Here is a 57,671-nt window from a genome sequence, read left to right on the forward strand (position 1 = left end):
GACCATCAGCTGCGGAGCAAACCAAGATTGCGCCGTCCATCTGAGCAGCACCAGTAATCATGTTTTTAACATAATCAGCATGGCCTGGGCAGTCAACGTGAGCGTAGTGACGCGCTTCTGTTTCGTATTCTACGTGAGCAGTATTAATTGTAATACCGCGCGCTTTTTCTTCTGGTGCCGCATCGATTTGGTCGTAAGCTTTAGCTTCGCCGCCAAATTTTTTGGACAATACTGTCGCGATCGCTGCAGTCAATGTAGTTTTACCATGATCCACGTGACCAATTGTGCCGACGTTAACGTGCGGCTTGGTGCGTTCGAACTTACCTTTTGCCATTTTATTCTTCCTTCAAAAAGAACGATTAGAGTATGTGCCCGCCCTTTATAAGAGCGGGCGTTCCGTTTTTATTACTTAGTTTTTGCAGTCACGATTGCATCGATGACATTCTTTGGCGCTTCAGCGTAGTGCTTAAATTCCATAGTATAAGTCGCACGACCTTGCGTAGCTGAACGCAGTGAAGTCGAGTAACCAAACATTTCGGACAAAGGCACCTCGGCTTTAATAATCTTACCGCCGCCACCAGGAATCTCATCCATACCCTGAACCATACCGCGACGTGAAGACAAATCGCCCATTACAGTACCGGCGTAGTCTTCTGGCGTTTCAACTTCAACCGCCATCATTGGCTCGAGAATTACTGGGCTAGCTTTACGGCAACCATCTTTAAACGCCATTGAACCCGCCATACGGAAGGCGTTTTCGTTGGAATCGACGTCATGGTAAGAACCGAACGTCAAAGTAACTTTAACGTCAACAACTGGGTAACCAGCCAAAACACCAGATGCCAAAGTTTCGATAACACCTTTTTCAACTGCAGGGATATATTCACGAGGAACAGTACCGCCCTTGATCGAATCAACGAACTCAAAACCTTTACCCGGCTCTTGAGGCTCTAGTGTCAATACAACGTGACCATACTGACCGCGACCACCAGATTGCTTAACGAACTTACCTTCAACATCGACGGCAGTCTTACGAATAGTTTCGCGATATGCAACTTGCGGCTTACCAACTGTCGCTTCAACGCCAAATTCACGACGCATACGATCAACGATAATTTCCAAATGCAACTCACCCATACCACCGATGATTGTCTGACCAGATTCTTCGTCTGTTTTTACACGGAAAGACGGATCTTCTTGCGCCAAACGATTCAAGGCCAAGCCCATTTTTTCCTGATCAACCTTAGTCTTAGGCTCAACAGCCTGAGAAATAACTGGCTCAGGGAAAACCATGCGCTCCAGAGTAATGATGGAACTAGGATCACACAAAGTCTCACCAGTAGTTGCGTCTTTCAAACCGACGGCAGCAGCGATATCACCAGCATGAACTTCTTTAATTTCTTCACGTTGATTTGCATGCATCTGCAAAATACGACCCAGACGTTCTTTCTTGTTCTTATTCGGGTTATAAACGGTATCGCCTGACTTCACCATACCAGAGTAAACACGGAAGAAAATCAACTGACCAACAAACGGATCAGTCATGATCTTAAACGCCAAAGCTGAAAACTTCTCAGTATCTTCAGGCTTACGCGTAGTAGGAACATCATCTTCATCCAAACCAGCAACTGGCGGAATATCAACCGGTGACGGCAAGTACTCAATGACTGCATCCAACATGGCTTGAACGCCTTTGTTTTTAAACGCAGTTCCGCACATCATAGGAACGATTTCAGCAGCAATCGTACGAGCACGAATAGCTATCTTGATTTCTTCCTCAGACAAAGTACCCTCTTCAAGGTACTTATTCATGTACTCTTCATTGTACTCAGCAGCGGCATCCAACATCTTTTCACGCCATTCTTGTGCAGAAGCGGCCAGCTCAGCAGGAATTTCGCGATAGTCAAATTTCATACCCTGAGATGCTTCATCCCAGTAAATCGCTTTCATCTTGACCAAATCAACAACACCCAAGAAGTCTTCTTCAGCACCGATAGGTATTTGCATCAAAATTGGATTCGCCTTCAAACGTGTACGCATTTGCTCGTAAACTTTGAAGAAGTTCGCACCAGTACGATCCATTTTATTGACGAAAGCCAAACGCGGAACTTTGTACTTATTTGCCTGACGCCATACGGTTTCAGACTGAGGCTGAACACCACCTACCGCGCAGTAAACCATACATGCACCATCCAAAACGCGCATGGAACGCTCAACTTCAATAGTGAAGTCAACGTGGCCTGGAGTATCAATAATGTTGATGTGATGCTCAGGGAAATTGTTCGCCATGCCTTTCCAGAAGCATGTGGTCGCAGCAGAAGTAATGGTAATACCACGCTCCTGCTCTTGCTCCATCCAGTCCATGGTAGCCGCGCCATCATGCACTTCACCGATTTTATGATTTACACCGGTGTAGAACAATACACGTTCAGTTGTAGTTGTTTTACCAGCATCAATGTGAGCTGAAATACCGATGTTGCGGTAGCGCTCAATGGGGGTCTTACGGGCCATAGCTAATCCTAAATCTTTTAATGGACAAAACCGAGCGCAATTTATAATTAAAATCGCGCCCGGTCTGATTCAAAGTACTTACGGAAATCATCACATAAAATTCATGCAACGACCTCTCACTGTCTCATTTTCTCAATGAGTTAGAAGCGGAAGTGAGAGAAGGCCTTGTTGGCTTCAGCCATACGATGCACTTCATCACGCTTCTTCATTGCGCCGCCGCGACCTTCTGCGGCTTCCATCAATTCACCACCTAAACGCTGTGGCATGGATTTTTCGCTACGCTTGTTAGCCGCTTCACGCAACCAACGCATAGACAAAGCCATACGACGAACTGGGCGAACCTCAACTGGAACCTGGTAGTTAGCACCACCAACACGGCGAGATTTAACCTCAACCAATGGCTTAGCATTACTGATTGCAGCTGCAAACACTTCCAACGGATCCTTACCGGATTTTTGTTGGATATGATCAAACGCACCATAGATAATGCCTTCAGCAACAGACTTCTTGCCAGACAACATCAATACGTTTACAAATTTTGATACATCTACATTACCGAATTTTGGATCCGGCAAAATATCCCGTTTCGGGACTTCACGACGACGTGGCATTTCAATTCCTTTCAATCTTCAGTTGAGCGGGCCGATAATAAATTTATCGACGCTCGCGGCAAACCATCATAGCTAGCCACTTACTCGGTCAAATTCCGACCGACACTTTCTGAATCATTAAGATTACAGAGGTTAAATTACAAGCTGATTACTTCTTAACAGCTTTAGCGCGCTTCGTACCGTATTTGGAACGAGATTGCTTACGGTCTTTAACACCTTGAGTATCCAAAGCACCACGAACCATATGGTAACGTACACCCGGCAAATCCTTTACACGACCACCGCGCAGCAAAACTACGCTATGTTCTTGCAAGTTATGGCCTTCACCGCCGATATACGAAATAACTTCGAAACCATTGGTCAGACGTACTTTGGCAACTTTACGCAAAGCCGAGTTAGGCTTCTTTGGAGTTGTCGTATAAACGCGGGTACATACGCCACGTTTTTGCGGGCTGTTTTCCAGCGCCGGCGATTTGCTTTTCACACGTACAGAAACACGTGGTTGGCGAATCAGTTGATTGATGGTTGGCATCGTTTTTAATCCAACAAAATACAACGTTAAACACAAACCCGGAAACGGTTGCCCGGGGACATAAATCTATATTTGCCATTAACCGAAATTAATAGCGTCCCGACGATAAAGAATCAAATTAGCAAGCCCAAAAGAGGAAACGCAGAGATGAACCATATAAAAACGAGAACTCGCGAGTGTACACCCAAAAATCTGACGAAGTCAACAAAAGAAGATAACCAGCCGCATGCTATTGTTCGAAGAATAAGTGTCAGCACGGTTAACTGATCTGGGCTTCTTAGTCTAGAAAACATTCCTCCTTTGTTCAAGGCTTGATCGTTGATCGAGATGAAATGATCCGCATGCTAACTAGCTATTTCTGCACTTATACGTTTCGTTTGTGTGCAGTGGGAGGCGCATACTCTTAACAGCAATGACGGGACTAAAATATTTCTGCGATAGTGCCTACGTCGTCACAAGCTACCTGGCGAGCTTCCTCTTGCGCATTTTTCCGTTTGTATAACAATGACTTTATATAGCCAGCAGTTATATAAAATAGTGCATCTTAAAGGCGATGTTCGGTCGCAGTTCGATTACTTCGCTGGCGACCCGCATAGAATATGCGCGGGCGGCCTTTGCATTATGACGAGCACGTGGCGTTGCGCAGTCTCAATCTAGCCGCACTAAACTAGGCCAAAGCATGCGATAGGGACTAGATTCGTTGATGGATAAGCATTTCTCCCTTACACTAACAACATGCTTAGAGAGACTCTTCCCACCCTGACACTCAATCAAGACCCAGTCGCTAGCGCCCATGTAGCGGGCGCATGGCTAGTTCATGTGCTATCTGCTGAAGCGGAGATGGACGCGCTGAGTACCCAATTGAGTGAATTAAGCGGCAAGAAACTAAACTGGGATTTGACAGGCATCAGCGCACTCGACCATATCGGCGCGCAGATGTTATGGCAAGCCTGGGGCAAGCAACGTCCCGAGAACTTGGTTTTACTACCAGCACACATAGGGATCTTCGAGCGTTTAGCTCAAGTGAGTAAGCTAAGCGTACCGACACTCCCCAAGCCGCGGCTGACACGAGTGATGCAATTAGGGACTGTGATGCTAGGGTTTTTTGAGCATCTGTTCAGCTTTACTGCGTTATTAGGGCAACTGATACTCGATATCGGCTTATTCATACGCCACCCAATTAAGGGGCCGTGGAAAGAACTATCCGCCAATCTATTTCGGACTGGTTTTCAGGCGTTGGGGATTACGGCTTTGGTCGGTATGTTGATCGGGGTGGTGCTGTCTTATCTGTCGGCGCAACAACTGGCGACCTTTGGAGGAGATCTATTTATTGTCAATATTCTCGGAATGAGCATAGTACGGGAACTGGGGCCGATGCTTGCAGCGATCCTGATTGCGGGCCGCTCAGGCTCTGCGATTACCGCCCAATTGGGCGTGATGCGGGTCACCGAAGAATTGGATGCCATGCGCGTCATGGGAATCCCGCAGGGCTACCGATTGATCATGCCAAAAGTTTTGGCGCTGGCACTCGCCATGCCGCTGATCGTGATCTGGACCGATGTCATGGCTTTAATCGGTGGCATGTTGGCGGCGCAAGCACGCCTGGGCATGTCTCCAGGATTTTTTATACACAAGCTGCCGGAAGCCGTCTCACTGGCAAACTATTGGATAGGTTTGGGCAAAGGCGCTGTATTTGGCATATTAATAGCCTTGGTGGCCTGCCACTTTGGGCTACGCATCAAACCGAACACTGAAAGCCTGGGACAAGGCACTACCAGTTCAGTGGTTATTTCGATTACGGTTGTAATTATCGCCGATGCCATTTTTGCGATTATTTTTAGTAAGACAGGCTACTAATGGCGGCCACTAGCATCATAGAGATCAACAACTTGCGCACCCAGTTCGGACGAGCGGTGATCCACGATCAGCTCGATCTGCAAGTCATGCAGGGCGAGATACTTTCGATAGTCGGAGGCTCAGGCTCGGGCAAGACCGTACTGATGCGACAAATGCTGGGCTTAGAGCAACCCGCACGCGGCAGCATTAAAGTCTTTGGCGAAGATTTACATGGCCCCAATAGCGAACATCTTATTTATTTACGCAAACGCTCGGGCATGCTGTTTCAACATGGCGCACTGTATTCGGCTCTGACCGTATTTGAAAATGTGGCCCAGCCTATGCGCGAACTAGGCACTTTGTCCGAGGCACTGATCACGGACCTGGTCCATCTGAAACTCCACATGGCCGGTATCAATCTTGAACACGCGAGCAAAATGCCGGCGGATTTATCGGGCGGCATGATCAAACGTATCGCGCTAGCGCGTGCCTTGGCGCTCGATCCAGAACTACTGTTCCTCGATGAGCCGACTGCCGGGCTAGACCCTGATCGCTCCGATAGTTTTGTCAGCCTGATCAAGTCCCTGCATCAGCAATTGGGTTTGACCGTGGTCATGGTCACACATGATTTGGATACCTTGTTTGCCTTGTCCAACAGAATTGCAGTGCTGGCCGAAAAACACGTCATTACGATAGGTCCGCCCGCCGAAGTCGTCGAATATCAGCATGAATTTATTCAGAAATTTTTTCTGGGCGGACGCGGCTTACGCGCCATGCAAGTATTACCTGCCAAGCCATTGCCACAAACCATAGATGGCCAAAGCACCGACCTAGCTTCGACCTATCAATATCCATTGCCAGACCCAGCGCGCTACGCTAAGGAGTAATACACGTATCATGGAAAGCAGATCCCACGCCTTGATGGCAGGTTTTTTCACCATCGCCCTGATAGCTTTGGCCACCGTATTTGCGCTGTGGCTAGGGCGCGACCGGATACAAAGAACGCCATATCTGATCGCGACCAAATTGTCGGTTGCCGGCTTAAATTTGCAAGCAGCAGTACGCTATAAAGGCATTAAGGTAGGCAATGTCACAGACATCGATTTTGATGACAATAATCCCGGTCAGATTTTACTTAGGATCGATGTTTTGCCGGACACCCCAGTGACACCGGCAACTTTTGCTACTTTAGGCTACCAGGGCGTGACTGGCATCGCCTATGTGCAGTTGGATGAAGACACTTCCCTATCGACAACGCCAGCGCCAACGCCAGCTATAGAAAAAATCAGTGGTATACAACGTATACCACTACGCCCGGGCATGATGCAAAATTTAGAGCTACGTGGCATGGCGATTCTGAACCAGACCGAAGAACTCAGTAAGCGCCTCAACAGCCTGCTCGATCCTGATAATCGCAAATCGCTGGTGACTGCAGTGGATAACATCGGTCGCGCCGCCGCAGCATGGCAAACAGTACCTGGCAAGCTGGAACCGACACTGGATAAACTACCCGCCTTAATTGAACAAGCCCAGGGCAGTGCTGCTGCGTTTAAGGTGTTTTCGGCCGATGCCAGTCGCATGAGTAATAACTTCAATCTATTGGCAAGCAAGCTACAGGCTAGCGACGGCACAATTGTCAAACTCAATCTGGCGGCTGACTATATTAGTGAAGGCGTAACGCAAGAGACGCTACCCGCCATTAACTCATTGAGCCGTGAGGCGCGCAGCTCTATGCGTTCGCTAACACGTGCAGTAGAAAATCTTAACGACCGGCCGCAAAGTATCTTGTTCGGTAATAACGCAGGGCTACCTGGCCCCGGTGAAGCTGGCTTTGTCGCCCCCAAATAAACGGAAGAAACTGATGACACCCACCCATCTAGCCAAACTTTGCCTTAGCCTTGCCTTAGTTGTACTGCTACAGGCTTGTGCTGGCAGCCCAGCAGCGCCACGTTTTAACTATGACTTCGGCGCACTCCCCGTTAACAGCCAACCCGGCAGTATAAAAATCGCCATCAGCCTGGCCGATGTCAGTGCCCCCGCCGCGCTCGATAGCAATGCCATGCTATATAGACTGGACTACGACAATGCACAAATGCTGCGTCCGTATGCCCAACATCGCTGGAGTATGCCGCCAGCGCAGCTACTCACACAAAGAATCAAAGCAAGAATGGCCGCCGCCGACGCCACCGTGGTCTCTGTGGCGGATGGAGTGAGCGACCTGGCCATCTTAAAAATTGATATCGATGAATTTACACAGATATTCACCAGCACCAGCCAAAGCCATGCCCAGATCAGCTTGCGTGCCACTCTCATGAAGAGAAATAAATTAATCGCACAACGCTACTTTAGCCTGGCAAGTAAATCAGCCAGCGCGGATGCAGCGGGCGGTGCCAAGGCGATGCAGATCGCCGCCGACAGCACCGTTAGCGAGATCATGCTCTGGCTACAGACGAACGCAGGAAATTAGTTTAAAAACATTATCCGCCTTACAGAGCAGACAGTATGCCAACGACTCCCGCCATAGAAGCCGCAGCATCACCGTTTTCGCGCGCCACTTTAGTGGCTTACCTGTTTCTGATTATGTATGCCAGTTGGTACCCGTTCTCAGGATGGCAAACGGATAATCTGGTGACCTTACTTGAAGTCGCCAAACAGTGGCCACGCTACTGGACCTTATTTGACGCCACCATGAATGTGGTCGGCTACCTGCCTCTGGGCATTTTGCTCGTTTTTGCCCTATATCCCACGTGTTCCAGAATAGTCTCAGTATTGCTGGCAACTATTGCGGGCACCCTATTATCCGTTGCAATGGAAGGCGTGCAGTATTTTCTTCCCAGTCGGGTGACTTCAATTTTAGATGTCATCACCAATAGCAGCGGCACCTTGCTCGGTGCACTACTCGGTGCCTTATTGATACCTAGTGTGTTGGAGAAAGGCCGCTTGCACTTATTACGCAGACAATGGCTACACCATGAGGCCAGCCGAGAAATGCTGGTATTGGGTTTATGGCCATTGGCGCAAATCTATCCTCAAGCGTATTTATTCGGGCTGGGTCAGATTTTGCCGCTAATATCACTTTGGCTAGACGAGTATTTCTCTATCGATATAGATTTGAGCGCTTTCTTATTGCAAGGCATAGAGCTCGATGCCGCCGAATACCTACTCTCAGAAACCATCATCACGGCCTGTGGCGCAACCGGTGCCGTCTTAATTTGTCTCTTCATACTGAATAGGCATGCGCCTAAATTTTGGTTATCTAGTCTTTTGCTACTCGCTGCGGTCTGCACCAAAGCCTTAGCCAGTGCCCTATTATTCAAACCAGAATATGCCTTCGGCTGGCTAACACCAGGCGCGCGTGGCGGCTTACTGATCAGTGTCATCATGCTATACGGTTTTTCATTCGCACCTTCGCGTGCGCAACGGCGACTGGCAATTTTGATGCTCTTGATTAGCCTGATACTCATTAATCTGGTACCTAGTAATCCGTATTTCTTGCTCAGCATGCAAAGTTTAACGCATGGGAAATTTCTTAACTTTTACGGGGCGGCCCAATTTCTCTCGATATGCTGGCCACTAATCGCGCTTTGGTATTTATTTGACCGGCCTATACCTGACTCGAATGCGGACGAACTACAGCCAGACGATCTGGACAACGATACCGTGACTATTCCCGATCAACCCAAACAAAAATAAAGCCTAGACTGCTGGCGCATGCTGCAAGCTGAACAGCGTGTATCATACGGGCTCCCTCTGGCAATCAAAGAAATTACCATGTCTGACACCCCCTATTTTCAAAAACATGTGTTCTTTTGCATGAACCAACGCGATGACGGCCGCCCTTGTTGTGCCGAACGCGGTGCACAAGCGGCCCAGGAACACGCAAAAAAACGCATCAAACAACTAGACCTAAACGGTCAGGGCAAGATACGCATCAATAAGGCTGCCTGTCTCGATCGCTGCGACGAAGGCCCGGTACTAGTGGTCTATCCACAAGGAACCTGGTACACCTATGTGGATCAATCCGACATAGACGAGATCATCGAAGTCGATCTGGTCGGCGGCGGTGTCGTTGAACGCCTGAAGATTTAAACTGAACCAGCATGAATGCACAAACAGAGTATTTTTTCATTCCCGGCGGCGCCGGCCAGCTTGAGTGCGCACTCGATCTGCCTGATCTTGAAAGTTTAGCTGCGCCACGCGGCTTGGCAATGGTCGCCCATCCGCATCCGCTGTATGGCGGAACTATGGACAATAAGGTTACGCAAACGCTGGCACGCACCTTTGTGTCACTGGGCTACGCCACAGTGCGCATGAATTTTCGTGGGGTTGGCAAATCGGCCGGCACGCACGATGCCGGCATTGGCGAAACCGATGATATGCAGACGCTGCTGAGCCATATGCGCCAGCAATATCCCGATCTGCCACTGGCATTGGCTGGCTTTTCTTTCGGCACCTTTGTCCAGGCTAGCCTGCAACAAAGGCTGGCGGCACAAGGGGACACAGTGCAGCGCATGGTGCTAGTCGGTGCCGCGGCCGGTAAGTGGGCTATGCCCGATATCCCAGCCCGCACAATTTTGATTCATGGCGAACTCGATGACACGATACCCCTGCAAGCCGTGTTTGACTGGTTGCGTCCGCAAGATATTCCTGTGGTGGTGATACCCGGTGCCGATCATTTTTTTCACCGGCGCCTGCAACATATTAAGAATCTCGTGGTCAATATGTGGGATTAGGTTTTTTATCTCTTCACCATCGTATCGCCCTAATCGTTTTTTTACCCGGATTGTTACCAAAGTTTACTAATGAAAAATTTCCTCTCCAAAATTGTACTGACAGCGGTTTCTCTGCTAAGTATCTCACTGGCGACAGCACAAAGCTTACCTGCGCCGACCATCGCGGCCAAATCCTGGCTGTTGCTGGACGCCACCAGTAATCAGGTGATCGCCTCGCAAGATCCGGCCCTGCGTATAGAACCGGCTTCATTGACCAAGATCATGACCGCCTATCTGGTATTTTCGGCACTGAAAGACAAGAAGCTCGACCTGAATCAAAAGATCAATGTCTCTACCCGCGCCTGGAAGGTCGATGCCAGCAGCTCTAAAATGTTTATCGATCCAGCCACACCGGTCAGTATCAGCGATTTATTGTACGGTCTGATCGTACAGTCAGGCAACGATGCCGCGGTGGCACTGGCAGAAGCAGTTGCCGGCAGCGAAGAGGCCTTCGTCGTGCAAATGAATCGTGAAAACGAGCGCATGGGGCTGAAGTCCAGCCACTGGGGTAATGCACATGGCCTGCCTAGCGCAGAAAACTATTCTACGGCGCAAGATTTGTCTACCCTGGCATTACGCCTGATCACAGATCATCCTGAGTTTTACAAAACTTACTACTCAACTAAAAGTTTTACCTACAACAAAATCACCCAACCTAACCGCAATCGTCTGCTGTGGTTAGACCCGACAGTGGACGGCATGAAAACCGGCCATACCGAAGCGGCAGGATATTGCCTGATCTCGTCAGCGATACGCCCTAATGGCAGCGGCCAGCGCCGTTTGATTTCTGTGGTCACCGGCACCAGCAGCGACCAGGTACGCGCGCAAGAAAGCCTGAAACTGCTGAACTGGGGTTATTTGAATTTTGACACCGTAAAACTGTATGCCAAAGGCCAGGCAATCGCCACACCGGAAGTCTGGAAAGGCACCCAGGCGCAAGTCAAAATTGGCTTTAGCAACGATTTGTATGTGACCTTGCCAAAAGGCGCGGCCGCCAAGCTGAAACCGGCGCTAGAAAGAAAAGATCCGCTGGTCGCCCCTATCGTCGAAAACAGCCGGGTAGGCTCGGTAAAAATGATGCTCGACGGCAAAGCCATTGCGGAGTTTCCTGTCGTCGCTTTGGAGCAAGTCAATCAAGCTAGCATTTTTGGGCGCGCCTGGGATTCTATCCGCCTGATGTTTAAGTAAGCCAAAGGCTGGCGGCCCGAACGTCCGCTCTAGAAATGGACAAAAAAACGCAAACAAAGACCCACATTTAGGGTTTCTTGTTTGCGTTTTTTTATGTGTATTTTGCATAAGCATGATGGCCAAACTGTGTAAGAATGAGCTTCCTGACTTCTCTCTTACCGACACTCATCATGAACGATCCTCTGGTCTACCTGAACGGCAAACTTACCCCACTTTCTGAAGCCCATATCCCGGTGCTGGACCGCGGTTTCATTTTTGGCGATGGCATTTATGAAGTGGTACCGGTGTATGGCCGTAAGATGTTCCGCGCTGAGCAGCATCTGGCACGCCTGTTTCGCAGCATGGCCGCCATCGGCATTCCCAATCCGCATACGAAAGAAGAATGGCTAGCACTGATTCAACAAGTAATGGATGCGCATACAGCCGACGATCAGATGGTATATCTGCAACTGACACGCGGTGTGGCCAAACGCTCGCATGCGTTTCCGGCCGAGATGGTACCTACCGTCTTCATCATGACGAGCCCTATCCCCGTGATTAGCGATGCGGTGCGCAACACCGGCGTGAAATGCGTGTCCATGGTAGATCAGCGCTGGTTGCATTGCGACATCAAGTCGATTTCTTTGCTGGGCAATGTATTGGCAGCACAGAATGCGGCCGAAAACGATGCCATAGAAAGCATACAATTTCGCGATGGCTTTCTGACCGAGGCCTCGGCCTCGAATGTCTGGATAGTCAAAGATGGCGTCCTGATGGGCCCGCCGAAAGACAATTTAATCCTCGAAGGCATACGCTACGGGCTGATAGAAGAGCTATGCGCGGCGCACGGAATCCGGTTCAAGAGCCACCGCATCAGCCGCACCGAAGTATTTGAGGCCGACGAAGTATTGCTCTCGTCCGCCACCAAGGAAGTGCTTGCCGTGGTACAAATTGACGAGCAGACTATAGGAAAAGGCGTTCCCGGCCCCATCTACCATCAACTGTATGCCGCTTACCAGGACGCCAAGGCGGCAAGTATCTAAAAACTATTGATAAATGCAAATACCGAGAACGCTATGAACATGCCAGAAATCCCCCACGATCAGAGTCTGATCGAATACCCCAGCGATTTTCCCATCAAGATCATGGGGATCATGCAAGAATCATTTGCCCAGACTATCGTCGAAGTGGTGACCCTGCACGACCCTACTTTTCACGCTGGCAAGATGGAGATGCGGCCTTCCAGCAAAGGCAACTATCTGTCGCTGACCGTGACAATACTGGCAGTAAATCGCGAGCAACTCGATAATCTTTACCGTGCGCTGTCGTCCCATCCTATGGTGAAAATGGTGCTATAAATACGGCAATGGGTGCCACTGACAAGCACGGCAGCGGCACCCCAATTGCAATGCCCCGCCTTATTTGATGCCAGATCCGCGCTATTTCCTGGCAGCACTCACGCCGCCATATTTTGGCTAGCGACATATACTCCCACCCAGTACATTTTTGATACGCAATGAATATATGCGCAAACCGCTTATTTTTTTATAATTAAGGGGGAGTATATAAAAATCCAGCTTCATTGAACTTGCGTACCGGCGATTTCCTGCAATAGCCATGCGCGAAATGCGCGCACTTGCGGCAGCTCCAGACCCCGCTCCGGATACACTAAATAATACGAAGATGGACAGGGCAAGGCGATCTCAAACAGACGCAGCAATTGGCCGCTCGCCACCTCGCTTTGCACTATGCTATGGCGTCCCAGCGCGATACCGCGTCCATTGTGAGCGGCCCGCGCTAACATCGACGAATCCTGATAGAGCAGACCGCCGCTAGGCTCGGGAAGATCCAAGCCCGCCAAACGAAACCAGCCCAGCCAGGGCTCATCATGGCAACGCAGTAATTGCGAGGGCAGCAGCTCTTGCGGATTTTTTGGCAAATCCCCACCGTTAAAGTGTGGGCTAAGCACCGGATAATACACATCATCCATCAGATGCTCACTGCACAAACCCGCTTGTTTCGCGCCGACACCGAAACGTATCGCGATATCCACGCCTTCCTTGGCAAAATCGACCTTATGGTTGCTCGAATGCAAACTTACTTCCAGATCCGGGTAGATTTCAATAAAGCGTTCCAGACGCGGTGCCAGCCAGCGCGCCGCAAAGGACGGCAAGGTCGTGATCGTCAGGCGCTTTGGACGCCGCACGTCTTGCAAGACGGCGGTGGCCTGCGCGATCTGGCTTAAGGACGTACGGATTACTTCGGCAAAGCGCAAGCCGTCCGCAGTGACCGCGATTTTTTTGCCATTGCGGGTAAATAACTCTACCCCTAGCTCTTGCTCCAGCGCCCTTACCTGATGACTGATAGCGCCATGCGTCAGATGGATTTCTTCAGCGGCGCGCGAAAAATTCTGATGTCTGGCGGCAGCCTCAAAAGCGCGCAAGGCTGCCAGATTCGGCAAACGGCGAAAGTCAGACATAGAAGCAGCCCCTTTTTAAAGAATAGTGATGTGATAAATATTAGCAAGACTGAAGAATATTACTCGTTTTGCAAGCACCGTGCCTTGCTCTAGAATGAATTCATCAAGTAGGCAAACCACCCATCTTATGCGCACAGCAAGGAGCAATAAAATGTTAATAGAATTCACAAAGGATGTCCATCAACTGGCGCCTGGCGCGCTCATTTCCTTTCAACTTAAGCATGCACAAAATCTGCAGATAGCAGGAGGCAGGGTCTGGCTGACCATAGAAGGCGACGCCAGAGATCATTGGCTACAGGCTGGCGCTAGCCTGGTTTTGCCCGCTGCGCGCCTGATCGTGATCGAAGCAGAGCGCGCCGGCAGTAGCTTGCATCTGCAAAAACCGCAAAATAGCGCGTTTACCACAGACGATATCGCGCTTTCTGAGGAAACAATGGCCTAGCATTAAGCCCAAGCGTAGAAAATTTGGTCAACAAAGCGGTATCATAGCGCCCTCGGCAATTGCTACAACTCGTACAATTCGTAAAGACTAGGGACACTATGGCAAGCTTGGAAGAAATCGTCAGCAAACAAAAACTCGGTGCCAAATTTGTACTGTCCGCCCCCATGCTGGGCATGGATATTGCCACCTTTGATACGCAAGCAGCGCTGTGGGCCGAACATGGCGGCCCAGGCTTTGAAGCGGCTGGCGTACCTTTTCGCAAAGTCATAGACGGTCAGTTCCTGATACAGCGACTTACCGTCGTCAAGGTCTAAGCAATTGTCAGTGTCTGCTCCGTCCCTTGCTTCGCCTAGCCTGCCGCTGATCGTACAGCGCGGGCGCGAAGACTATCAGCACACTTTTGATGCGATGCGTGCCTTCACCGATGCGCGCGATCAAGACACGCCCGATGAACTCTGGCTAGTAGAACATCCGCCGGTGTTTACCCTAGGGCTGGGCGCCGACCGCTCGCATGTGCTGGCAGCGCACGATATCCCTCTGATCCAAACAGATAGAGGCGGCGAAGTGACCTACCATGGCCCCGGCCAAGTGGTGATTTATCTGCTGATCGATTTACGCCGCAGCCATAGCAAAGGCAAACTGTTCGCACGCGAATTCGTGCAACGCATAGAGCAGGCGCTGATAGAAACCCTAGAGGCGTATAATCTGCCCGGAGTAAGAAAAGCAGGCGCGCCCGGCATCTATCTATCCGATACCGCAACACAGCAAGACTGGCGCGGTGCCAAGATTGCCGCATTAGGCTTGAAAATTCGCGGCAATGGCTGTACTTACCACGGGGTATCCCTGAATGTGTGTATGGACTTACAGCCGTTCTCTTGGATCAACCCTTGTGGCTATGCCGGCCTTGCCACCGTAGACATGAAAACTTTGGGCGTCTCAGTCGCACTCCCGGAAGCGCAATTGGCGCTTGCTCACCGACTACAACATTTATTGACAGCAGCATAACTGTTCGAAAACCATGACCACCGCAAATACTCCGCTCGATCCTAGCGCACTACCCGTCACTGAAGCGACCACTTACGACGCCACCGAGAAGCAAAAAGGCGCCAGCAAGACTTCACGTATTCCTATCAAGATCATTCCGGCAGAGCGTCTACCTAAACCTGACTGGATACGCGTCAAGGCCGGCTCGCCAACCACGCGCTTCTACGAAATCAAGGATATTCTGCGCGCCAACAAACTGGTCACAGTATGCGAAGAAGCCTCCTGCCCGAATATCGGCGAATGCTTCGGTAAAGGTACTGCCACCTTCATGATCATGGGTGACAAGTGCACCCGCCGCTGCCCGTTCTGCGATGTCGGCCATGGCCGCCCTGATCCACTCGACGTCAATGAGCCGCTCAACTTGGCGAAAACGATCGCCGACTTGCGCCTCAGTTACGTCGTGATCACCTCGGTCGATCGCGACGATTTACGTGATGGCGGTGCTGCTCACTTTGCCGAATGCATTAGCAAGATCCGTGAACTCTCGCCAACGACACGCATAGAAATCCTGACCCCGGATTTCCGTGGCCGCATGGACAGAGCACTGGAAATTCTAAACCTGGCACCACCGGATGTGATGAACCATAATCTGGAAACTGCACCGCGCCTGTACAAAGAAGCACGCCCTGGATCGGATTATGAATACTCTTTAAATCTGCTCAAACGCTTTAAAGAAATGCACCCGAACACCCCGACCAAATCGGGCATCATGGTCGGTCTCGGCGAAACCGACGAAGAAATCCTGCAAGTCATGCGTGACCTGCGCGCCCACAATGTCGACATGCTGACCATAGGCCAATATCTGGCACCGAGCGGCCATCATTTACCGGTACGCCGTTATGTCCATCCGGATGTCTTCAAGATGTTTGAAGCCGAAGCCTACAAAATGGGTTTCGCGCATGCGGCAGTCGGCGCAATGGTGCGTTCCTCATACCATGCGGATCAGCAAGCACATGGCATAGGATAGTAAAAAAAATTGGAAAATTAACTGGTTCGGCGAGATTGCTTTTCCGAACCGGTTAATACGCCGCACACAAGCCTCCGTTCCAGTTCATTTGCGCATGTCATTAACGATCGCCACAAGATGACCCATCGTTAGCGCCTTCCCCGCAAGCGAGCACTCCCGCAAAATCGCAACGCACTGTAGCGATTTCAGTCAGCACCATGCCTAAGTCGCGTGCTCGAGAAAAACGCATTTGCACTTCGGCAAAGCGACACCGATACGCCCATCAGCCTTATGCAAAAACCAAAAGACAAACCGATTGTCTAAGCTTTTTTTCCATGACACGCCTGATCTGCACAAAACCTGTATCCTTAGCAAACAGATTTTGTCTTTTAACCTACTCTAAGGACTATCATGAACCAGACCCATCATCGTTTTCACCAACTTTTTGCGCAATTAGGTTTAGCCGAAGACGCCGAAAGTATCTGTCAATTTATCAATAGCCACACTCCGTTGGAGGAACACGTCAAACTACAGGATGCCCATTTCTGGAGCGCTGCACAGGCTGCTTTTTTGCGCGAAGCCTTATTGCAGGATTCTGACTGGGCCGAACTGGTCGATCAGCTCAGTTTGGCTTTTCGTGCCGAGGTCAGCATAAATCAGCAATAATTTGCCTGAGCTGGCAGCTCAAGCTGAGCAGCAACAAAAATAAGAGCGGCGATACCCGTATCCCTGCTAGCTGTGCGATCATGCGCACTATAAAGTTCAGCCTTAAGCTGAACAATACACTGTGCAATACACTGTGGATACGCGCTATCACAGCGCACTACACCTGCCCCTCCTATAAGAAAGAAATTATGCCTGAACTGAAATTACCCCTGACTGTATTACTCTCATCCGTGCCTCAAGAAGGCGCTGGCTGGCTGCCCTTGAAACAACATGTTTGCGGTGGCTTCAAGCGCAAAACTCTGGACGCTTACGCCTACGGCTTGACGATACTGCCAGGCATGCAAGAAATGATCGACGACATCTTATTTGAGCAATTTTTGAGCGATCTGAGCAAAGGTCTGGACGATGGCGTCAGCGACAAACAGCGTGCCGAATACCGCGGTTTCTTACTGCGCCATGGCGTGGCCGTCAACGACAGCAATTTAGCCGCACTGACACAGGCTGTTTACCCTATGGATGCCAGCGAAAAAAACCTGCAGGCACTGACCGGTAAGGCCAGTATCAAGGGCGTCAATCTGGACGGTTTACAGATTGCGGTACTGGGCGATAACTGCAATTAATGCCGGCCTCTGAGCGCTAGTCAGACGGGCGTAAAGACGTGACACTCAACAATTTTTTTACGCCCATAATTTTTTCTGACTGAATTTAACAAGCTCGCTTTGTCTTTTCGCCTTACATTTGACAGCGAGAGATTCGCCAGCAAAATTAATCATAAAAAAAAACCGCCATCACACTCCAATATCGAAGAAAAAAAACGCGGAGAAACCAAGGTAAAAAACACCTAAGTTGTAGAAAAAACCCACATATTTACGCCTCGTTTACACTTTCCCTTAGTTATTTTTAGAGAATCTTTACGTCTCAGCTGCTAATCTTTAACTGTGTCAAACAGCCAGAGATTACTCATGAAGCAGCACACTATCAGATCATCGTCGCAGGCTTACAATTTATTACCAGATGAATTTTCAGAGGAAATGCTCTCGTCCAAACGAGAGAAATTCTTGTTCGAGAATAATTTGAACAAGCACTCCGGGTCGGCATCAAATCAGCCCTTTGTGAGTTATCGCAGCGCCCCCAGAACTTTGCCTAACGATTTCATCATGCGCATCACGGTCGATGCAAGCGCAGTGACCGAACTACGCCACGTCATACTCGGAACTTGCGGCGATCTGGTGCTGTATATGCGAGTAAAACCGGTAGATCACGCAACCAAAATGAAAGTCTGGCTGTGTCTCAGTAAGTCCTCGATCGACACCATGATCAGCAATATCATGCGCGCTTTACCGCAAGCTGAGTTCGGCAAAATCACGCCCCTGGTATCAGCTTAAAACACGGCAACACCTATTCTCAACTAACCAAACCGAGAAACATCATGTCCATCTATGAAGGCATCTGGATTCCGCTCGTCACGCCATTTAAAAACGGCCAACCGGCCTACGATCAGGCTCAGCAACTTTGCTTGAAATTGTTCAATGCTGGCGTCCACGGCATCGTCGTATGCGGCACTACCGGCGAGGCTGCCACTCTCAGCGACAGTGAACAGCGTCACATGTTATCCGCCATTCTTGAAGTGCTACCCAGTACTTGTCCGGTGCTGATGGGTATCAGCGGCAGCGACACGCGCGTCCTGGCAGAAAAAGTATCCGGCATCAGAGATAGCGGGCTGTCTGGTTTTTTAGTCTCGGCACCTTCTTATGTCCGCCCCTCGCAGGAAGGCATACGCCGGCATTTTGAAGCCATCGCCAACGCCACCGACAAGGCTATCGTCCTGTACAACATTCCAGCCAGAACTGGCGTGAATATTGATTTGAGTAGTGTCATTGCACTGCAAAGACTGGCCAATATCGTCGCCGTCAAAGAGTGCGGCGGCAATCAGACCCAAATGACAGGATTGATAGACTGCACCGATTTGAAAATTATGTGCGGCGATGATGCCATGCTATATCAGAGCTTCTGGCTTGGTGCTCACGGCGCAATTTCTGCCGCGGCCCATATACGGCCAGATCTGTTCGTGCGCTTGTTTGAATTGATGCGCGCCGGCGAGATCACCTTGGCACGTGCACTATTTGAGAACTTACTGCCTTTGATACAAGTCCTGTTTTGCGAACCGAATCCAGCCCCCGTCAAAGCGGCGCTGGCAATGCAGGGACACATCCGTGAAGAATTGCGGTTACCGATGACACCTATGTCAACAGCGGGCCGAATCAGACTGACCGATACGATGGAAAAAATTATGGCGCTACCAGCGGCAAAAAAAACAGCGCCGTTACGGATCCCGTTTGAACAGGAAATTCGTACACTCAGTTTGACGTGATGGGATTTTTTTTAAACAATCTGAGGGCTTCGAACATATGATCATCACTATCGCCAATGAATCTGGCGGCGCGACAAAATCCATCCTGGCCGAAAATCTGGCAACGATACGCACGCTGGCGGGTCGCAAGGTACTATTGCTAGATAACGATCCGCAGCATCCTTGTGTCAACTGGAGTTACGAACGTCAGGTCAAAGGTCAGCATCCGCCAGTAGCGGCGCGCACCATTACTGGCAAGGGTTTGCAACCTGAACTGGAAAACCTCAGTTATCGTTACCATGACATAGTGATCGATACCGAGTCACGCGACTGCATGGGAAGCCGCTCGGCATTAAGCGCGGCGCACGTAGTGATTATCGCCATCGACCTCGATAGATTAGACCATTTGCATGCCAGCAAGCTGGCGGCGCGCATCGCAGTTGCACAACTATTCAATTCACGGGTTCGTATCCTGGTCGTAATGATAGGCAATGAACCCGCTCAGATGTCGGAACAAATGGCGGAAAGAATGTCGGCAATAAACAGCTTTGTCAGCAGCATACCCTCAGCCCGACTGTTCCCAACCACGATACATTCTGGCAGCGCATTGCGACAGGCGTATCAGGGCGGCTTATCGATTTGCGAGGCGCAACCTAGCGATCCACTCGCTATCAGCGAGATGGAAGGTCTATGTGACGAAGTGTTTAGGAGCCATCCTAGCAGTCGTCAACATAACGACTATCAACATCAAGCACGATAAAAACTCACACCCATCTGAAAATCATGGACAGTCATTTTTTTCCCGCATTTGTGATCTTGCTATTTGTATTTAATCCACTTGAATGTCTGTATAAACTGCGCTCGGGCATCAGCCAGACCGCCGCAGGCAGCAATCACAAAATCATTGCGAAGACCTGCATCTGGTTCTTATGTATCTTACTCGTCACCATATGGCTAGGCCAGACACTCATGGATCGCCTATCTGTATCTCTGGCAAGTGTGCAAGTAAGTTCCGGCCTGTTGCTATTCCTGCTCGCGGTCCACATGATATTTTCGGCACATGCGCCCTCGCCCGGTGACGATACTCAGCATGGAATGAACGCATTTATCGCCAAACTCGCCTACACCACCGGCCCGATTGCACTCGCGAATGTGCTGCTGTTGAGCGCCAGCCAAACTGGCCATACTCTGGCATTGGCAACTGCAGTTAGCTGCGCCCTGTTTGCCTGTGTATTGCTGATCCGTCTGTGTTACCGGTTACAAGGAAATTTTGGCTTTGTGATGGCAGCCAATGGCGCGCAAAAACTGATGGGTTTGCTACTCACGGCCATCGCGGTAGACAAAATTTTGATCGGCTGTCATCACTATTTTTCAGCATAAAAAATGCCACTAATGTTCCTTGAGTACTTGCCTGCACTCATACGTCAGAACTGTTCTCCTTAAGTAAATAGGATATTCAATGATCATAACGATAGCTACTCAAGATTATGTCGGCACAGCGCATTTTATCGCCACCACGCTGGCACGCCGGCGCGCCAATGCAGGTCGAGATGTATTGCTGCTTAGTCAAAAAATTTTGCCGGAGCACGCTAGTCAAAATCAAGAGAAGGAAAACCAGGCCTGGTTTGCGACCGAAATGAAAGCCGGCGCCAGCTCATTTAAATTAAACGCCGACCAGCTTGAGCAAGAATTAGCGGACATCCAGAGCGTCCATCGCGACATCGTCGTCGACCTGCCGCAAGCAACGCAAGCGAGCTCGCTGTGCGCTTTAGCAGCCAGTAGCTTTGCCGTTTTTATGTTAAAAACGGCGGACTGGCATGCAAACAGCGAAAGCCTGCTGATACAACAGATGAAGGCAGCGCGATCCGCCAACGCCAAGGTGCCGGTATTGCTCATCGTTGATGAAGCCACCAGCCCGGCCGGCCGGGCAATCATCGCCACGCTTACCGCAAGCGTGACAGATTTACGCATACAAGCGCTAGCAACAGACCAGCAAGCGACGCTGGCCTATCTGTATCGAACCATCTTCCAAACCTGGCGGGCGCAGTAAACCTACAACCAACCGGATTTTTTAAAACGATAATACAGATAGCAGCACACCGTGGTGACTACCGTGAGCGCCAGCGGATAACCATATTTCCATTGCAGCTCTGGCATATTGGTGAAATTCATGCCCCAAACACCGACGAAGGCGGTGGCCACCCCAAAAATCGCCGCCCAGGCAGCCAGACGCTTGTTGACTTCATTCTCATCGATACTCACCATCGACAAATTCACCTGGATCGCAGTGCCTATGGTGTCGCGCATCGAATCGATAGAGGCGTTGATACGGTATAGATGATCTTGCACGTCGCGAAAATACTCTTTGGTATTGACAGCGATAGGCGGGACCCGGCCGCCATCGAGTTTACCGACCGCTTCCATCAAAGGCGCGACCGCATGCTTGAGCACCAGTGCTTTACGTTTTAGCTGATACAACTGCTCAATGTTGGCACGTTGCGAGCCCTTGGTAAAAATGCGCTCCTCGACCGCTTCCAGTTCTGACTCCAGTGCATCGACTACCGGAAAATAGCGGTCCACCACCGCATCCATCAAGGCATACAGCACAAAGGCCGGGCCTTGCCGCAGATGATGCGGCTCGCGTTCGCAGCGCGCACGCACACCCAAAAAACCTTGCTGACAGCGATTACGCGTGGACAGTACATAATTTTGACCGACAAAAATATCTACTTCGCCCACCAGTATTTCGCCGTCCAGTATTTCTACGGAATGGATCACCGCAAACAAAGAGTCGCCATACTCTTCAATTTTCGGGCGTTGATGCCCATTGCGAGCATCTTCCACTGCCAGCTCATGCAGGCCAAACTCTTGTTGCAACTGATCTAGCTCGGCCGGCTCCGCTTCTTTCAGCGCCACCCAGACAAAGCATTCGGGGCGTTGTACGTACTCGCTGATATCCTCGACCGGGATGTCGCTAAGTTTTTGCCCCTCTTGATAGACGACGCAATTGATAAGCATGGCTTTTCTCCAAAATGAGGCCAAATGTGGCTGTACAAGCAAGCTGCAAGTTTACACCTTGTCGCCAGCGCTATGCCAGCCCTCAATACCCAGTCTTAATCACTGCACCAAAATCAGCACAAGGTCGGCGATGGAAAAACATCTGCGTCAGCCCTGGATAAAAAAAGCCTGCACGTATTCAAGATACGTGCAGGCTTTTGATTACCGGTAAAGCGCCATGAAAGCGCCAAGACCATTAGAAGGTTTTGCTGATCGTAGCGACCACGGCTGTTTTACCCAAAAATTTTCCGTTGGCTGGTGATGCGTAAGCCACTTCACTCGCATTGGTGCCGATCACGGCCAAAGCGCCGGTCACGATACCGAAATCTTTGGTGACGCCGATTTTCCAGTCAGTGTAGCTGGCCACATCGGTATTTTTTACCTGCTGACGACCAGCGTGCAGGTTCAAAGTCAGACCAGCGGCAACTTCGATATTCGCACCCAGATCAAGATAGCCACTGTTTTTACTGTCGGCAAAACCGAACAGATTCGTCACTGCATACGAGTACTTAGCATAGGCTGGGCCGTAGCCGATCTGGCCATATACTTCTGTCGTATTGGCATCGGTCGCCAAGCCGTTCGATGGGTAGACATAGGTCAATACACCAACGTCATAGCTGACGTCCTTGGCGATTTCACCGCGTTTGCCGGCATACAAATCGACTTCTACATCACCGCTGCCGCCCGCATCTTTGGTCCACTTGATGTTTGACAACCAGGCACCCGCATACAGGCCGCTAGGATTATGCGTGTAATCGGCACCGCCTTGCACTGCCGGTTGCAGACGCGTTTGTGAAATACCGCGGTAACGGTAATCGGAAGTCAGTGCCGCATTGAAGCTCACTTCATGGTCCGGTTTAGCTTCCACTTTGGTTTCTTCTGCATACGCAAAGCCGGCTGAAAATGCGGCGGTGACGGCTGCTGCCAAGATTAATTTTTTCATGCTACTTCCCTTTTAAAATAACGACAAAGTCGTTCTTGTGAATGCCCTTGTTAGCTGAAAATCCCCCTCCAGTTAACAACAGGCACGTAAATTTAGGCGTACAGAAGCCCTACCTGCGTGCCATTAGGCACACAGGTTTTTTAAATTTTTATGAATTAACTAGGTAATAAGAGCCGGTAGCCGACCGCGGTCTCCGTCAGCAAATAACGCGGCTGGGTAGGATCATCTTCCAACTTTTGTCGCAAATGTCCCATATAAATACGCAAATAATGGCCGCTCTCGGAATGCGATGGTCCCCATACTTCACGCAGTAATTGCGGGTTGCTCACTACCCTCCCGACATTCGCTACCAACACCATCAACAAGCGAAACTCGGTCGGTGTCAGGTGTACCATTCGTCCCGCCTTGGTCACCATGCGCGCTTTCATATCGACCTTAACATCACCAAATTCGAGGATGCCATCGAGGCTGATATCAGGTTGACGCTGGCGTCTTAAAGTCGCCCTGACCCTGGCCTGCAGTTCACCGACGCCAAATGGCTTACTCAGATAATCATCGGCACCGGCGTCAAGCGCCTTGATCTTATCTTGCTCACTGACTCTGGCAGACAGCACGATGATCGGCACGCCCGACCATCTGCGTACATCCTTGATGAAGTCTATGCCATCGCCATCGGGCAAGCCCAAATCGAGCACGATCAGATCAGGCTGACGCGTTCCAGCATCAATCAAGCCACGTTGCAGCGTGCCTGATTCAAAAATTTGCCAACCTTCTTGCTCCAATGCGCTACGTACAAAGCGACGGATTTGCGGCTCATCCTCGACCAGCAAAGCGGTCGGCGCAGTGACTGCGGGAGCGCCCGGCACTAATGATTTTGTCATAATTTTGTTGATCCATTTGTTGACTCATTGCTTGACTCATTGCGTGACTCAATAGCGCTGCTACCAAAGGACAAATCATCGTCCTGATCCAGTGCGTTCATTAAATCCATATCGGGCATGGCAGGTGGTGAGCCAAGTGGCAGCGAAAACACGATGCAGGCACCGCCATCGGGCGACACGCCGGCCGTTATCGTGCCTTTATGTGCTTCTATAATCGCCCGGCAAATCGCCAGCCCCAGGCCCACACCCGGCTTGGCAGATTCACGTTCGCCACGGGTAAATTTTTCGAAAATAAGTTCTTCTCTACCGACCGGTAGTCCAGGACCATTGTCATACACCATGACATTGATAAAACTGCCGTTAATTTCTGCGCTGAGAGTAATGTGCGATCCTGCTGGCGTATATTTGGCAGCATTTTCCAATAGATTGCACAAGACTCTTTCCAACAAGATGGCATCAAAATGTAGCAAAGGCAGATCACGCGCCAGTCTGGTTTTTACCAGATGCTCCTTGAGTTGCATGGCGCTAATGCGCAAGGCACTGCCAACCACTTCTTCCAACGGTTGCCATTGCAGATTGAGCTTCACTTCGCCACTTTGTATCCTTGCCATATCGAGTAAATTCGCCACCAGAGCACTCATACGCAAGGTCTCATCATGCAGAGCATGCGCCATTTGCTGCTGCGCTTTGCTTAAAGCTGGCGTCGACATAGTCAGCGATTCAGAGATTCCCACCAGTGAGGTGAGCGGCGTACGCAAATCATGCGACAGCGCGGCTAACAAGGAATTACGCAGGCGTTCCGATTCCATATGGATCAAGGCGTCTTGCGCCACCTCGATGTAATGCACGCGCTCCAGCGCAATCGCGGCCAAGGCGGCGAAGGTATCGAGCTGTTGTCTTTGCTCGGGGACCAAAATCCAGCGCCGGTTCTCTGGCTGTATCGCCAGCAAACCGCGGGTGCGCATCGGTGCCACTAAAGGCAGGTAAAAGAAATTGCTGGCCGGCAGAGTATCGGTGCCTATGCCAGCTGTTTCTACCCGATCGAATGCCCATTGCGCGATTCCCATATCGAGGCCAGCTACCGCCGGTTCTGGCGCTTGCAAACGGCCATCATCATCTGGCAACAACAGCGTGGCCTTGGCGCGAAAGGCGCGCTGTATGATGGCTTGCGTAGTTTCTGAAATCTGCTCACCTTGCAAGACGCCGGACAGATCGCGGGCAAATTCATACAGCGCGCGCGAGCGCGATTCGCGGTGCGAAGCGACCTTGGCCTGATAGCGCAAACCTGCCGTCAGATGGCCGGTTATCAAACCGACGGCTAACATCACGGCAAAGGTCATCACATATTGCAAATCGCTGACGGCGAAAGAAAATCTGGGCGGGACAAAAAAGAAATCGAAGGCCAGCACGCCGATCACGGTCGCCACTACCGAAGGTCCACGACCAAAACGTACCGCCACCAGCACCACCGTGAGCAAAAATAGCATCGCAATATTGACCAGATTGATCATATCAAGCAACGGTGTCGCGATCAGTGCAGTGGCGCCACTGGCGAGTGCGGCAAATAGATAGCGCAGATAACGCTTGGGGGCGCGTGAAGTACTGCGCTTTTCGTGCACGTCTTTGCTCTTGAGGGGCTCGCTAACGCTGATGCGCGGCCCTGCCTCGTCATCCTGCGATGCTGCCCGCCCGATTTCTATCAGGTCTACATGCGGCGCCAGGGCAGCGACGCGTTGCATATGCGAGGCGCGCCAGGGCAAATTGAATGACTCGCGCCCCATCACAATGCGCGAAAAATTCTGGCCGCTGGCATAATCGACGATCGCTTGTGCGATGTCGTTACTGAACAACACGGCAGTATTCGCCCCCAGATCCTGCGCCAGTTTCAGGCTCTTCAAGATACGCTCACGTTGCGCTGCCGGCAGTTTTTGCAACGCCGGTGTTTCTACATAAATTGCATGCCAGACCGCATTCATCTGGCCAGCCAATCTGGCTGCACTGCGTATCAAATGGTCGGCTCCGGGACGTGCGCCGACACAGGCCAGCAGTGCCGCATCGGTCTTCCAAACAGCACTGATGGATTTTTCTATGCGATAAGCCTGGACATCGTCTTCCACCCGGTCGGCGGTGCGCCGTAAGGCCAGCTCGCGCAACGCGATCAGATTACCTTTACGGAAAAAATTCTTAGCAGCGCGCTCGGCTTGCTGCACTTTGTAGACCCGCCCAGATTTCAGGCGTGCTAATAATTCATCGGCGGGAATATCGACCAGTACCACCTCATCGGCTTCATCAAATACGGTATCGGGCAGAGTTTCTGCCACGCGTATGCCGGTGATACCGCCGACCACATCGTTCAGGCTTTCCAGATGCTGCACATTGACCGTGGTGTAGACGTCGATGCCGGCGTCCAGCAATTCCTCTACATCTTGCCAGCGTTTTGGATGGCGCGAACCGGGCGCGTTTGAATGCGCCAGTTCATCCATCAGTATTAGTTTCGGTTTCAGCCGCAACGCGCTATCGATATCAAATTCGGTTATCGTTTTTTCTCGATAGGGTATGTGCTTGGGCGGCAAAACCTCCAGACCATCGACCAGGGCGGCAGTTTCGTCACGACCATGGGTTTCTATCACTCCGACCAGGACCGGCTGACCATCTGCAATTAATTTACGCGCCGCAGTCAGCATCGCATAGGTTTTTCCTACGCCAGCCGAAGCGCCGAAATAGATGCGTAGCTTGCCGCGCGTAGCACGCCGCTCTTGCGCCTGCACGTGGGCGAGCAAGACATCGGGGTCGGGACGCTGATCGTTGTTGATGGCCATAGTTTTCTGTATTGTACTTATTTTAAACAACCGACCCGGCCAACGCGCATATTCCATGCGGGTTTCCAGCCATATGCTCTGGAAACCCGCATAAACAGTGCGTGTTGGGCTGCCCGGTTTTAACTTTCTCGATTCTACGTGTTATTTCTTACTACTTATTTCTTACAACACATTTCTTACAACACATTTCTTACTGCACATTTCTTACTGCACATTTTTTATTTCTTATCCAAGGCCAGATTCAAAGCCAGCACATTCACACGGGGCTCACCAAACAAGCCCATCACAGGATGCTCAGCCAGCTGATCGATCATGGCACGCACCTGATCGACGCCCATTTTGCGCTCACGCGCGATCCGTGGCAGCTGATAATACGCAGCCGCCAGGCTGATCTCTGGATCGAGGCCACTACCAGAGGCAGTCACCAGATCCACAGGGATCATTGCCGTATTAGTAGGATCAGCCGCTTTCAGCGCATCGATACGACCTTTAACCGCATCGACTTGCGCAGGATTAGTCGCGCCAAAGTTAGCACCGCTGGAATTGACCGCGTTATTTGGCATAGGGCCAGTAGCCGACGGTCTGCTCCAGAAATACTGGGGCGAGCTGAAGGCTTGTCCTATCAGGGACGAACCGACAGTTTTGCCATCTCGTACTACCAAGCTGCCTTCTGCTTTATCGGCAAAAGCGACTTTGCCTATGCCGGTCATGGCAATTGGATAAACCACGCCGACCAGCAGGGTCAGGCCGGCAAACAGCACGACAGCTGGGCGTAGGGTTTTAGTAATTGAACTCATTTTGCATTCCTCAATTTTCTAGATTATGTTTTGCGTAATTTTCGACATTAAGCCAGATGCAACAGAGTCAAAATGACGTCGATCAGCTTGATGCCGATAAACGGCAAGATGATACCGCCAACACCGTAGATCAGCAGATTACGACGCAATAACAGCGAGGCACCGATGGCACGATATTTCACGCCTTTAAGCGCAAGCGGGATCAGGAACACGATGATCAGGGCATTAAATATCACCGCCGACATGATCGCCGATGAAGGGCTGGTCAGGTGCATGATGTCCAAGGCTTTGAGCTGCGGATAAGTGGCAACAAAAGCGGCCGGGATAATCGCAAAATACTTGGCGATATCGTTGGCGATAGAGAAGGTCGTCAGCGAACCGCGTGTCATCAGCATCTGCTTACCGATCTCTACGATCTCCAGCAATTTGGTTGGGTTAGAATCCAGATCGACCATATTGCCCGCCTCTTTGGCGGCCTGAGTACCCGAGTTCATCGCGACCGCTACGTCAGCCTGAGCTAGCGCTGGCGCATCGTTAGTACCATCACCGGTCATCGCGACCAGACGGCCTTCAGATTGATAGCTACGTATCAGTTTGAGCTTATCTTCCGGTGTCGCTTCTGCCAGGAAATCATCGACCCCTGCTTCCGCCGCAATCGCTGCCGCCGTCAATTTATTATCACCGGTGATCATGATGGTCTTAATACCCATGCGACGCAGTTCGGCAAAGCGCTCTTTAATACCGCCTTTGACGATATCTTTGAGCTCGATCGTGCCCATTACTCGGCCATCATCCACCACAACCAGGGGAGTGCTACCACGACGAGAAATATCGTCCACCGTTTTCGCAACCTCAGCAGGGAAAGGACGTCCCATAGCTTCGACATATTTCTTGACGGCATCAGCTGCTCCTTTACGAACAATGCGCTCCCCAATATCGACACCACTCATGCGGGTTTGCGCGGTGAACTGGACAAAATGGGCATTCAATGTCGCCATCTCACGCTCACGCAAATTGAAGCGCTGCTTGGCCAGCACCACAATACTGCGCCCTTCTGGTGTTTCATCAGCTAATGACGCCAGCTGTGCGGTATCAGCCAGTTGCGGCTGAGTCACGCCAGGTGCCGGGAAGAACTCGGAAGCCTGACGATTACCCAAAGTAATCGTACCGGTTTTGTCTAACAATAAGACATCGACGTCACCGGCAGCCTCTACAGCGCGGCCAGAAGTGGCGATCACATTGGCTTGCATCATGCGGCTCATACCTGCCACACCGATCGCCGATAACAGGCCGCCGATGGTGGTCGGAATCAAACAAACCAGCAAGGCGATCAGCACCGTAATCGAAATCGGTTGCGAGGCAATGCCTAGCGCCTTGGCGGCATCTACGCTAAACAGCGAGAATGGCAACAAGGTCACCGTCACAGCCAGGAAGATGATGGTCAAGGCGACCAGCAAGATCGTCAGCGCAACTTCATTCGGCGTCTTTTGGCGCTTAGCGCCTTCTACCATGGCGATCATGCGATCGATAAAGGCTTCACCAGGATTACTGGTAACCCGCACCACCAACCAGTCGGACAGCACACGGGTGCCGCCGGTGACGGCAGAAAAATCGCCGCCCGATTCACGGATCACCGGTGCCGATTCGCCGGTGATGGCGCTCTCGTCAACGGTCGCCACACCTTCGATGACTTCACCATCGATCGCGATGACGTCATTGGCCTCTACCAGAAACACATCGCCTTTACGCAACTCTTCTACGTAAGCCGGCAACCAGCTGCTGCCATGTTTAGGGGTAGCCAGTTTTTTGGCGATTACCGATTGCTTCAGGGAGCGCAGCGAAGCGGCTTGCGCCTTGCTGCGGCCTTCTGCCAGCGCTTCGGCAAAATTGGCGAATAGGACCGTGAACCACAGCCAGATTGAAATCGCCAGAATAAAGCCCGGACTTTCCTCGCCCTTACCCAGCAAAGACTGCACGAACAACATACTGGTGATAATGCTGCCGATATACACGACAAACATCACCGGGCTGCGTAACTGCGTACGCGGGTTCAGTTTCCTGAACGAGTCGATAATCGCCGGTTTGATCAGGCTGGCATCAAACAGCGGCAGACGAGGTTTGCCACCGTTTTGTCCGGTGCTAGCAACAGTTTCAGCATTGGCCTTAGCCGCCTCAACTTTGCTAGCGACACTTTTTTGTACACTGGTGTTCATATTCTTTCCTTAAACTTAGCGTGGTGCAACGAGTTGCAGATGTTCAACTACCGGACCCAAGGCCAGCGCTGGCACATAGTTCAGCACACTGATCAAGACCACAGTACCGGCCAGCAGCGCAATGAACATAGGTCCATGCGTAGGCATGGTGCCGGAATTAGCTTCCAGACGTTTCTTGGCTGCCAGTGAACCGGCAATCGCCAGCACCGGAACTATCATCGCAAAACGACCAAACCACATTGCAATGGCCAGCATGATGTTGTAAAACGGCGTGTTGGCACTGACCCCGGCAAACGCACTACCGTTATTATTCGCAGCCGAAGTAAAGGCGTATAAAACCTCAGAGAAACCATGCGCTCCAGGATTCAAGATCCCGGCTCTACCGGCATCCGTCATCACCGCAATCGCAGTACCGGCCAATACCAGGATAGGTGTCACCAAGATCGCAATCGAAGTCATTTTCATTTCATATGACTGGATTTTTTTGCCCAGATATTCTGGCGTACGACCTATCATCAAACCGGCAATAAACACGGCCAAAATCGCGAAAATCAGCATACCGTACAGACCGGAACCGACGCCGCCGAACACGACTTCACCGAATTGCATCAAGACGATAGGCACCAGACCACCGAGTGGCATCAGCGAATCATGCATGGCGTTAACCGCGCCGCAAGAAGCTGCCGTGGTAACTGCCACGAACAGGGATGAGGCGCTAATACCGAAACGAGTTTCTTTGCCTTCCATATTGCCGCCCGCTTGCAACGCGCTGCTGGCCTGATCAACATTCAATGTAGCCAGAGCCGGATGGGTTTGCTGTTCGGCAAACATCACAGTCACCGTCATGACGACAAATAATAATGTCATGGTAGCCAGCACTGCCCAACCCTGACGCTTATCGCCGACCATGCGGCCAAACGCGAAACACAGAGCAGCAGGGATCAGGAAGATCGCTATCATCTCGAAGAAATTCGACAGTGAGGTCGGATTTTCATAAGGATGTGCTGAGTTAACATTAAAGAAGCCGCCACCATTGGTACCGAGCATCTTGATCGCTTCTTGCGATGCTACCGGGCCCATCGCCAGCGTCTGGGTTTTGGTCGTCAGGTTTTCCATCACCGGCACGCCTTTGTCATCTTTTAAAGGCTGAGCATCGGCACCGAGTTTAGGCACGCTATAGGCGACGGTATCCATCAATTGCACATCTTTATAGGCCGAGAAATTCTGAATCACGCCCTGACCTATCAGGAAGGTCGCGAAAATAACCGACAAAGGCAATAATAAATACAAGGTTGAGCGTGTGATATCGGTCCAGAAGTTACCGATGGATTTGGATGAATGACGCGTAAAGCCGCGTATCAAGGCAAACACCACGGCAATACCGGTAGCCGCAGAGAAAAAGTTCTGACCAGCCAAGACCAGCATCTGAGTCAGGTAGCTCATGGTGGCCTCACCACCATAACCCTGCCAGTTGGTGTTACTGACAAAACTGACCGCGGTATTAAATGAGGAATCGCTACTGACATTTGCCATTGCCTGCGGGTTCAACGGCAACCATGCCTGGATACGTTGCACCAGATAAACGGCGACCGCACCCAAAGCATTAAACACCAGTAAAGCTACGGCATAGGCCTTCCAGCCCATGCCGTCATCAGCACCTGCTTTGACGCCAGCCACTTTATAAAGTCCTTTTTCCAGCCAGGCCAGCCAGCCGAAACCGGGTACAGCTGCCTTGTCATCGGCTATTTTGGCAATCAATATGCCTAGCGGATACGATAAAACTAGCAGCACCGCTAAAAATGCCACTAAGAGAATAATTGCTTGCGTAGTCATCACAGCTCCTCAGCTTTCAACAATGCCACTACCAGATACACCAGCAGGCCAGCCGCAACTACGGCGCCTATCACATAAAATGTGTTCATGATTTAGCTCCCAATTTGTCACAGGCTTGCGCCAAGGCCCAGACCAGCAGGAAAAACCCTGCTATCCCGCCTACATACAAAACATCCGTCAACATATCCATGATTTCCCCCGTTGGTTTTTTACACTGAGAAGAATAGCCAAAAGCCTGTAAAAATTTTGTAAAGACTAATAAAGACGCTGTAAACAAACTGTAAAAATTTCGTAAAAACACACAATGAGCATGTGCATGTCATAAGATTAACAGTGTAGAAATCAATGACTATGCGTTGAATCAAATTTACCGGAGCTAGTCCTGCGAGAAACCACATCTGATCAGGAATTTTTTTAAGGCATAGCCAGCAGGCGCATATTCCATGCGGGTTTCCAGCCATGCCAGGCTGCAGGCCGCATGGGATATGCGTACCAGCTCAGTGGCAATTCTTACAAATCGAAGAAATTTTCTCCGCGCAGCAGATGAAGAGTGGATCTTGAAACCTCCTAGACTGGCAAAAAAAAAGCTAGCCGTATGACAGGCTAGCTTTTTTTTCAACACGGTCGCTACTCAGCTGCGTCTTATCGGCTTCTGCAATTTCAGGGCGAGTGTTCCAACCCCGCCGCCGTTACTGACGTTGAGGTAACCCTGGGCGGCCAAGATGTTTTTGGCCGACGATGAGCGTGCGCCGGAACGGCAATACACGATGATGTTGGCGGCCTTATCCGACACAACAGTGCTTATACTGTTGGCGATGCTATCTAACGGCAGCGAAATGGCACCCTCAATATACCCAGATGCGTATTCGCCCGGCGAGCGAACATCGATCAACAGAGCATCTTCCGCTAAAACCTCAGAAGCCGCTCCGCTCAAACCTTGCATTATTTTGCCTAAAAAATTCATCCTACTGTCCTTTTTTCATGATTAGATTGTCTTGATGCCTGCCGCTCAGTGTTTATCCAGACGCTCTATGCCCAGCAGTTTCAGCACGTATTTTTCATAGATAGGTTCGGAAGTACCCGCCTTCATTTTATGCATGAAATATTTTTCAAAAGCGACCTTTGCCAGGTGCACCCATTTACCTTTTTTAAACCAGTTCACATTACGTGGCGGGATCTGTGGCAAGGCAACGAAGGCGGCACCGGTGTCCCCCATATCAGCGAGGCAGATGGCGTTCCAACTACCTTTGGCCGTGGCTGGTTTTCCGGCCAATTCGGCAGCGATGTTATGCACGATCGCTGTGATCATGGTCTCTATCATATAACCGGTTTTCGGTGCACCGGTGGGTACTGGTGTCACCTCCACAGGAGGAATGGCGACGCAAACACCGGCAGAAAAAATGTTCTTAAATTTCTTGCTGCGCTGATGATCGTCGATCAGCACAAACCCGCGTGGATTGCATAAACCATCGACCGCAGCGACCGGATCGACACCACGGAAAGACGGCAGCATCATGCTGTACTTGAACGGCAATTCATGTTCTTTTTTGAGATTGCCCATGTCATCCATTTCGCTGATGAACATTTTGCCGTCTTCGACCTTGGTGGTTTTGGCGTTACAAATCCACTTGATGTCATTATTGCGAAACTCACTCTCAAGCATAGACTTGGAATCACCGACACCGCCCAAACCGAGATGACCGATATACGGCTCGCTGGTCACATAAGTGATGGGCACCTTGCTACGCAGTTTGCGACGTTTCAGATCGGTATTGAAGATGAAGGCAAACTCATACGCAGGGCCGAAACAGGAGGCACTAGGCATAGCACCGATGATGGCAGGCCCCGGCTCATCAAGAAATTTTTTGTAGGCAGAAAAAGCGCTCTCAGCGTGATCGATAGAACAGATAGAATGAGTAAAGCCATTGATCGGTCCTGCACCAGGCACTTCGTCAAAAGCCAGTTTAGGCCCGGTAGTAATAATCAGATAGTCATAGCCTATGCTATTGCCGTCGGCCAGCGTCAGCGAGTTTTGCTCTGGCTGCAAACTGGCCACCGGTTGTGCGATGAAGTTGATGCCCTTTTTTTCGAGATAGGGCCGGATCTGAAACGTAATGGCATCGCGCTCACGCCAGCCAACGGCAACCCAGGGATTGGATGGCACAAATTGAAAATAATCAAGCGCATTGATGACGGTAATGCTGTGTGACTGATCGAGCTTTTCTCGCAGCTCATACGCAGCCGGCATACCGCCGGTACCTGCGCCCATAATTACGATGTGTGCCATGGTGTCTCCTCCAAGTGATGCATCATCAAAAATATTCGCTGTTCTTATAACTAATCTTATTGCTATTCTTCAGTACCAACTCTTCTAACTTGATTTCTTATTTGCGTGTCGCCAGCAGACTACGCGCCCATCCCAGCAATTGCGACGCTGGCATCACGCCGCTTTGCCGGCCTATCTCTTTACCACGATGAAACAGCAGCAGCGTAGGAATACTGCGTATGCCATACAACTGGCTCGCACCTGGCGCCGCATCGCTATCGACCTTGATGAAGCGGATCTCAGGAGCCTGCTTGGCCGCAGCGTCAAACTGCGGTGCCATCATGCGGCAGGGGCCGCACCATTCAGCCCAAAAATCTATTAACACCGGCGCTTCGGTATTGGCCAAAAACTTCGGCAAGGCCTGGTCACTGATGGCGACTGGCTCGGCCGCCATCAAGGCATGAGCACATTTTCCGCAGACCGGCGCATCGGCCAGACGCTCCTCCGGAATACGATTGGTTGCATTACATTTTGGACAAACCAGATGCATGGCATTCTCCTGAAAATTAATCGTCGAACTAGGGTTTTGGACTACGTACCGGCCGTAAAACCCAGTTTGCGCATGATGTTTTCCATCAGACACCATTTGGTAAAGCCGCTTTGCAGCAAATTGATGCCGACAAAAGCGGTGAAACCCAACCACCACTGGTTGACGAAAATAGGGCTGCTTGGAATCCCCAAGGCCAGACTTAACAGGATGAAAAAACCTGCGACTATCCTTACCATTTGCCAGCTAGTCATGATGAAACTCCTTTTGTGTATTTTATAAAAATTGATACTCTTAGAAACCGGTGTCGGGCTTTTCAGGACTTACGCAAAATTGGTCCAGCTAGGCGTGTCGCCGAAGACAGTACCTTAGTACGGCGAGGCGAGCACAACAACGCTGGGGCGGCTTTGCGTAAGTCCTATTTCTTAAACATTTGCTTGCTGCAGCGCTGCATATTTCTTGTGATACGCCATGTAGTACAAAACCGGAATAATCACCAGTGTCAGTAAGGTAGAGACAAATATTCCGAAGATCAAAGAAATCGCCAGACCGTTAAAAATCGGATCATCGAGGATGAAAAAAGCTCCCATCATCGCCGCCAAGCCAGTCAAGGCAATCGGCTGGGCGCGAGTAATCGCGGAACTCACCACCGCCTCTTTGAACGCCATGCCGCTGGCGACCTGAACGTGGATAAAATCAACCAGCAAAATAGAGTTACGCACGATAATCCCGGCCAGGGCGATCATGCCTATCATGCTGGTGGCGGTATATTGGGCGCCGAGCAAAGCATGACCGGGCATTACACCGATGATGGTTAGCGGAATAGGTGCCATGATGATCAAAGGTGTCAGATACGAGCCAAACTGCGCCACCACTAGCAAGTAAATCAGCACCAGACCGACCGCATAGGCTGCGCCCATGTCACGGAAAGTTTCGTAAGTCACCTGCCATTCGCCATCCCACTTCATGCTGTAGCCACGATACGGATCTAGCGGTGCCGAGATGAAAAATTCCTGTAGCGCGCCACCTTCCGGCGTAACGATCTTGGCGATCTCGGAACGCATCACGAACATGCCGTACAGCGGGCTGTCGATGGCGCCGGCCATATCGGCCACCACAAAATTCACTGCCAGTCCGTCCTTGTGATACAGCGGCTGCTCGCGCAAGCTGTCGCTGACGGTGACCAGTTCGCGGATTGGCACTATGCCGCCCTGCGCATTCTTCACACCCAGCGCCAGCAAGGTATCGAGATTGCCCTGATCAGCCACCGCCAGATGCAAATTGGCAGCGGCCGGATATTTACTCTCGTCATGCAGATAGGCCACCGCATCGCCCGCCAAACCGGTGCGCAGCGTGGCCACAATGGCCGACTGCGACACGCCCAGCAACGAGGCTTTGCGTTTATCGACCAGCAACAGCTTGCGCGGCGCATCGACGATACTGCTGTCATCGGCATCGACCACGCCTGTGGATTTTTCAAATACCGCACGCACCGCCTTGGCGACCTGGCGACGGCCTGCGTCGCTAGGACCATACACTTCGGCGACGATAGGAGCCAATACCGGTGGTCCTGGTGGGACTTCTACCACTTTGACATTCGCACCAAAACGCTTAGCGATCTGCTGCAAGGCCGGGCGCACGCGGCTGGCGATCACATGGCTTTTTTCGGACCGATGATGCTTATCGACCAGATTAACCTGAATATCTCCGACCTCGCCGCCAGCACGCAAATAGTATTGGCGCACCAGACCATTAAAATTAATCGGTGCGGCAGTGCCTGCATAGGCCTGATAGTCACTCACTTCGGGCACTGTCGCCAGATAGGCCCCCAGCTCATGCAGCACCGCCGTAGTTTTTTCCAGCGGTGAGCCGGCAGGCATATCAACGATCACCTGAAATTCTGACTTATTATCAAACGGCAGCATCTTCAATTGCACCAGACCCAGCACCGGCAAGGCGACCGACAAGGCGATCAGCGCGGCCACGCCCAGTCCGAGTTTTTTACGGTTACGGCTACCCGATTTATCATCCAAAAACGGGCGAAACACGCGACCGAACAAGGGTGCAAGTTTAGCGGCCATGCCGCCTTCGGCATGATGGCCTTCCTTCATCCAGATACCGGCTAACCAGGGGGTAACGATGAAAGCGATCGCCAACGACAGCAACATGCCCATACTGGCATTGATAGGAATCGGGCTCATATACGGCCCCATCAAACCGCTGACAAATGCCATAGGCAATAGCGCCGCAATCACGGTCAGGGTTGCGAGTATGGTAGGGCCGCCAACTTCGTCGACTGCGCCGGGAATAATCTCTTTGAGCGTTTTCCCGGGAAACAGGGCCTGATGCCTATGGATGTTTTCCACTACCACAATCGCATCATCCACCAAAATGCCGATAGAAAAAATCAGGGCAAATAAAGACACGCGATTAAGTGTAAAGCCCCACGCCCAGGAGGCGAACAAGGTTACCGTTAAAGTTAAAATCACGGCAGTACCGACGATCGCCGCCTCGCGCCTACCCAAGGCGAGGAACACCAGCGCTACCACGGAGGCGGTGGCGAACAACAATTTGGTAATGAGCTTTTTCGCCTTATCGTCGGCAGTCTGCCCGTAGTTACGGGTGGTGCTGATTTCTACATCGGCCGGTATCACGGTGTTCTTCAAGAGCTCGGCACGTGCCACCACCGCATTGGCGACATCAACCGCATTTTGTCCCGGCTTTTTAGTGACCGAAATAGTGACGGCAGGATATTCCGCCGCCTGCTTGCCACTTGTGCCACTAGTACCGCTAGTGCCGTGCCAGACATAACGGGCGGCTGGCAAGGCACCGTCCTCGATTTTGGCGACGTCTTGCAAGAACACTGGCTTACCCGCTTTGACGCCGACTACCAACTCGCCTACCGCTTGCGCATCGCGTAAAAACGGGCCAGCATCTACCGCTACCGAACGATTACCGGCAGTCAGCTCGCCCGATGGCAAACCCAGATTGGCCGATGCCAGCGCGCCTTGCAAATCGACCACGGTTAAGCCTGTTGCGGCCAAACGTGCAGGATCAAGCTGTATATTTACGGCGCGGCCTGGGCCACCGATGGTGGTGATTTCACGCGTGCCTTTGACACGTTTCAGATCGGCCTCTATGCTATGCGCGACCCGTTCCAGATCGTAAGCGCCGGTGGCGGTATTCTTGCTCCACAAGCTCAGCGAAACGATAGGCACGTCGTCAATTCCCTTGGGTTTGATCAAGGGCTCCAGCGTACCCAGATTGGCCGGCAACCAGTCGCGATTGCTATGCACGGTGTTATACAAACGCACCAAGGCTTCGGTTTGCGGCACCCCGACTTCAAACTGAACCGTCACTATTGCCAAACCCGGACGCGACACCGACATCACATGCTCGACATTGGCGATCTGGCTCAAGACCTGCTCGGCCGGGATTGCCACCATCTGCTCTACGTCTTTGACGGATGCCCCCGGAAAAGGAATCAGTACATTGGCCATCGTGACGTTGATCTGCGGCTCTTCCTCGCGCGGCGTCACCATCACAGCAAACACGCCGAGTAAGAACGCCACCAACGCCAGCAAAGGCGTGATCTGCGCGCTCTGGAAAAAAGCGGCGATGCGACCCGAAATGCCCAGTTTGGCAACTGCCATCTCTTGATTTTTATTCGTAGTCATCTGCTAGTCTCTCGCTTGGTAGTCACTCTTCATCGCTTATTTTGAGCTGTCTTTGGCAGCTGGGACGATACCCACTTTGGCCGCCGCCGCCGGATCAAGCGCGACTTGCTCGCCGTTAGACACGCCGCTCAATATCTCCTGTTCCATACCAATCACTGCGCCTGCCTTAACTTGCCTGAGCAGAGGCTGACCTTGCGCGTTGAGCACATACACGGCGCTCAATTCGGCACGGCGAAATACCGCTTTGGCTGGCACATACAGGCGCACCATCTCAGTTCCGGCATTGGCCTTGCTACTGTCGTCGAATGCCAGATTAACGCGGGCAAACATGCCAGGTGTCAGGCCGCTTGTCGCAGCAGGCAAATCCAGGCGTAACTGCACCGTATGGGTAGCCGCATCAGCGACCGGCAAGACCGTCAGTTTGCCTGCAGTGATCCAGCGCTGCGCTTCTGGCATACCAGGAAACTCTATCCTGACCGCCTGCCCGGCGACCAGGTTTGCCACTCTTGCCTGCGGCACCGTGGCCGTCACGCGCAAGCTGGCAGGGTCATACACGGTCATCAAAGGACGCCCCGGCATCGCCATATCACCCAGCATCACCGGCACCTCGGCCACTACCCCAGCGTAAGGCGCGTTCAAGACATAAAAACCTGATTGGGTCTGCACCGCGCCGGCTTGGGCAATCTGGGCATTGGCCTGAGCGCTGGCCGATTTAAATTGCGATTCAGCGCGCTCTAGCTGCGCTGCGCTGATGTACTGCTTATTGAATAAGAGCTTCTGACGTTCATAATCTTTGGCTGCCAAAATTAAGGAAGCGCGTGCCGCCTCCACTTGTGCGCTACTCGCTTTGGCTTCCTGATTGGCGGCACGTGCATCCATGCGTAGCAGTAATTGCCCAGCCTTGACGCTATCACCGACCTTGACCGGCAATGCTACGATCGCCCCCGACACCTGGGTTGCAATCACGCTCTGACGCACCGCCTCGACCACCCCGTCCGCGCTATATAACTGCGCCGCACTACTGGAGCGCACCGTCGCCACCGCCAATGATTTTGCCGAAGCAGCGGAAGTTACCGGAACTGGTGCATCTGCACGCGCCGCAGCGACTAGTGTGGCCAAAACGCTAGCCAACAAAAGCGCAGGAGTGAAGGCAGCGGTGATGGCCACAGTGCGGTGAACAGAGCTAGTCAGCATGATCAAATTCTCCAGAGACGTTAATTCAGATAAATATTTATTCATTGCTTTGAATATGAAAGGATAATATACTTATTTGCGCACACATGCAAATAGTAATTTAAATGCTTGCGCAAATACGCAACTAGCGACAGAATCTCAGCTGACAAGGTATCATCATGCTTTTACCATCGGAGCCCTGCCCTCATATGGAAGGTTTGTCTGACCAGGCGCTAATACAAGTAGCGCAATATTTCTCGGCGTTGGCCGAGCCTACGCGCTTGCGCATATTGAATAGTCTAAGGGATCACGAGCAAAATGTAGGCGAACTGGCCGAACATTGCGCTTGCTCACAAGCGAATGTCTCACGCCACCTCTCCACCCTGGCAAAACATGGCCTGGTGGCCAGAGAAGCGCGTGGCACCTCGGTGTATTACCGTATCGCTGATCCGACTATCTATGCACTGTGCGATCTGGTCTGCGGCAACGTCGCGCGTCAGCTAGAAGCGCAGGCGGCAGCTATCAGCCCGCGCTCCAACGCTCGTTCAAAAATTTAAAATGGCAGCTGGCCCAGCGCGCATATTCTATGCGACTGCTGGCGGCATCACCTCGCTAAGGCGCATGGGATATGCGTGAGCGGAGAGCTGGCGCATGAATTTTTACGCAGCAATTGGTAGCACTGATCGCGGTTTACAGTGTGAATGTCACATGTAGGACTTTATACCCGCATCGGCACTGAAGAAGTTTACTACTGAAGTGTCGAACACGTCCGGCTGTTTCGATTCGCCTGTTGTTCTAAACAAATTGCTTAATAGTGGCGCGCTATCGGTCAAACCAGGCACACTCCCTATATCAGACAGCGCCATCCTACACGCGCGTCTATGTTGCGAAAGCGTAACTAGCTTTTGCTACTTTGGCCTGATACATTGCCTGATCTGCACTTTTAATCAGCGCCTCAACGGTCAAGCCATTTTTTGGAAAAATAGCTATTCCGATACTGGCGCTAATTGATGGAATTTTGGCAGATGTCAATTCTTGCGCTGCAATAGGTGCTTCTATTGCAGCCATAATTTTATCGGTGATTGCTGCAATGTGTTCCTCGTCCCCAACCTCTAGCAACAAGTAGAGAAATTCATCTCCCCCGTGTCTGCAGAAAGTGTCATCGTTGCGTATCGTCTCTTTTAGTCGCTGAGCTACGGTCTTTAACACGTAATCACCAGTGGCATGTCCTAAGGTGTCATTGATAATTTTGAAATTATCCAGGTCAACAAACAAAACGGCTAACGTCCAACCATGCCGGTTTGCCTGCGCTAGCCCATGCTCTAACCTGTCATAGAATAACAATCTGTTCGGCAGTCCGGTGAGAGCATCATGCAGCGACGCGTGTCTAGACTCGTCAGCTTGAGTTTGCGCAGTTTCCAATCGTTGCTCTAACATCTGACGTTCCACGACTTCGTCTCCAAGAGCCTGATTGACAGATGATAGCTGGGCGGCCGCATCCTGCACCTTTTCCTCAACCGATTGACTGGTTTGCAGTGCATTTTCTACACTTAAAGCACCGACATCATTCGCCAACTTCTGCTTCAAGGCAATATTGACTGAAGAAAGATCATCGGCGCACTCAATCATTACATCTTTGATCCGTTCACTTTGATCAAGCACCTGGGTCAAAGACTGGGCATCGGCACTATTTATTTTGAGCTCTGAATTAGACATAGGTGACCTGAAGGAATTGCTATATTGGAAATATAGGATACTTAAATTACGTCGTCGCGACTGCGCGCTAGCGCACAGACAAGGCGTTTATTGGATTAATTTCCGCCAAAAAAAAGAACGAATCTAATCGTTCAAAACGCTACCGTGACAAATGCCACAAATCACAAACGATAGTAGCGACGATGTAGCTCACTTGATAATCACCAGAGGCGACTTATCCCGCCTCGTCGTAAATTTAGGAGCAGAAAGTAAAGTATCGATTTTATAATTCATGCTTGCCTGTGATCTGCCGAAAGATTGCGGATATATTTATTAATCGTCGAGAACGCCAAAAACTATTTGGTCACTGATTTAGAAGCGTGAATAGAAGCATGAATACATGCACTCGCAGGCCAAACACCAGCCAGTAGCAAGCGGAGGGCGCGGCCTGGCACACACTCGAAAATCTAAAACACTACCTAGCCCAGCGCGCATATTCCATGCGCCTGCTGGCGGCATCGCCTCGCTAAGCCGCATGGACTATGCGTGAGCGGGCATGCCGTTTTTTAAAAGCAAAAAGCTGACCATTTAGCGACACAGAAAGCGCCACTGTCTGGCGTGTAGATTGTTTAATTTGCATTCCCTGTGTAAGATGCATTGCGAATAATTTCGCATTGGAATACCCTTTTTACTGCAGGCATTTTGATAAAAAACAAATTTAGCCCAGATAAGTCCGTGTTTCAGCTGATCAGCCCTGAAGTCTTTGTTGTTTTTCGAGACGAATTAGACAAATTTGCAGATTGACCGTTTTTTACTTTGAGATTGAACCCATGAAAAATCAGCGTAGCAAAAGCCCGCTTACTCAGCATCGCCGCCAGCTCTTCAGTCTGGCGCTCTTGGCCGGACTGATCTTGCCCTCGTCGGCCTGGGCAATGGCCGGTATGGAAGAAAAAATCGCCGACGTCATGACCTGGGTCGTGCTGCTGGTGATGCCGGTGGCCGCTCTGTATCTGTTTTGGAAGCTGCACGTGTTGCCGGAAGTATTTGCCGAGAAACATCAACATCCGCAAAAACATGCGATCAATATACTGTGCTTGTTGTCGCTGATGGTGGGAGGTTTGCTCTGGCCTTTGGCCTGGCTGTGGGCCTTCACCAAGCCGGTCGGCTATAAATTGGCTTACGGCACCGACAAGCACGATGATTATTTTCTCAAGCCTGATGGCGAGCATGGAAGCAAACCCATGGATTTGGCGGTGCTCGATGACGAGCTATTACTGCTGCAAGAAAAATTAGCCGGTTTGAATAAAAAGCGCGCCTTGATACTAGAAAAACAGCCACTGACCAGCCCGCTAGCCAACAAGACTGAAGGAAATAAAAATGCTTGAGATTATTATCGGCGGTTACGCTTTCCTGGTCTGGCTGTTTTGTATCAAGCTTAAAATTATTCCCTGGAATATCAAAACCCAGGTCGGGGCAGTGGCCGGTGCCATAGGTTTAGCAGCGACCATCATTTTTACCATCAATGTCATCACACCGATATCGAGCGATGTGCGTGTGATTAACTACGTGGTAGAAGTGGTGCCGCGTGTTTCAGGCACGGTGACCAAGGTTGCAGTTGAAGGCAATCAGTTGATCAAAAAAGGCGATATTTTGCTAGAGATAGACAACACAGTCTATCGTTTGAAGGTCAAGGAAATCGAAGCTAAATTGGCCGACGCCACTGCCTCGGCCAAGACTTTATGGCAAGACCTCGATAGCACAAAAACCAATGTCATCGCAGCGCAAGCGCAACTCGATCTGATGAAAAAACGTCTGGCCGAATCGCAAGAACTGGCCAAGGCCGGTGCCGGTAATCAATACGATGTCGAGAGCTTTACGACAGAGGTCAAAAAAGCCGATGCCGCCGTCGCCAGCGCCAAAACCGCGGTAAGCAAAACCCAAACCAAAATCGAAGGCGTGGTTGGACCAGATATCGCCAACGTGGCGCAAATCAAAGCACAACTGGAGGCCGCTAAATATGATCTGGACTCGACCATAGTGCGCGCGCCCGCCGACGGTTATGCCATCAATGTCGCTGTGCGCCCGGGGAATTTTTTAGCCTCTATGCCATTTCGCCCAGCCATGAGTTTTGTCGAGCAAGAACAAAGGATACTGGCGTTCTTTGAACAAAATGAATTACGTTATATCAAACCAGGTAACAAGGCCGAGATCGCCTTCCTTAGCCTGCCCGGCGACATCGTGCACGCTAAAGTGGATTCTGTCGTATGGGCCAATGGCCAGGGCCAAATCGCCCAGGGCGGTATCGTTCCGAACGCGCCGGTTGAACATATGCGGGCGCCGCTGGCACAGAAATATGCGGTAAAACTGATCGTCGATCAGGCCGAAGGTGAAGAAAAATTATTTATTGCAATGGGCGCACGTGGGGGTGGAGCTGTGTACACCGAGTATTTGACACCTTTACATTTATTGCGCATGGTGATGATACGGATACAGTCAAAACTGAATTATCTTGTGCTGAAAATGCATTAAGGACGATGACATGATCCTTATGCATACACGACGCAATTGGCGTATGGCAGTTGCTCTGCTACCGGTTTTGGCAGGCTTTGCAGGACTGGCGACAATCTCGGGCTGCGCCAGCAAAAACCCGCCTAACCGGGCCGAGTTGAGCCAGCAAGCGATGCAACAAGTACAGTTGCCAGCTCACTGGGTCAGCGCCAAAACGGCAGGACAATTCGATGCTGAAGCCCTGGGGTTTGAGCTACCCGCAGAGTTGCAAGCGTTGATTCTTGAAGCGCAGGCGAATAACCCTGATCTGCGGCTGGCGGCTAGCCGTGTGGCGCAATCACAAGTGGCCGCCAAAGCGGCTGGCGCAGCACTACTACCAAGCTTGGGCTTGGGCGCGCAAATCGGCGAATCGGTGATACCGACCTCATCGATGGCGGTGAATGGCTTGGCCTTAGTCGTCAATTGGGAAATCGACATTTGGGGTAAAGTACGCGACAGCCAAACCGCAGCCACAGAAATATCGCTCGCCTCTGAGCTCGACATTTTATATGCCAGACAGTCGATCGCGGCCGCCGTGGTGAAAGCATGGCTGGCAATCGCCGAAGCCAACAGTCAACTGCGACTGGCACAAGAAATGTCAGCACTGTCGCAAAAGCAACTCAAGCTGATGTTGCTGGGCCAGCAAGTGGGACGCAATACCCAGTTTGACGTGGTGAACAATCAGATCAGCCTGAAAGTCTATCAACAGCAAGTCATACAAAGCGAACAAGCGCTCAGCTCTGGCAAACGCGCACTGGAAGTACTGATAGGTCGCTACCCCGGCGCAGAAATCGCTATCAACGCAACGCTACCTGCTTCACCTAGTCCTATACCGGTCGGTCTGCCATCCGATTTGGCCGAACGCAGACCGGATATGCGGGCCGCCGAGGGGCGTTTTAGAGCCGCATTTTACAACGTAGAAATCGCAAAAAAAGCCAAACTTCCTTCGATTTCTCTGAAGGCTGGGTTAGGGATACTCGATAAAAACGTGCTCGCCTTTCAGCAAGATTTGAGCAATCCCGTCACCGGCATTAGTGCCGGTTTCTTGGCCCCGCTATTTACCGGTGGTGCTCTGGATGCACAAATCGAAGTAAAAACCTTGCAACAACAAGAAGCCACGGTCGCTTACGCCAAGAGCATGTTAACGGCGTTAAGTGAAATCGAGGCGGGTCTATACGCCGATCAAAAACTGGAGGATCGATACCGTCTGCTAGAAGCACAACTAGGCGACCAGCAAAAGCTAGTCGAATTGCAGCGCGTGCAGATTAAAGTCGGCAAGGGCGATATGTATCAGTTGCAGATGCAAGAACTGGGTGTGGTAAATAGCCGCATCAACCTACTACGCATGCAAAACGAACGCTTGATACAAAGGGTAAACTTGCACCTGGCTTTAGGTGGCGTCTACAAAATATAAGATTTTTATAGCGTAAAAATCCCGGAAAAAAATCCGGCAGCGCCACAGCGATGCCGGATTTTTTTTCTTAAACCTGCTTACTCTCGGTGCAGGTTTTTTTTGGTTAATTCAATTTCTTCACAGCCTCTTTCACATACGCGGCATTTGCACCGTTCGGGGCTAATTCCAGATAACTGAGATAGGCTTTTTTCGCCTTATCATTCTCATTCAAGGCTAGCCGTGCATCGCCCAAATTAACATAGGCGATGGCGCGGGATGGATCGATTTGTACGGTGTTTTCAAACCAGCGCGCCGCTTCCGGATATTTTTGCTGCTTCAGATACACAAAGCCTAAATTATTCGCAGCTAAAGCAAAATCGGGTTTATGTTTAAGTGCCTCAGTGAAAGCGCTTTCAGCCTCGGCATAGCGTTTTTCGCGGTAATTGAGTAAACCCAGATCATTGGCGCGTTGTGCCAGCTGTCTGGAAGAAGCATCGACCAATTTTGGCACGGCGATTTTTTGCTCGCCACCACTTAAGTTTTTAATCACGATAGGCGCACTACTACCGACTTTAATACTGGCATCATCAAGTTTGCTATTTAAAGCGATCGCATCGGCCGACAGTTGATTAGTCCCTGCATTGAGAAATTCGCCCTCGCCTTCTTTGCGCATCTCAAAAATAAATTCGCCCCCTTCCGAACCCGGCAAACTGCCGAAGGCTGGCGTTTGTTGCGAGACACTAGAGACCGCCGGCGCGATATACGCCGCCAGTTCGGTCGCGGTAATCATGCCATCGCCATTTAAATCGGCCTTGCCGCTGAGTGCCTGTAGCAAAGTCCAGGTAAATACCGAATGCCCATTGGGGCCGCCATCGGCCACCAATTGATCGGCACCACCGGCGGTCAACATCTGGCGTCCCATGCGTTTGGCGTTTTCACGCAAAAAATTAGAACTGCCGCCGCCGCGCGTTAAGCCTAAACCGCTGTAGCAGGCGTCCATCACAAACAGCACGTGTTTGGCGTCCAGATTTTCGGCAATATTTTGCAGATCGGTCATAGGGATGGCATCGACCGAAACTTGTTCCGGATCAGAATCGACCGGAATGATGTAACCGAGGTTGCGGCCAGAGCTTAATTTGCGCGTGGCACCGTGGCCGGCAAAGAAGACAAAAACCCTATCATCTTTTTTCAATTGACCATGACCCAACTTATCGTGAAATAAGGCCAGAATATTATTCCGTGTCGCTTCGCCATTACTCAGCGTCAGTACCTTCTCATTAGAAAAACCTAAGCGATTAATCAGGGTCTCGCGTATCGCCTTGGCGTCTTGTACCGCGTACTGCAGTTTCGGCCATTTTGCGTAATCATTAATGCCGATCACGATGGCCCAGGAGTTTTGATAATCGCTAGTGACCACACTTTTTTCTGGTTGGGCATTGGCGCTTTTGCTGACGCTAAATTCGCTACCGTTCCAGCTGGCAAACTTATAGCCGTCAGCGATTAATTTATCCAGTATCGCCGGCAAGGCTTTCACGGTACGTTCGTGAATATCATGGAATAAGACGATGCCGCGTTTCTCTTTTTCCAAACTGCCCATGACACGGGTAACGATAGAGCTAGGTACAGGATCGGCCCAATCGAGGGAATCAATATTCCACAACACCGAACGCAGGCCAAGCGTAGAGAGTATCTTCATGCCCTCGGCATTTTTGGCGCCGTAAGGAAAGCGAAATAGCGCCGAGCGTTGCGGCGAAATCGCCTTGAGCAATTGATCGGTCTGCTCTATCTCTGCATGCAAATTATCGCCGCTTTGCTTAGACAGCAGAGCGTGACTAAAACTATGGTTGGCTAAGACGTGGCCAGCGCCGAGTAAATTTTTACTGGTCTGGGCATTTTTATTCAAGGTCTGTTTGCCTTGCGCGTCGACCGCACCCACATTTTTGCCTACCTGAAAAAATATGGCGGGCACATTGTATTGTTTAAGGATGGCAGCGACTTCCTCGGTGTAGGTGGCGTGCGGTCCATCGTCAAAAGTGAGCACTATCGTTTTAGGCGGTAAGTCATAGCCGAAAATGTCTTTTTCGGCGGCTTCTGCTTTTTCCGGATACGGCAGGATGACGCCGTAGTCTTTCAGTATCTGCTCGCGGTTATACAGTTTTTTGAGTTTAACGATGTAGTCATCCCAGCGTTCGCGCTTCAAATCGATGGCGCGCGTTTCGAAACGTGAGAAGACTTCTTTTAACTCTTTGTCGTATTCTTTTTCTATCTCGCTCAAGGCCGCCAGATCTTCACCGACGCGCTTATGCAGCTTAATCGCCGGCAGGGTCTGTTCGGTGGCGATGGCTTTTTGCAAGCGCAATAATATTTCGCGAAAGGCCAGACGATCGGCATCGAAAAGATCAGGATTTGATTCTATGTAAGTGAGCATGGCATCGAAACTTTGTTCGCGCTCAGCAGGCTTGGCGGCCATCAACTTTTGCAAGATCAGATCGAAGCTGGCAAGACGATTTAGATTCTCATGAAATAGCGCCTGACCAACGCGATTGGCCTGCTCAAATTCTTTCGCACTTAGCTTTTTTTCGTCAGCAAACAGCACAATAATTTTGCGATAGGCGAGCAGCAACTCATCAAATTCTTTGGGGACGCCAGCTACGCTGTTGGCGCTAGCGGGCTCGACGCTTAGCACCGGACTTGCCAGTGCTTTAGCCGACTTCGGCAACCAAATTGCATAGGCCGCGCCTAGCAATGACAAAGCCGCCAGCACGACGAGTATCCAGTGTTTTGTTTTCATAGAGAGAGGTGAAATTAAATCGTTCAAGAAGCTGAGTGCGTAATCCGCGCAAGGCGACATGATATTGCAATTATGCAATCACTGGATAAAAACTCGCGCCAGCATGCACATTTGCTCAAACCATATTCACGCGGGAACTAAGCGCCAAACAGATATTTGTAACAGAACATTAGACAAATAAACTACAGTTTATTTCGGTACAGCAAGCTGATGTATTTTCGTACGGGCTAACGCCAAGCTCCGCAAAGGCGCATGGGCTCTGCGTATAGAGCGCTAGTCTTAGAAATATTTGGTGGTAAAACTCTAATGTGACGGAGGCTACCCTCGCGCATTCACGTTACAATTTATTAAGAATTTATCTCCAAATAAACCCTTCGATGTCCGCCCGAAAAACCCCAGGCTGACGTCACGCTTAGATCAGATCATGAAATTAATCCTGCAAGCTAGCCTAATCCTCACTGTCCTCTTGAGCTTATCCGGTTGCGCCTCGCTGATACACGACAGTGAGCAAGCCGTACGCATCACGACCTATGATGAAAGCGGCAGCAAAATCAAGGGTGCAAGCTGCAAGTTGAGTAATGATTTCAGATCCAATACTTTCGATAATCAGGAGTTAGTCAAGGTACACAGGTCGTATCGCGACCTGCTGATAGAGTGCAAGAAGAATGGCTATACCGACGCTACCGCACGGGTAGTCTCCAGCGTCAACGCGGGCATCTATGGCAATGTCGTAACGGCAGGAATCGGTGCCATATTTGACCATGCTCTGGGTTCGGCCTACACCTATCCGCAGCAATTGGATCTGGTGTTTGGAAAAGAACTGACGCTCAACAAACACAGTGAATCGGCTCGCCTGGCTGCCGATAACGCCAGCACAGTCAGCCTGCCGTTGAAACCTAAGCCAGTCGCCGCCGTTCCGGTGCCTACGCTTGCCGTTGCGGCCCCGGCAAATCCAGCCGTAGCCAGTATTCCTTTAGCGAATCGCGCAGCTAGCAATTCGGTTAGCGATGCAGCTAGCAATGCACCTAGCAACACTGGCAGCAAACCAGAATTAGTGGCGGCACCAGCCTCAGAATTACCCGCTTCCAGAACTGCCGCGCTGTATGCCTTATCGAAGTGGCGTAGCGCCTGGATCAGCCGCGATCCCGCTACTTATTTTGGTATGTATGCAAAAAATTACACCAGTAGTAGTGAGTGGACAGCGGCGCGTCAGGCGCGCTTATTGTCGGCCGAAAAAATTACTTTGGAACTCAGTAATATCGAGGTCAAGTTACAAGACGCTAAACATCTGACGATCAGTTTTCATCAAGACTATCGTTCTGCTAGCTACCAGGATGGCTCAGAGAAAATTTTGTATTGGGAAAAAATCGATGGCAATTGGCTCATCGTCAATGAAACCCTGGTATCCGCCCCGACCATCAAACTCAACGTCAAACACAATGTCAAAGACAACCCGTCCAATTTCCGGCAACAGAACGCCAAGTTGTAAGTTTCTACAGCTAAGTTTTTAAGCATGCCGCCAGCGCGCATATTCCATACGGCTTACCAGCCTACCTGCCCGCAAACCCGCATGGGATATGCGCAAGCGGGACATGCTATTTTCAAATGATGATAGCGGCTATCTATAACTGTCGGTTTGATGTCTTAGTGTCCCAGTAGCAGATCAAACAAGTGCGCGCCGCCTGCGCCGCCTAGCGGCACCAATAATGCGCGTAACAATGGTTGCTCAAACAAGGGGACGAAGGCGCCGGTCTGATTGGTTTCTACCGACACGATAAGGCGTTTGAATGGATCAACCAGTTTCGCCATTTCGGTGCCGCTGCCCTCCAGCCAGCGCAGGTCGGCATTCATGCTGATCAATGCCCTGCGCTTGGCCTTTTCTGCCGCCAATTTAAGCAGCAAGGCCAGCAGCACCAACCACACCAGATAAACACTGATTGCGATAGCGATAGCCGGCGTCAGCGACCAGTTGTCGAACAAGCGGCTGCGCGCGATCACTAGCAGCGCAAGCACGGCAAACGGGCCTATCACCAGACGGGAGACGTATTCGGTGCGGCGCGCCACCACTTGTACGTCTAGCCAATCATCCAATAGGCTATGCTCGACGCTGGCGGAATCGTCACCCTTTGGAGGAATCAATAGCTGTTTTGATGCATCTAAATGGCGTGCGCTAGGTTCAGCCGCGAAACGGCGCTGCCACAATTGCGCGTGTTGCTCGCCTAGAGCATCCGCAAAATGTTGAATGGTGCGGATGGGATAGATAGAACGTCCGCAATTTAAATGACTGATAAACCTTAGCGCCAGCAAGGTGGCGTCAGCCACCGCCACGATTAGCAATGGCAACAACAGCAAGATGACGTACAAGGTCGCGCGCACCAAATAACGATGATCAGTGCCGCGCACCGGCACCTCCGGTACCTGTCCTTCGCTTAGACCGAAAAACAGCAAACTGACCAGTAGAATGGTACATAGATAGCTAAAGACCGTGCGCGCTGCGCGAGGCAGGCTCTCACCACGCTCGATATAGGCTAACCATAAGGTTTGAAAATCATTACTGCTGCCAAGTTTTCGCCGCCAACTGAAGATGCTGATCCGACTGAACCAATCACGCCACAGATTTTTCATGCTGCTACGATTCAGCGGTCTAGTCAGTGACAGGTCTAACGCCATCCATTTCGAATCTTTAAACTGTAAGCGCAACATGTCGCACCAGGCGATATCGAGCAAGCAAAGTATCGTCATTAGCGCCAGTAAATGAAGCAAATGTGAGGGCCAGGCACTCACCCCTTCCAACCAGGTTACCGGTTCGCAATTGAGACAAATAGGCCGTAGTGAACCGGGCCATGCTAGCCAGGCCCACACTGCCAAAACTAGTATCAGGATCCCGACGCCGAGATGACCAATACTAGATTCGAGAACATCGCGCGGCTCAGGCAAATTGCGCCGTTTTGGCAAAATCACTAATAGTACAGCGATGGCTGATAACATAGTCAGCATGAGCGTTTGCACAAAGCTGATCCGGTTGGGGTAGACGAACTCGACTAAGGAACACAACACAAAGGCGCACAAAGCGGCATGCAGGGCGATCAATACTTCACTTGGCATCGTCATTCTTGAGGTATCAGGCGGCATAGGCAATTTTAAACAGAGGCGACGCGCATGCCGTATCGATGGCGTCGATGGCCAGACAAACAAACCAAGCAGCATCAACAGGGCGATGCTGCTTGCCACCAGCATGCGCGGCATCAGCGATTGTTCAGGAAGCATGGTTAAGGCATAGCCTGCCAGTGGTACTGCATTCTTGCGACCGACTTCATACACTGATGGATGTTTCAAAGCAGTATCGGCTGCGTCTTGCTCACTCTCTTTGCAGGCGCTGCTGCGACAGCCCGCGTAACGTGCCGCTAAATAATTAGCGCTCTGATAGACATCGCGTAACGGTGGTGTGCCAGCTTGCAGATCTATCGTGTCAGCACCGACTGGCGGATAAAAGGCCAATGGAAGACTGCTGGCCACTATCAGATTGCGGGTAAAGGTTTGGGTTTGCGGATGCAAATAGCGCGCATCCATATCCGTGGTAAAAAATACCTTATCTGAAAACGTGTCGTGCAAGGCCTGCATCACCAGTAGCTTGTCATGGACATCGTTTCCCAAAATCCCGATCGCTCCGATAGGACCAAGTTCAGCGGCAGCCTCACTTTGCTTGAGCGAGATCGCCAGACGGCGCAAATAGTCCAGCTGATCGCGCGACTCCGGCCACTCAAGCTGTACCTCTGGTGCGTTGGCTTTGCCGGTATTTTTATCGCGATCATCACGCATGGCATCGCGCGTCGTTACACCATCTAAGCCGCGAAAAAAATACACTTCTTCGAACTTAAGATGACGTGAATCGCGCAGACGATATTCCAACTCACTGACCAGTGACTGCGAATACAGAGAATCGCGCTCAGCCACGACCACGATACGCCGACCTGATTTGGTGGGAAGACGCATTTTCAGCTCAGTCACCAAGTTCTTGATCAGCTCATCATCAGTAGTAATCGTGCGGCGAAAATCTATTTTTGGAGGCGGCTTCCCGCCCAGCATATGCTCAAATTTTTCATTGAGAAATGCTTCAAGATCTTGTTTCTTAAGTTCATCCAGCATCTTGCTGGGAGCTGTTGCGCTGGCGTCGATTAACTCTGCTTTGGCAAGTAAGCGATAGCCGTCTACGGCGGAACGATCTGCAATTTTTCTTAATTCTGCAATCTTGTTTGCTTCAGTATTTTTGTGTGGTTCACCGTTGGCTACATCGAGAAATTCACAATACTCCATCGGCTTTTTGTTGCCTTCTACAGAGAACTTATCGCTGGCCAGTCGTAATTCGGTCAAAGCTCTGCGCAAGGCATCGGTAGACGACGGGCCTATCACCACTAGTCTGGGCACCTGCTTTGTACTCTGCAAATTTTCACGAGTGAAAACATCATCTTTCAAACTAAATTTTTTTATTACGGCACTCGTCCCCTTATCATTTTCCTGATTGTCATTCTTGATGCACACTTTGAAAGGGTTTTTTTCGTTTGCACTATCCAAAGGTGTATTTTCTTGAATACTCTCCGATTTTTTCTCGACATCTGCTAACTTCCTGGCGTCATCTATCAAGGAATTTGCCACTCTGTACGGCCCGAACATCGCATCGACCATGCGTGCCAATGATGTTAGTTTGGACGGTGGCAAGGCTGACTCATCCACCCATAGCAAAGCGACTTGCTGATACAAGCGCTTCTCTTCTTTGTTTTTGCGTTCGTTGTCATTCTCGCGATGCAAGTGCCGCACTGACAGCATCTCAAAAGGCACGACAAAAGTAGGCTTTTTTTCATCCAAAAAAGTCACTTTTTTTTCATCGCTTTTTGACGCGAGAGGAACGGCGACCGGGGTCTCTTGATCGGAGGCGGTCAGGTCGTCAAGTTTGAACTCCAACAAACCGATACGCTCGGCATTGTCTGGTACGTAGCCCTGTGCCTGCAAACCAGCGAGAATGGCGTAGCGGGTGCGTCGGCGCGCCTCTTCGGCACCGACGAAAGGGTTACCTGGCACCAATGCCAGCAACACCATGGAGTTACTCCAATCCTTATCTCCATCCCTATCGAGCTTTTTCCGGAGCAACTCTGGCCCGCGCATTTGCGCCTTATCTGGCGAACAATCGGCAGTGCTGTTGGCCTTACGTAGTTTCTCGCAGCGCTCGGCTTCGTATCGTCGCATTGCCGCAAACGGGTCTTCCCACAGTCTGGCATCGACTTCCAGTTCTGCACTCAAGCTAGGCTGAGAACGTTCCTTCTCAGGTGGTCGGAGTTGCTCAAACGCATGCGGTACCAACTGGGTACTAGTCACAAATGCGACCAGCACCGCCAAACCGGCCCAAGGGAAGCCAAGATTGTTTGAGTCTGCCACGCCAAACTCTCAAATAATTAATTAATTGAAATTACAAATTTATAACATGCAGCATAGTTCAAGATTTTTACGATAACAAGTTTCATTTTTGCTGTTTTGCAAAAAAATGAGGCTAATCACGCATGCAGTCTTTACAAAATTGTTCCCAGCCAATAAGCCGCGCGAAATATGCGCGTACGGTCTATGTCTTGAGATTATTATTTCTATTTACTTAAGCTAGAAAAACTTTAAGCATCATGCTGGCTGCGACCAAGAGCAGCAACATGGCGAATAGGATTTGTACCGTCCTGGCAGGCAGATACGTGATCAGGCGACGGCCCAGCAACATGCCGAGTATGGTGGCGGCAATGAAAATAATACTAAATGCTTGTGGCAGATCTACCCCATGCAGCAAGGCACTGGAGACGCCGACGCTGCCGACTAAGCCTATCGTCAGTAGCGAGGTAGCAATCGCGCCATGCATGCTGAGATTGCTGTAGTGGCGTAATAGCGGCACGATCACGAAGCCGCCCCCGACTCCCAGCAAACCGGTCATAAATCCGGCCACGCCACCAATACTCGCAATCACAATCGCTGTTTTCTGGCTCCAGTCAAAGCGACCGGTAAGCGGATTCAGGCGTGCCATCGCATGTGCGTTGCGGACATCTTCGGCTTGCGAAGTTTCCGCGGTGCGATTCGCCTTCAGCAGGCGACTCGCCACCCACAGCAAAACTAGTGCGAAACTACCCATCAGCCATTGTTGCGATACCACCCGTGCCACTTGCACCCCGAGCACCGCAAACGGTGACCCCAGCATGGCCATCAACAACGCAGCCCGATAGCGCACTAGCTTCTTGCGTAAGCCATCGATGGCGCCGATAAATGCGCCGGCGGTAACCGCCATCAAAGCCAGCGGTGTGGCTTGTGCCATATTCCAATCGAGCAGCAAGACCAAGGCAGATAAGGCTAGCATGCCACCGCCAGCGCCAGTCAAGCCCATGATCAGGCCGACCGGGATACCAATGAGCAGCGGCACCAGCCAGATCACGCTGTTACCCAGATCAAATGGCGAAGTAGTGTTTGAAACCGCAGCATGCGAACTCCAGTCTATTGGATAAATCTTCAGTTTTGCGGGCAATACGCGATATGCATGGCACTCAACAATTCGAGCACACGAGTATCGGCCACCGCGTAATAAATGCGTTTACCATCACGCCGGGTATTGACCAGACCTTCAGTGCGCAGTACCCCCAATTGCTGTGACAAAGTGGGTTGACGTATATCTAAAAGTTGCTCGAGCTCGCTGACCGATTTTTCACCCAGACTGAGTTGGCACAGTAATAGCAAGCGGTCTTCATTGGCCAGCGCACGCAAAGAGCTGACGGCGATTTTTGCCGAAGCACGCATTTGCGCCATATCAAAAGGAGTAGGATATTCCATTATTAAAACTTAAAATTCTCTTGCGATCATTCTACTCTTTGATATTATGTAAGTCGATATATTGTATTTGCCTATTACAATCTATTACAGTCTAAATTGCTAGCAGCATTTCTTACGGGTAGCTCATGCAGCCACAGATACAAAGTTTCTTCGATCCCGACACCAATACTGTCAGTCACGTGCTTTATGACAGGCCGGGCGGGCATGCCGCGGTAATCGATCCTGTGCTCGATTTCGATGCTCAATCGGGACGTACCAGCACTCTGGCAGCCGACCGGATTGCGCTGTTTTTACGCCAGCAAGAGTTGCATTTAGTCTGGATACTTGAGACCCACGCACATGCCGATCATCTGTCATCTGCCAAATATCTGCAGCGTCTATTCGGTGGGAAAATCGCGATTGGCGCGCACATCGGCCAGGTGCAAAGCGCCTTCAAACAGCTATTTAATCTGGAGCCGGAGTTTGCAGTGGACGGATCGCAATTCGATGTTTTGCTGCAGGACGATGAAGTTTTCCAGATCGGCGACCTGCAGGCCAGAGCCTTGTTCGTGCCCGGCCACACACCGGCTGATATGGCGTATCAGGTCGGCGATGCGGTGTTTATCGGCGACACTTTATTTATGCCCGACACCGGTACCGCACGCTGTGATTTTCCTGGCGGCGATGCGCAGCAACTGTATCGATCAATCCAAAAAATACTCGCCTTACCGGCAGCAACCCGGCTGTTCTTATGTCATGACTATCCGCCGCCAGGCCGATCGCCACAGATGCATTGCACGGTGGCCGAACAAACAGCAGAGAATATCCATATCCACGCAGGCATAGACGAAGCCGCATTTATTCAGCTGCGACTAACGCGCGATGCGACTCTGGCAGTGCCGTTGCTGATACTGCCAGCGGTGCAGGTAAATATTCGTGCCGGAGCTTTCCCTGCGGCCGAAAGTAATGGGATCAGCTATCTAAAGATTCCACTCAATACACTTTAAAACCAGTTTTTTTACAGCAAGAGGAGAGCAAAATGAACTTCAACGTAGGTAGTACCGATCGCGTCATACGCATCGTCGTAGGCTTGGGTTTGATAGGCGCCACCTTAGGTGGCTTTATCGGTGCCTGGGGTTGGATAGGCGTGGTCCCCGTATTGACAGGCACTTTCCGTTTTTGCCCGGCTTATCTGCCATTTGGCATATCGACCTGCAGCATGAAGAAATAGCGCCATGACCGCGACCCCGCAACGCATCGCGATCAGCACCGGCGGCGGTGATGCGCCAGGTTTAAACGCCGTAATCCGGGCAGTCGTAGTGGCGGCCGCGCAGCGCGGCTGGGAATGCTATGGCATACGCGAAGGGTTTAACGGCATATTGCAAAGCGATCGCTACCCCGTCGATGGAGTGTTTCGTCTCACTAGCGAGATGGTGCGCGGCATCAGCCATCTGGGCGGCACCATCTTAGGCACCACCAACCATGGCAATCCTCTGCGCTATGCGATGCGTATGCCAGACGGCAGCATGCAAGAAGTGGACAGAAGTGGCGAGATTATCAGCCACCTCAAAGCGCTAGGCATCGATGCCCTGATCTGTGTCGGTGGCGATGGCACCCTAAGCATCGCGCATGCCCTACATCTACAAGGCTTACGGGTGATCGGCGTGCCCAAAACCATCGATAACGATCTCGACAAAACCTTTACCACCTTTGGCTTCGATAGCGCTGTCGCCTTTGCCACCGAATGCGTCGATCGTCTGCACAGTACTGCCGAAAGCCACCAACGCATCATGGTGGTTGAAGTGATGGGACGTTATGCAGGCTGGATTGCGCTTCACGCGGGCATCGCCAGTAATGCGCATGCCATCCTGATCCCGGAAATCGCTTACGACCTGAAACAAGTCGCCGCAAAAATCATGCAACGTGATGCGGCCGGCCGTCATTATTCCATCGTCATGGTGGCCGAAGGTGCCATCGCCGCGCATGGCGCTCACGCACTACAGGAAACTGCCGGCGTCGGTAGCGTGGAGCGCTTAGGAGGCATAGGCGAAAGAGTGGCGCAAGAGCTGCAAATCCTGACCGGCAAGGAAGCCCGAGCCGTGGTACTCGGGCATTTGCTGCGCGGTGGTAGCCCGACTGCCTTCGACCGCATCTCGGCACTGCGCTTCGGTGCTGCCGCAGTGCGCGCCCTGGATCAGGGTTACTCCGGCATCATGGTGGCCTTGGCCTTCCCGAACGTGAATTACGTAGCGCTGGAAGAAGTCGCTGGCCGTATGAAAGGCGTACCTTTAGATGGCGACACCCTACAAACCGCACGCGATCTGGGGATTAGTTTTGGGGATTAATGTGTCAATTAGTGCCGGCCAGACGCGCATATCCAGTGCGGGCTGCAGCCAGGCATGCCCTGTTAGCCGCATGGGAATTGCGCGTTGGCGCTAGCTGTTTTGAAATTCCATACCGCGCCCTGCCAGTGCCGTTATGCCGCGTTGCTGGGCTGCGCCGAGATCAAGTCCAGGCCCAAGAACTTTGTGCCCGGCACGGGATTAAACGTTATCGGTGCTGACGGTAGGAAGCCCAGCGACTCATAGATGGCTCGCGCGGCAACAAACTCGGGCAATACGTCAAGGCAAATGCGCGAGTAACCTGCTGTTCGTGCTTCCGCGAGTATACTTACTATCAGCCGTCGACCCAGGCCTTCGCCTCGCGCTACTGGTCGTAAGTAGACTCGCTTCATTTCGCACACGCTTAGATCAACTTTGCGTAGCGCGGCACATCCGACGACGGCACCATCTTTCCAAGCAAGCAGCAGGCGACCTTCGGGGGCAGAATATTTGCCAGGAAGAGAAGCGAACTCC

The 57,671-nt window shown here is 51.2% G+C and carries 54 protein-coding genes (1 of these 54 running past the window's edge); 29 read left to right on the plus strand and 25 right to left on the minus strand.

The genetic code is table 11. From position 1 onward, the window contains the following. The 4 genes from ACO0K8_RS19665 to rpsL form a co-directional block, all read right to left on the minus strand. Positions 1 to 334: GTP-binding protein (locus tag ACO0K8_RS19665; protein WP_422946255.1), on the minus strand; the 334-nt coding region annotated here is incomplete at its 3' end. A 71-nt stretch (positions 335 to 405) separates the two neighbouring features. Beyond that, positions 406 to 2,511 (minus strand): elongation factor G, encoded by a 2,106-nt coding sequence (gene fusA / locus ACO0K8_RS19670; protein WP_422948350.1) that lies wholly within the window; start codon positions 2,509 to 2,511, stop codon positions 406 to 408. Positions 2,512 to 2,651: 140 nt separating this feature from the next. Continuing rightward, positions 2,652 to 3,122 carry a 30S ribosomal protein S7 gene (gene rpsG / locus ACO0K8_RS19675; RefSeq protein WP_126126974.1) on the minus strand — a complete coding sequence of 157 codons (471 nt, stop codon included), beginning with the start codon at positions 3,120 to 3,122 and terminating at the stop codon, positions 2,652 to 2,654. Between the two features lie 148 nt (positions 3,123 to 3,270). Further along, on the minus strand, positions 3,271 to 3,654 hold the full coding sequence (rpsL, locus tag ACO0K8_RS19680) for a 30S ribosomal protein S12 (RefSeq protein WP_126126975.1): 384 nt from the start codon (positions 3,652 to 3,654) through the stop codon (positions 3,271 to 3,273). A 735-nt stretch (positions 3,655 to 4,389) separates the two neighbouring features. On the opposite strand from rpsL, the gene ACO0K8_RS19685 reads away from it, so the two are divergent. The 10 genes from ACO0K8_RS19685 (at position 4,390) to ACO0K8_RS19730 (ending at position 12,787) form a co-directional block, all read left to right on the plus strand. Beyond that, positions 4,390 to 5,511: an MlaE family ABC transporter permease gene (locus ACO0K8_RS19685; RefSeq protein WP_422948351.1), complete on the plus strand. Its 1,122-nt coding sequence runs from the start codon at positions 4,390 to 4,392 to the stop codon at positions 5,509 to 5,511. After that, entirely contained in the window at positions 5,511 to 6,377 is an 867-nt protein-coding gene (locus ACO0K8_RS19690; RefSeq protein ID WP_422948352.1) for an ABC transporter ATP-binding protein, read from the plus strand. The genes ACO0K8_RS19685 and ACO0K8_RS19690 overlap by 1 nt, the downstream gene beginning before the upstream one ends. 10 nt (positions 6,378 to 6,387) lie before the next feature. Next, positions 6,388 to 7,338, plus strand: a complete 951-nt coding sequence (locus ACO0K8_RS19695; RefSeq protein WP_422948353.1) for an MlaD family protein — start codon at positions 6,388 to 6,390, stop codon at positions 7,336 to 7,338. Positions 7,339 to 7,351: 13 nt separating this feature from the next. After that, positions 7,352 to 7,957 (plus strand): ABC-type transport auxiliary lipoprotein family protein, encoded by a 606-nt coding sequence (locus ACO0K8_RS19700; RefSeq protein WP_422948354.1) that lies wholly within the window; start codon positions 7,352 to 7,354, stop codon positions 7,955 to 7,957. A 35-nt stretch (positions 7,958 to 7,992) separates the two neighbouring features. Beyond that, positions 7,993 to 9,183 (plus strand): VanZ family protein, encoded by a 1,191-nt coding sequence (locus ACO0K8_RS19705; RefSeq protein WP_422948355.1) that lies wholly within the window; start codon positions 7,993 to 7,995, stop codon positions 9,181 to 9,183. A gap of 78 nt (positions 9,184 to 9,261) precedes the next feature. Continuing rightward, positions 9,262 to 9,579 (plus strand): (2Fe-2S) ferredoxin domain-containing protein, encoded by a 318-nt coding sequence (locus ACO0K8_RS19710; protein WP_422948356.1) that lies wholly within the window; start codon positions 9,262 to 9,264, stop codon positions 9,577 to 9,579. A gap of 11 nt (positions 9,580 to 9,590) precedes the next feature. Next, positions 9,591 to 10,223 carry an alpha/beta hydrolase gene (locus ACO0K8_RS19715; RefSeq protein ID WP_422948357.1) on the plus strand — a complete coding sequence of 211 codons (633 nt, stop codon included), beginning with the start codon at positions 9,591 to 9,593 and terminating at the stop codon, positions 10,221 to 10,223. A 69-nt stretch (positions 10,224 to 10,292) separates the two neighbouring features. After that, a complete protein-coding gene (locus ACO0K8_RS19720) occupies positions 10,293 to 11,450 on the plus strand; it encodes a D-alanyl-D-alanine carboxypeptidase family protein (protein ID WP_422948358.1) in 1,158 nt (385 codons plus the stop codon). Positions 11,451 to 11,620: 170 nt separating this feature from the next. Continuing rightward, positions 11,621 to 12,472, plus strand: coding sequence for a D-amino acid aminotransferase (locus ACO0K8_RS19725; RefSeq protein WP_422948359.1), 852 nt, complete (start codon positions 11,621 to 11,623; stop codon positions 12,470 to 12,472). Positions 12,473 to 12,481: 9 nt separating this feature from the next. Beyond that, entirely contained in the window at positions 12,482 to 12,787 is a 306-nt protein-coding gene (locus ACO0K8_RS19730) for a DUF493 family protein (RefSeq protein WP_422948509.1), read from the plus strand. 221 nt (positions 12,788 to 13,008) lie between these two features. Here ACO0K8_RS19730 and gcvA read toward each other — a convergent pair whose 3' ends face one another. After that, entirely contained in the window at positions 13,009 to 13,908 is a 900-nt protein-coding gene (gene gcvA, locus ACO0K8_RS19735; RefSeq protein ID WP_422948360.1) for a transcriptional regulator GcvA, read from the minus strand. A gap of 151 nt (positions 13,909 to 14,059) precedes the next feature. Here gcvA and ACO0K8_RS19740 point away from each other — a divergent pair, with 151 nt between their 5' ends. The 11 genes from ACO0K8_RS19740 (at position 14,060) to ACO0K8_RS19790 (ending at position 21,406) form a co-directional block, all read left to right on the plus strand. Next, complete coding sequence (locus tag ACO0K8_RS19740) at positions 14,060 to 14,350, plus strand: DUF2917 domain-containing protein (protein ID WP_422948361.1); 291 nt, start codon at positions 14,060 to 14,062, stop codon at positions 14,348 to 14,350. A 98-nt stretch (positions 14,351 to 14,448) separates the two neighbouring features. Then, the gene (locus tag ACO0K8_RS19745; RefSeq protein WP_126126988.1) at positions 14,449 to 14,664 is read left to right on the plus strand and encodes a hypothetical protein; all 216 of its coding nucleotides are present in this window, start codon (positions 14,449 to 14,451) and stop codon (positions 14,662 to 14,664) included. A gap of 10 nt (positions 14,665 to 14,674) precedes the next feature. Further along, positions 14,675 to 15,355, plus strand: coding sequence for a lipoyl(octanoyl) transferase LipB (lipB, locus tag ACO0K8_RS19750; RefSeq protein ID WP_422948362.1), 681 nt, complete (start codon positions 14,675 to 14,677; stop codon positions 15,353 to 15,355). Between the two features lie 13 nt (positions 15,356 to 15,368). Then, positions 15,369 to 16,361, plus strand: coding sequence for a lipoyl synthase (gene lipA, locus ACO0K8_RS19755; RefSeq protein WP_422948363.1), 993 nt, complete (start codon positions 15,369 to 15,371; stop codon positions 16,359 to 16,361). A 390-nt stretch (positions 16,362 to 16,751) separates the two neighbouring features. Then, the gene (locus tag ACO0K8_RS19760; RefSeq protein WP_422948364.1) at positions 16,752 to 17,006 is read left to right on the plus strand and encodes a DUF2789 family protein; all 255 of its coding nucleotides are present in this window, start codon (positions 16,752 to 16,754) and stop codon (positions 17,004 to 17,006) included. A gap of 188 nt (positions 17,007 to 17,194) precedes the next feature. Then, positions 17,195 to 17,626, plus strand: coding sequence for a hypothetical protein (locus ACO0K8_RS19765; RefSeq protein ID WP_422948365.1), 432 nt, complete (start codon positions 17,195 to 17,197; stop codon positions 17,624 to 17,626). Positions 17,627 to 17,968: 342 nt separating this feature from the next. Further along, entirely contained in the window at positions 17,969 to 18,391 is a 423-nt protein-coding gene (locus tag ACO0K8_RS19770) for a hypothetical protein (protein ID WP_422948366.1), read from the plus strand. A gap of 44 nt (positions 18,392 to 18,435) precedes the next feature. Further along, positions 18,436 to 19,377 carry a 4-hydroxy-tetrahydrodipicolinate synthase gene (gene dapA, locus ACO0K8_RS19775; protein WP_422948367.1) on the plus strand — a complete coding sequence of 314 codons (942 nt, stop codon included), beginning with the start codon at positions 18,436 to 18,438 and terminating at the stop codon, positions 19,375 to 19,377. Between the two features lie 37 nt (positions 19,378 to 19,414). Beyond that, the gene (locus tag ACO0K8_RS19780; protein WP_422948368.1) at positions 19,415 to 20,116 is read left to right on the plus strand and encodes a hypothetical protein; all 702 of its coding nucleotides are present in this window, start codon (positions 19,415 to 19,417) and stop codon (positions 20,114 to 20,116) included. 23 nt (positions 20,117 to 20,139) lie between these two features. Beyond that, positions 20,140 to 20,736 carry a MarC family protein gene (locus ACO0K8_RS19785; RefSeq protein WP_422948369.1) on the plus strand — a complete coding sequence of 199 codons (597 nt, stop codon included), beginning with the start codon at positions 20,140 to 20,142 and terminating at the stop codon, positions 20,734 to 20,736. Positions 20,737 to 20,815: 79 nt separating this feature from the next. Further along, positions 20,816 to 21,406 (plus strand): hypothetical protein, encoded by a 591-nt coding sequence (locus ACO0K8_RS19790; RefSeq protein ID WP_422948370.1) that lies wholly within the window; start codon positions 20,816 to 20,818, stop codon positions 21,404 to 21,406. Positions 21,407 to 21,408: 2 nt separating this feature from the next. Here the strand turns inward: ACO0K8_RS19790 and corA are convergent, their stop codons facing one another. The 14 genes from corA to ACO0K8_RS19860 all read right to left on the minus strand — a co-directional run bounded on the left by corA (position 21,409) and on the right by ACO0K8_RS19860 (position 39,583). Further along, positions 21,409 to 22,374 (minus strand): magnesium/cobalt transporter CorA, encoded by a 966-nt coding sequence (gene corA / locus ACO0K8_RS19795; protein WP_422948371.1) that lies wholly within the window; start codon positions 22,372 to 22,374, stop codon positions 21,409 to 21,411. A 235-nt stretch (positions 22,375 to 22,609) separates the two neighbouring features. Next, positions 22,610 to 23,356 (minus strand): TorF family putative porin, encoded by a 747-nt coding sequence (locus ACO0K8_RS19800; RefSeq protein WP_422948372.1) that lies wholly within the window; start codon positions 23,354 to 23,356, stop codon positions 22,610 to 22,612. A 155-nt stretch (positions 23,357 to 23,511) separates the two neighbouring features. Beyond that, on the minus strand, positions 23,512 to 24,237 hold the full coding sequence (kdpE, locus tag ACO0K8_RS19805) for a two-component system response regulator KdpE (protein ID WP_422948373.1): 726 nt from the start codon (positions 24,235 to 24,237) through the stop codon (positions 23,512 to 23,514). After that, positions 24,234 to 27,056 (minus strand): two-component system sensor histidine kinase KdpD, encoded by a 2,823-nt coding sequence (kdpD, locus tag ACO0K8_RS19810; protein ID WP_422948374.1) that lies wholly within the window; start codon positions 27,054 to 27,056, stop codon positions 24,234 to 24,236. Before kdpD ends, kdpE begins: the two co-directional genes overlap by 4 nt. A 218-nt stretch (positions 27,057 to 27,274) precedes the next feature. Continuing rightward, positions 27,275 to 27,844, minus strand: a complete 570-nt coding sequence (kdpC, locus tag ACO0K8_RS19815; RefSeq protein WP_422948510.1) for a potassium-transporting ATPase subunit KdpC — start codon at positions 27,842 to 27,844, stop codon at positions 27,275 to 27,277. 56 nt (positions 27,845 to 27,900) lie between these two features. Further along, the gene (kdpB, locus tag ACO0K8_RS19820; RefSeq protein WP_422948375.1) at positions 27,901 to 30,066 is read right to left on the minus strand and encodes a potassium-transporting ATPase subunit KdpB; all 2,166 of its coding nucleotides are present in this window, start codon (positions 30,064 to 30,066) and stop codon (positions 27,901 to 27,903) included. Between the two features lie 15 nt (positions 30,067 to 30,081). Then, positions 30,082 to 31,899: a potassium-transporting ATPase subunit KdpA gene (kdpA, locus tag ACO0K8_RS19825; protein WP_422948376.1), complete on the minus strand. Its 1,818-nt coding sequence runs from the start codon at positions 31,897 to 31,899 to the stop codon at positions 30,082 to 30,084. Beyond that, positions 31,899 to 31,988: a K(+)-transporting ATPase subunit F gene (kdpF, locus tag ACO0K8_RS19830; protein WP_422948377.1), complete on the minus strand. Its 90-nt coding sequence runs from the start codon at positions 31,986 to 31,988 to the stop codon at positions 31,899 to 31,901. The genes kdpA and kdpF overlap by 1 nt, the downstream gene beginning before the upstream one ends. Positions 31,989 to 32,530: 542 nt before the next feature. Then, positions 32,531 to 32,842, minus strand: coding sequence for a rhodanese-like domain-containing protein (locus ACO0K8_RS19835; protein ID WP_422948378.1), 312 nt, complete (start codon positions 32,840 to 32,842; stop codon positions 32,531 to 32,533). Positions 32,843 to 32,908: 66 nt separating this feature from the next. Continuing rightward, positions 32,909 to 34,186 carry an NAD(P)/FAD-dependent oxidoreductase gene (locus ACO0K8_RS19840; protein ID WP_422948379.1) on the minus strand — a complete coding sequence of 426 codons (1,278 nt, stop codon included), beginning with the start codon at positions 34,184 to 34,186 and terminating at the stop codon, positions 32,909 to 32,911. Positions 34,187 to 34,283: 97 nt separating this feature from the next. Next, the gene (trxC, locus tag ACO0K8_RS19845; protein WP_422948380.1) at positions 34,284 to 34,715 is read right to left on the minus strand and encodes a thioredoxin TrxC; all 432 of its coding nucleotides are present in this window, start codon (positions 34,713 to 34,715) and stop codon (positions 34,284 to 34,286) included. Between the two features lie 41 nt (positions 34,716 to 34,756). Further along, on the minus strand, positions 34,757 to 34,966 hold the full coding sequence (locus tag ACO0K8_RS19850; RefSeq protein ID WP_422948381.1) for a YgaP family membrane protein: 210 nt from the start codon (positions 34,964 to 34,966) through the stop codon (positions 34,757 to 34,759). Between the two features lie 171 nt (positions 34,967 to 35,137). Next, positions 35,138 to 38,389, minus strand: a complete 3,252-nt coding sequence (locus ACO0K8_RS19855) for an efflux RND transporter permease subunit (protein ID WP_422948382.1) — start codon at positions 38,387 to 38,389, stop codon at positions 35,138 to 35,140. Between the two features lie 36 nt (positions 38,390 to 38,425). Beyond that, positions 38,426 to 39,583, minus strand: coding sequence for an efflux RND transporter periplasmic adaptor subunit (locus tag ACO0K8_RS19860; protein WP_422948383.1), 1,158 nt, complete (start codon positions 39,581 to 39,583; stop codon positions 38,426 to 38,428). Between the two features lie 188 nt (positions 39,584 to 39,771). On the opposite strand from ACO0K8_RS19860, the gene ACO0K8_RS19865 reads away from it, so the two are divergent. Further along, positions 39,772 to 40,119, plus strand: a complete 348-nt coding sequence (locus ACO0K8_RS19865) for an ArsR/SmtB family transcription factor (RefSeq protein WP_422948511.1) — start codon at positions 39,772 to 39,774, stop codon at positions 40,117 to 40,119. A 322-nt stretch (positions 40,120 to 40,441) separates the two neighbouring features. Here the strand turns inward: ACO0K8_RS19865 and ACO0K8_RS19870 are convergent, their stop codons facing one another. Next, positions 40,442 to 41,278 carry a diguanylate cyclase domain-containing protein gene (locus ACO0K8_RS19870; protein ID WP_422948384.1) on the minus strand — a complete coding sequence of 279 codons (837 nt, stop codon included), beginning with the start codon at positions 41,276 to 41,278 and terminating at the stop codon, positions 40,442 to 40,444. Between the two features lie 809 nt (positions 41,279 to 42,087). On the opposite strand from ACO0K8_RS19870, the gene ACO0K8_RS19875 reads away from it, so the two are divergent. Genes ACO0K8_RS19875 through ACO0K8_RS19885 form a run of 3 tightly spaced genes read left to right on the plus strand, consistent with a single transcriptional unit; the run spans position 42,088 to position 45,218 of the window. Beyond that, positions 42,088 to 42,642, plus strand: a complete 555-nt coding sequence (locus ACO0K8_RS19875) for a DUF3302 domain-containing protein (protein WP_422948385.1) — start codon at positions 42,088 to 42,090, stop codon at positions 42,640 to 42,642. Continuing rightward, positions 42,635 to 43,786: an HlyD family secretion protein gene (locus tag ACO0K8_RS19880; protein WP_422948386.1), complete on the plus strand. Its 1,152-nt coding sequence runs from the start codon at positions 42,635 to 42,637 to the stop codon at positions 43,784 to 43,786. The genes ACO0K8_RS19875 and ACO0K8_RS19880 overlap by 8 nt, the downstream gene beginning before the upstream one ends. A gap of 10 nt (positions 43,787 to 43,796) precedes the next feature. Next, a complete protein-coding gene (locus tag ACO0K8_RS19885; RefSeq protein ID WP_422948387.1) occupies positions 43,797 to 45,218 on the plus strand; it encodes a TolC family protein in 1,422 nt (473 codons plus the stop codon). 103 nt (positions 45,219 to 45,321) lie between these two features. Here the strand turns inward: ACO0K8_RS19885 and ACO0K8_RS19890 are convergent, their stop codons facing one another. Beyond that, positions 45,322 to 47,988, minus strand: a complete 2,667-nt coding sequence (locus ACO0K8_RS19890) for a polysaccharide deacetylase family protein (RefSeq protein WP_422948388.1) — start codon at positions 47,986 to 47,988, stop codon at positions 45,322 to 45,324. 424 nt (positions 47,989 to 48,412) lie between these two features. Here ACO0K8_RS19890 and ACO0K8_RS19895 point away from each other — a divergent pair, with 424 nt between their 5' ends. Next, entirely contained in the window at positions 48,413 to 49,477 is a 1,065-nt protein-coding gene (locus tag ACO0K8_RS19895; protein WP_422948389.1) for a L,D-transpeptidase Cds6 family protein, read from the plus strand. A gap of 155 nt (positions 49,478 to 49,632) precedes the next feature. Here the strand turns inward: ACO0K8_RS19895 and ACO0K8_RS19900 are convergent, their stop codons facing one another. The 3 genes from ACO0K8_RS19900 to ACO0K8_RS19910 form a co-directional block, all read right to left on the minus strand. Continuing rightward, positions 49,633 to 53,418, minus strand: coding sequence for a hypothetical protein (locus ACO0K8_RS19900; protein WP_422948390.1), 3,786 nt, complete (start codon positions 53,416 to 53,418; stop codon positions 49,633 to 49,635). A gap of 211 nt (positions 53,419 to 53,629) precedes the next feature. Continuing rightward, positions 53,630 to 54,535: a sulfite exporter TauE/SafE family protein gene (locus tag ACO0K8_RS19905; protein ID WP_422948391.1), complete on the minus strand. Its 906-nt coding sequence runs from the start codon at positions 54,533 to 54,535 to the stop codon at positions 53,630 to 53,632. Then, positions 54,520 to 54,837, minus strand: coding sequence for an ArsR/SmtB family transcription factor (locus tag ACO0K8_RS19910; protein ID WP_422948392.1), 318 nt, complete (start codon positions 54,835 to 54,837; stop codon positions 54,520 to 54,522). The genes ACO0K8_RS19905 and ACO0K8_RS19910 overlap by 16 nt, the downstream gene beginning before the upstream one ends. A 125-nt stretch (positions 54,838 to 54,962) precedes the next feature. Here ACO0K8_RS19910 and ACO0K8_RS19915 point away from each other — a divergent pair, with 125 nt between their 5' ends. Genes ACO0K8_RS19915 through ACO0K8_RS19925 form a run of 3 tightly spaced genes read left to right on the plus strand, consistent with a single transcriptional unit; the run spans position 54,963 to position 57,161 of the window. Beyond that, a complete protein-coding gene (locus tag ACO0K8_RS19915) occupies positions 54,963 to 55,823 on the plus strand; it encodes an MBL fold metallo-hydrolase (protein WP_422948393.1) in 861 nt (286 codons plus the stop codon). Positions 55,824 to 55,855: 32 nt separating this feature from the next. Next, complete coding sequence (locus ACO0K8_RS19920; RefSeq protein WP_422948394.1) at positions 55,856 to 56,047, plus strand: YgaP family membrane protein; 192 nt, start codon at positions 55,856 to 55,858, stop codon at positions 56,045 to 56,047. Positions 56,048 to 56,051: 4 nt separating this feature from the next. Next, positions 56,052 to 57,161 carry a 6-phosphofructokinase gene (locus tag ACO0K8_RS19925; protein WP_422948395.1) on the plus strand — a complete coding sequence of 370 codons (1,110 nt, stop codon included), beginning with the start codon at positions 56,052 to 56,054 and terminating at the stop codon, positions 57,159 to 57,161. Positions 57,162 to 57,292: 131 nt separating this feature from the next. Here the strand turns inward: ACO0K8_RS19925 and ACO0K8_RS19930 are convergent, their stop codons facing one another. Beyond that, positions 57,293 to 57,671, minus strand: the 3' portion of a protein-coding gene (locus ACO0K8_RS19930; protein ID WP_422948396.1) for a GNAT family N-acetyltransferase. The gene runs 113 nt beyond the window's last position; 379 of the gene's 492 nt are visible here — the last part of the coding sequence; the start codon falls outside the window, past its right edge — the gene reads right to left on this strand; its stop codon occupies positions 57,293 to 57,295.

This window comes from Undibacterium sp. Ren11W (assembly GCF_049340485.1).
In the GTDB taxonomy this organism is placed as follows: Bacteria; Pseudomonadota; Gammaproteobacteria; order Burkholderiales; family Burkholderiaceae_D; genus Undibacterium.

Coding starts and splice junctions, on each gene's coding strand:
- ACO0K8_RS19765 (WP_422948365.1), top strand. CDS start 17,195: ATGCCTGAACTGAAATTACCCCTGACTGTATTACTCTCATCCGTGCCT.
- fusA (WP_422948350.1), bottom strand. CDS start 2,511: ATGGCCCGTAAGACCCCCATTGAGCGCTACCGCAACATCGGTATTTCA.
- ACO0K8_RS19910 (WP_422948392.1), bottom strand. CDS start 54,837: ATGGAATATCCTACTCCTTTTGATATGGCGCAAATGCGTGCTTCGGCA.
- kdpA (WP_422948376.1), bottom strand. CDS start 31,899: ATGACTACGCAAGCAATTATTCTCTTAGTGGCATTTTTAGCGGTGCTG.
- ACO0K8_RS19885 (WP_422948387.1), top strand. CDS start 43,797: ATGATCCTTATGCATACACGACGCAATTGGCGTATGGCAGTTGCTCTG.
- ACO0K8_RS19785 (WP_422948369.1), top strand. CDS start 20,140: ATGGACAGTCATTTTTTTCCCGCATTTGTGATCTTGCTATTTGTATTT.
- ACO0K8_RS19720 (WP_422948358.1), top strand. CDS start 10,293: ATGAAAAATTTCCTCTCCAAAATTGTACTGACAGCGGTTTCTCTGCTA.
- ACO0K8_RS19925 (WP_422948395.1), top strand. CDS start 56,052: ATGACCGCGACCCCGCAACGCATCGCGATCAGCACCGGCGGCGGTGAT.
- kdpF (WP_422948377.1), bottom strand. CDS start 31,988: ATGAACACATTTTATGTGATAGGCGCCGTAGTTGCGGCTGGCCTGCTG.
- ACO0K8_RS19745 (WP_126126988.1), top strand. CDS start 14,449: ATGGCAAGCTTGGAAGAAATCGTCAGCAAACAAAAACTCGGTGCCAAA.
- ACO0K8_RS19875 (WP_422948385.1), top strand. CDS start 42,088: ATGAAAAATCAGCGTAGCAAAAGCCCGCTTACTCAGCATCGCCGCCAG.
- gcvA (WP_422948360.1), bottom strand. CDS start 13,908: ATGTCTGACTTTCGCCGTTTGCCGAATCTGGCAGCCTTGCGCGCTTTT.
- ACO0K8_RS19850 (WP_422948381.1), bottom strand. CDS start 34,966: ATGACTAGCTGGCAAATGGTAAGGATAGTCGCAGGTTTTTTCATCCTG.
- ACO0K8_RS19835 (WP_422948378.1), bottom strand. CDS start 32,842: ATGCAAGGTTTGAGCGGAGCGGCTTCTGAGGTTTTAGCGGAAGATGCT.
- ACO0K8_RS19700 (WP_422948354.1), top strand. CDS start 7,352: ATGACACCCACCCATCTAGCCAAACTTTGCCTTAGCCTTGCCTTAGTT.
- dapA (WP_422948367.1), top strand. CDS start 18,436: ATGTCCATCTATGAAGGCATCTGGATTCCGCTCGTCACGCCATTTAAA.
- ACO0K8_RS19685 (WP_422948351.1), top strand. CDS start 4,390: ATGCTTAGAGAGACTCTTCCCACCCTGACACTCAATCAAGACCCAGTC.
- ACO0K8_RS19740 (WP_422948361.1), top strand. CDS start 14,060: ATGTTAATAGAATTCACAAAGGATGTCCATCAACTGGCGCCTGGCGCG.
- kdpE (WP_422948373.1), bottom strand. CDS start 24,237: ATGACAAAATCATTAGTGCCGGGCGCTCCCGCAGTCACTGCGCCGACC.
- rpsL (WP_126126975.1), bottom strand. CDS start 3,654: ATGCCAACCATCAATCAACTGATTCGCCAACCACGTGTTTCTGTACGT.
- ACO0K8_RS19695 (WP_422948353.1), top strand. CDS start 6,388: ATGGAAAGCAGATCCCACGCCTTGATGGCAGGTTTTTTCACCATCGCC.
- trxC (WP_422948380.1), bottom strand. CDS start 34,715: ATGCATCTGGTTTGTCCAAAATGTAATGCAACCAATCGTATTCCGGAG.
- ACO0K8_RS19915 (WP_422948393.1), top strand. CDS start 54,963: ATGCAGCCACAGATACAAAGTTTCTTCGATCCCGACACCAATACTGTC.
- ACO0K8_RS19770 (WP_422948366.1), top strand. CDS start 17,969: ATGAAGCAGCACACTATCAGATCATCGTCGCAGGCTTACAATTTATTA.
- ACO0K8_RS19870 (WP_422948384.1), bottom strand. CDS start 41,278: ATGTCTAATTCAGAGCTCAAAATAAATAGTGCCGATGCCCAGTCTTTG.
- ACO0K8_RS19840 (WP_422948379.1), bottom strand. CDS start 34,186: ATGGCACACATCGTAATTATGGGCGCAGGTACCGGCGGTATGCCGGCT.
- ACO0K8_RS19800 (WP_422948372.1), bottom strand. CDS start 23,356: ATGAAAAAATTAATCTTGGCAGCAGCCGTCACCGCCGCATTTTCAGCC.
- kdpB (WP_422948375.1), bottom strand. CDS start 30,066: ATGAACACCAGTGTACAAAAAAGTGTCGCTAGCAAAGTTGAGGCGGCT.
- lipA (WP_422948363.1), top strand. CDS start 15,369: ATGACCACCGCAAATACTCCGCTCGATCCTAGCGCACTACCCGTCACT.
- ACO0K8_RS19715 (WP_422948357.1), top strand. CDS start 9,591: ATGAATGCACAAACAGAGTATTTTTTCATTCCCGGCGGCGCCGGCCAG.
- kdpD (WP_422948374.1), bottom strand. CDS start 27,056: ATGGCCATCAACAACGATCAGCGTCCCGACCCCGATGTCTTGCTCGCC.
- ACO0K8_RS19710 (WP_422948356.1), top strand. CDS start 9,262: ATGTCTGACACCCCCTATTTTCAAAAACATGTGTTCTTTTGCATGAAC.
- ACO0K8_RS19855 (WP_422948382.1), bottom strand. CDS start 38,389: ATGACTACGAATAAAAATCAAGAGATGGCAGTTGCCAAACTGGGCATT.
- ACO0K8_RS19895 (WP_422948389.1), top strand. CDS start 48,413: ATGAAATTAATCCTGCAAGCTAGCCTAATCCTCACTGTCCTCTTGAGC.
- ACO0K8_RS19890 (WP_422948388.1), bottom strand. CDS start 47,988: ATGAAAACAAAACACTGGATACTCGTCGTGCTGGCGGCTTTGTCATTG.
- ACO0K8_RS19690 (WP_422948352.1), top strand. CDS start 5,511: ATGGCGGCCACTAGCATCATAGAGATCAACAACTTGCGCACCCAGTTC.
- rpsG (WP_126126974.1), bottom strand. CDS start 3,122: ATGCCACGTCGTCGTGAAGTCCCGAAACGGGATATTTTGCCGGATCCA.
- corA (WP_422948371.1), bottom strand. CDS start 22,374: ATGCTTATCAATTGCGTCGTCTATCAAGAGGGGCAAAAACTTAGCGAC.
- ACO0K8_RS19790 (WP_422948370.1), top strand. CDS start 20,816: ATGATCATAACGATAGCTACTCAAGATTATGTCGGCACAGCGCATTTT.
- ACO0K8_RS19725 (WP_422948359.1), top strand. CDS start 11,621: ATGAACGATCCTCTGGTCTACCTGAACGGCAAACTTACCCCACTTTCT.
- ACO0K8_RS19880 (WP_422948386.1), top strand. CDS start 42,635: ATGCTTGAGATTATTATCGGCGGTTACGCTTTCCTGGTCTGGCTGTTT.
- ACO0K8_RS19705 (WP_422948355.1), top strand. CDS start 7,993: ATGCCAACGACTCCCGCCATAGAAGCCGCAGCATCACCGTTTTCGCGC.
- ACO0K8_RS19780 (WP_422948368.1), top strand. CDS start 19,415: ATGATCATCACTATCGCCAATGAATCTGGCGGCGCGACAAAATCCATC.
- ACO0K8_RS19860 (WP_422948383.1), bottom strand. CDS start 39,583: ATGCTGACTAGCTCTGTTCACCGCACTGTGGCCATCACCGCTGCCTTC.
- ACO0K8_RS19760 (WP_422948364.1), top strand. CDS start 16,752: ATGAACCAGACCCATCATCGTTTTCACCAACTTTTTGCGCAATTAGGT.
- ACO0K8_RS19920 (WP_422948394.1), top strand. CDS start 55,856: ATGAACTTCAACGTAGGTAGTACCGATCGCGTCATACGCATCGTCGTA.
- ACO0K8_RS19865 (WP_422948511.1), top strand. CDS start 39,772: ATGGAAGGTTTGTCTGACCAGGCGCTAATACAAGTAGCGCAATATTTC.